The organism is Bartonella sp. AP331QHHD (assembly GCF_042195905.1).
In the GTDB taxonomy this organism is placed as follows: Bacteria; Pseudomonadota; Alphaproteobacteria; order Rhizobiales; family Rhizobiaceae; genus Bartonella.
In genome coordinates this window covers 57,672-115,342 of the sequence record NZ_JBHIPG010000082.1, presented here as the reverse complement: position 1 = coordinate 115,342, position 57,671 = coordinate 57,672, and the positions used below count along the sequence as shown (strand labels likewise).

41 protein-coding genes, 3 tRNA genes and 1 pseudogene are annotated in these 57,671 nt (G+C 37.0%); 21 read left to right on the top strand and 24 right to left on the bottom strand.

The annotated features are described in order from the left end of the window. Positions 1-309: 309 nt before the first annotated feature. On the top strand, positions 310-1,626 hold the full coding sequence (locus ACFIMS_RS09390; RefSeq protein WP_375627802.1) for a homoserine dehydrogenase: 1,317 nt from the start codon (positions 310-312) through the stop codon (positions 1,624-1,626). Between the two features lie 142 nt (positions 1,627-1,768). After that, positions 1,769-2,755 carry a class II fructose-bisphosphatase gene (gene glpX, locus ACFIMS_RS09385; RefSeq protein WP_375696689.1) on the top strand — a complete coding sequence of 329 codons (987 nt, stop codon included), beginning with the start codon at positions 1,769-1,771 and terminating at the stop codon, positions 2,753-2,755. A 105-nt stretch (positions 2,756-2,860) separates the two neighbouring features. Here the strand turns inward: glpX and ACFIMS_RS09380 are convergent, their stop codons facing one another. Then, positions 2,861-3,967, bottom strand: a complete 1,107-nt coding sequence (locus ACFIMS_RS09380; protein ID WP_375613100.1) for a branched-chain amino acid aminotransferase — start codon at positions 3,965-3,967, stop codon at positions 2,861-2,863. 310 nt (positions 3,968-4,277) lie between these two features. Here ACFIMS_RS09380 and ACFIMS_RS09375 point away from each other — a divergent pair, with 310 nt between their 5' ends. Continuing rightward, positions 4,278-4,553: a hypothetical protein gene (locus ACFIMS_RS09375; RefSeq protein WP_375611528.1), complete on the top strand. Its 276-nt coding sequence runs from the start codon at positions 4,278-4,280 to the stop codon at positions 4,551-4,553. Positions 4,554-4,730: 177 nt separating this feature from the next. Here the strand turns inward: ACFIMS_RS09375 and ACFIMS_RS09370 are convergent, their stop codons facing one another. The 3 genes from ACFIMS_RS09370 to ACFIMS_RS09360 all read right to left on the bottom strand — a co-directional run bounded on the left by ACFIMS_RS09370 (position 4,731) and on the right by ACFIMS_RS09360 (position 10,389). Continuing rightward, entirely contained in the window at positions 4,731-7,247 is a 2,517-nt protein-coding gene (locus ACFIMS_RS09370; protein WP_375683061.1) for an SPOR domain-containing protein, read from the bottom strand. 151 nt (positions 7,248-7,398) lie between these two features. Continuing rightward, positions 7,399-9,156: an arginine--tRNA ligase gene (argS, locus tag ACFIMS_RS09365; protein ID WP_375696688.1), complete on the bottom strand. Its 1,758-nt coding sequence runs from the start codon at positions 9,154-9,156 to the stop codon at positions 7,399-7,401. A gap of 30 nt (positions 9,157-9,186) precedes the next feature. Beyond that, the gene (locus ACFIMS_RS09360; protein WP_375627797.1) at positions 9,187-10,389 is read right to left on the bottom strand and encodes a deoxyguanosinetriphosphate triphosphohydrolase; all 1,203 of its coding nucleotides are present in this window, start codon (positions 10,387-10,389) and stop codon (positions 9,187-9,189) included. Positions 10,390-10,497: 108 nt separating this feature from the next. Between ACFIMS_RS09360 and ACFIMS_RS09355 the strand changes: the two genes are divergently transcribed. From ACFIMS_RS09355 to glmS, 5 genes are all read left to right on the top strand, one after another. After that, a complete protein-coding gene (locus ACFIMS_RS09355) occupies positions 10,498-10,821 on the top strand; it encodes a HesB/IscA family protein (protein WP_375671866.1) in 324 nt (107 codons plus the stop codon). Positions 10,822-10,860: 39 nt separating this feature from the next. After that, positions 10,861-11,850 (top strand): carboxypeptidase regulatory-like domain-containing protein, encoded by a 990-nt coding sequence (locus ACFIMS_RS09350; protein ID WP_375638218.1) that lies wholly within the window; start codon positions 10,861-10,863, stop codon positions 11,848-11,850. A 45-nt stretch (positions 11,851-11,895) separates the two neighbouring features. Next, positions 11,896-12,684 carry a cytochrome c biogenesis CcdA family protein gene (locus ACFIMS_RS09345; protein WP_375610470.1) on the top strand — a complete coding sequence of 263 codons (789 nt, stop codon included), beginning with the start codon at positions 11,896-11,898 and terminating at the stop codon, positions 12,682-12,684. A gap of 14 nt (positions 12,685-12,698) precedes the next feature. Continuing rightward, positions 12,699-14,051 carry a bifunctional UDP-N-acetylglucosamine diphosphorylase/glucosamine-1-phosphate N-acetyltransferase GlmU gene (gene glmU, locus ACFIMS_RS09340; RefSeq protein ID WP_375668376.1) on the top strand — a complete coding sequence of 451 codons (1,353 nt, stop codon included), beginning with the start codon at positions 12,699-12,701 and terminating at the stop codon, positions 14,049-14,051. Positions 14,052-14,224: 173 nt separating this feature from the next. After that, the gene (gene glmS / locus ACFIMS_RS09335) at positions 14,225-16,048 is read left to right on the top strand and encodes a glutamine--fructose-6-phosphate transaminase (isomerizing) (protein WP_375696686.1); all 1,824 of its coding nucleotides are present in this window, start codon (positions 14,225-14,227) and stop codon (positions 16,046-16,048) included. Between the two features lie 357 nt (positions 16,049-16,405). On the opposite strand, the gene recG is transcribed toward glmS, so the two are convergent. After that, the gene (gene recG / locus ACFIMS_RS09330) at positions 16,406-18,514 is read right to left on the bottom strand and encodes an ATP-dependent DNA helicase RecG (RefSeq protein WP_375650537.1); all 2,109 of its coding nucleotides are present in this window, start codon (positions 18,512-18,514) and stop codon (positions 16,406-16,408) included. Positions 18,515-18,916: 402 nt separating this feature from the next. Here recG and dnaE point away from each other — a divergent pair, with 402 nt between their 5' ends. After that, positions 18,917-22,384 carry a DNA polymerase III subunit alpha gene (dnaE, locus tag ACFIMS_RS09325; protein WP_375611586.1) on the top strand — a complete coding sequence of 1,156 codons (3,468 nt, stop codon included), beginning with the start codon at positions 18,917-18,919 and terminating at the stop codon, positions 22,382-22,384. A 191-nt stretch (positions 22,385-22,575) separates the two neighbouring features. On the opposite strand, the gene ACFIMS_RS09320 is transcribed toward dnaE, so the two are convergent. Together ACFIMS_RS09320 and ACFIMS_RS09315 are read right to left on the bottom strand one after the other, a co-directional pair. Beyond that, a complete protein-coding gene (locus tag ACFIMS_RS09320; RefSeq protein ID WP_375636833.1) occupies positions 22,576-23,823 on the bottom strand; it encodes an FAD-binding protein in 1,248 nt (415 codons plus the stop codon). A gap of 52 nt (positions 23,824-23,875) precedes the next feature. Further along, complete coding sequence (locus tag ACFIMS_RS09315; protein WP_375611536.1) at positions 23,876-24,124, bottom strand: zinc-finger domain-containing protein; 249 nt, start codon at positions 24,122-24,124, stop codon at positions 23,876-23,878. A gap of 325 nt (positions 24,125-24,449) precedes the next feature. Here ACFIMS_RS09315 and ACFIMS_RS09310 point away from each other — a divergent pair, with 325 nt between their 5' ends. Together ACFIMS_RS09310 and ppx are read left to right on the top strand one after the other, a co-directional pair. After that, positions 24,450-26,630: an RNA degradosome polyphosphate kinase gene (locus tag ACFIMS_RS09310; protein WP_375638214.1), complete on the top strand. Its 2,181-nt coding sequence runs from the start codon at positions 24,450-24,452 to the stop codon at positions 26,628-26,630. 6 nt (positions 26,631-26,636) lie between these two features. Beyond that, complete coding sequence (ppx, locus tag ACFIMS_RS09305; protein WP_375638213.1) at positions 26,637-28,154, top strand: exopolyphosphatase; 1,518 nt, start codon at positions 26,637-26,639, stop codon at positions 28,152-28,154. 273 nt (positions 28,155-28,427) lie between these two features. Here the strand turns inward: ppx and ACFIMS_RS09300 are convergent. Together ACFIMS_RS09300 and rnd are read right to left on the bottom strand one after the other, a co-directional pair. Next, positions 28,428-28,613 (bottom strand): annotated as a pseudogene (locus ACFIMS_RS09300) (helix-turn-helix transcriptional regulator). 643 nt (positions 28,614-29,256) lie between these two features. Further along, positions 29,257-30,411, bottom strand: a complete 1,155-nt coding sequence (gene rnd, locus ACFIMS_RS09295) for a ribonuclease D (protein ID WP_375611539.1) — start codon at positions 30,409-30,411, stop codon at positions 29,257-29,259. A gap of 132 nt (positions 30,412-30,543) precedes the next feature. On the opposite strand from rnd, the gene aspS reads away from it, so the two are divergent. After that, positions 30,544-32,337, top strand: a complete 1,794-nt coding sequence (gene aspS / locus ACFIMS_RS09290; RefSeq protein WP_375613090.1) for an aspartate--tRNA ligase — start codon at positions 30,544-30,546, stop codon at positions 32,335-32,337. Positions 32,338-33,115: 778 nt separating this feature from the next. Next, positions 33,116-35,365, top strand: coding sequence for a DNA topoisomerase IV subunit A (parC, locus tag ACFIMS_RS09285; RefSeq protein WP_375627792.1), 2,250 nt, complete (start codon positions 33,116-33,118; stop codon positions 35,363-35,365). Between the two features lie 466 nt (positions 35,366-35,831). Here the strand turns inward: parC and ACFIMS_RS09280 are convergent, their stop codons facing one another. The 10 genes from ACFIMS_RS09280 to rpe form a co-directional block, all read right to left on the bottom strand. Beyond that, positions 35,832-37,088 carry a multidrug effflux MFS transporter gene (locus ACFIMS_RS09280; protein WP_375611542.1) on the bottom strand — a complete coding sequence of 419 codons (1,257 nt, stop codon included), beginning with the start codon at positions 37,086-37,088 and terminating at the stop codon, positions 35,832-35,834. Between the two features lie 71 nt (positions 37,089-37,159). Next, positions 37,160-37,492, bottom strand: a complete 333-nt coding sequence (gene grxD, locus ACFIMS_RS09275) for a Grx4 family monothiol glutaredoxin (RefSeq protein ID WP_375606638.1) — start codon at positions 37,490-37,492, stop codon at positions 37,160-37,162. 98 nt (positions 37,493-37,590) lie between these two features. Further along, positions 37,591-37,824: a BolA/IbaG family iron-sulfur metabolism protein gene (locus ACFIMS_RS09270; RefSeq protein WP_375611543.1), complete on the bottom strand. Its 234-nt coding sequence runs from the start codon at positions 37,822-37,824 to the stop codon at positions 37,591-37,593. A gap of 58 nt (positions 37,825-37,882) precedes the next feature. Beyond that, complete coding sequence (gene purL / locus ACFIMS_RS09265) at positions 37,883-40,093, bottom strand: phosphoribosylformylglycinamidine synthase subunit PurL (protein ID WP_375696685.1); 2,211 nt, start codon at positions 40,091-40,093, stop codon at positions 37,883-37,885. 293 nt (positions 40,094-40,386) lie between these two features. After that, complete coding sequence (purQ, locus tag ACFIMS_RS09260; RefSeq protein ID WP_375613086.1) at positions 40,387-41,058, bottom strand: phosphoribosylformylglycinamidine synthase subunit PurQ; 672 nt, start codon at positions 41,056-41,058, stop codon at positions 40,387-40,389. A gap of 11 nt (positions 41,059-41,069) precedes the next feature. After that, a complete protein-coding gene (gene purS / locus ACFIMS_RS09255; protein ID WP_375613085.1) occupies positions 41,070-41,309 on the bottom strand; it encodes a phosphoribosylformylglycinamidine synthase subunit PurS in 240 nt (79 codons plus the stop codon). 78 nt (positions 41,310-41,387) lie between these two features. Further along, complete coding sequence (gene purC / locus ACFIMS_RS09250; protein ID WP_375613149.1) at positions 41,388-42,152, bottom strand: phosphoribosylaminoimidazolesuccinocarboxamide synthase; 765 nt, start codon at positions 42,150-42,152, stop codon at positions 41,388-41,390. Positions 42,153-42,325: 173 nt separating this feature from the next. Next, positions 42,326-42,874 (bottom strand): RBBP9/YdeN family alpha/beta hydrolase, encoded by a 549-nt coding sequence (locus ACFIMS_RS09245; protein ID WP_375611547.1) that lies wholly within the window; start codon positions 42,872-42,874, stop codon positions 42,326-42,328. Positions 42,875-42,942: 68 nt separating this feature from the next. Next, complete coding sequence (gene purB / locus ACFIMS_RS09240) at positions 42,943-44,250, bottom strand: adenylosuccinate lyase (protein ID WP_375613148.1); 1,308 nt, start codon at positions 44,248-44,250, stop codon at positions 42,943-42,945. Then, positions 44,250-44,936: a ribulose-phosphate 3-epimerase gene (gene rpe / locus ACFIMS_RS09235; protein WP_375627790.1), complete on the bottom strand. Its 687-nt coding sequence runs from the start codon at positions 44,934-44,936 to the stop codon at positions 44,250-44,252. The genes purB and rpe overlap by 1 nt, the downstream gene beginning before the upstream one ends. Positions 44,937-45,082: 146 nt before the next feature. Between rpe and ACFIMS_RS09230 the strand changes: the two genes are divergently transcribed. Next, positions 45,083-45,622 carry a flavin reductase gene (locus ACFIMS_RS09230; RefSeq protein WP_375611549.1) on the top strand — a complete coding sequence of 180 codons (540 nt, stop codon included), beginning with the start codon at positions 45,083-45,085 and terminating at the stop codon, positions 45,620-45,622. 315 nt (positions 45,623-45,937) lie between these two features. After that, entirely contained in the window at positions 45,938-46,354 is a 417-nt protein-coding gene (gene dksA / locus ACFIMS_RS09225; protein WP_015856486.1) for an RNA polymerase-binding protein DksA, read from the top strand. 52 nt (positions 46,355-46,406) lie between these two features. Here the strand turns inward: dksA and ACFIMS_RS09220 are convergent, their stop codons facing one another. Further along, the gene (locus ACFIMS_RS09220; protein ID WP_375611550.1) at positions 46,407-46,883 is read right to left on the bottom strand and encodes a hypothetical protein; all 477 of its coding nucleotides are present in this window, start codon (positions 46,881-46,883) and stop codon (positions 46,407-46,409) included. 218 nt (positions 46,884-47,101) lie between these two features. Between ACFIMS_RS09220 and ACFIMS_RS09215 the strand changes: the two genes are divergently transcribed. Next, a complete protein-coding gene (locus ACFIMS_RS09215; RefSeq protein WP_375674954.1) occupies positions 47,102-49,636 on the top strand; it encodes a response regulator in 2,535 nt (844 codons plus the stop codon). 281 nt (positions 49,637-49,917) lie between these two features. Here ACFIMS_RS09215 and purN read toward each other — a convergent pair whose 3' ends face one another. Both purN and purM read right to left on the bottom strand, forming a co-directional pair. Then, on the bottom strand, positions 49,918-50,529 hold the full coding sequence (gene purN / locus ACFIMS_RS09210) for a phosphoribosylglycinamide formyltransferase (RefSeq protein WP_375613082.1): 612 nt from the start codon (positions 50,527-50,529) through the stop codon (positions 49,918-49,920). Continuing rightward, a complete protein-coding gene (gene purM / locus ACFIMS_RS09205; protein WP_375613081.1) occupies positions 50,526-51,635 on the bottom strand; it encodes a phosphoribosylformylglycinamidine cyclo-ligase in 1,110 nt (369 codons plus the stop codon). Before purM ends, purN begins: the two co-directional genes overlap by 4 nt. 158 nt (positions 51,636-51,793) lie before the next feature. On the opposite strand from purM, the gene ACFIMS_RS09200 reads away from it, so the two are divergent. The 5 genes from ACFIMS_RS09200 (at position 51,794) to ACFIMS_RS09180 (ending at position 54,989) form a co-directional block, all read left to right on the top strand. Then, a complete protein-coding gene (locus ACFIMS_RS09200; protein WP_375630182.1) occupies positions 51,794-53,005 on the top strand; it encodes an AI-2E family transporter in 1,212 nt (403 codons plus the stop codon). Next, positions 53,002-53,691: a DnaA regulatory inactivator HdaA gene (hdaA, locus tag ACFIMS_RS09195; protein WP_375671874.1), complete on the top strand. Its 690-nt coding sequence runs from the start codon at positions 53,002-53,004 to the stop codon at positions 53,689-53,691. The genes ACFIMS_RS09200 and hdaA overlap by 4 nt, the downstream gene beginning before the upstream one ends. A gap of 710 nt (positions 53,692-54,401) precedes the next feature. Beyond that, positions 54,402-54,478, top strand: a tRNA-Pro gene (locus ACFIMS_RS09190). An 89-nt stretch (positions 54,479-54,567) separates the two neighbouring features. After that, entirely contained in the window at positions 54,568-54,873 is a 306-nt protein-coding gene (locus ACFIMS_RS09185; protein WP_375671875.1) for an ETC complex I subunit, read from the top strand. Between the two features lie 39 nt (positions 54,874-54,912). Then, positions 54,913-54,989, top strand: a tRNA-Arg gene (locus ACFIMS_RS09180). Between the two features lie 1,831 nt (positions 54,990-56,820). On the opposite strand, the gene ACFIMS_RS09175 is transcribed toward ACFIMS_RS09180, so the two are convergent. Both ACFIMS_RS09175 and cpdR read right to left on the bottom strand, forming a co-directional pair. Beyond that, positions 56,821-56,895: transfer RNA gene (locus ACFIMS_RS09175), tRNA-Val, on the bottom strand. 97 nt (positions 56,896-56,992) lie between these two features. Further along, positions 56,993-57,355 (bottom strand): cell cycle two-component system response regulator CpdR, encoded by a 363-nt coding sequence (cpdR, locus tag ACFIMS_RS09170; RefSeq protein ID WP_005773448.1) that lies wholly within the window; start codon positions 57,353-57,355, stop codon positions 56,993-56,995. Between the last annotated feature and the right edge of the window lie 316 nt (positions 57,356-57,671).

Sequence of the window (57,671 nt, the reverse complement as noted above, 5' to 3'; positions counted from 1 at the left end):
CAAGTCTTCAATATTCTTTAACTTGTTATTGATTATTTTTTAGAACTTTTTTTATGGAAACTTGCATTTATCTGTTTTACAGATTTTCATTCTGAATTAGATATTTTATAAAGATTCTGAAATCTTTGAAGACAATAAATATTATATTTTTAGGAATGTTGATTGAACAAGCGGGGATAATTCTATTAGAGAAAATGAAATAAATAGAGCAGGGTATTTCTTTTGTTCTTATGAACATAAGTACTTTTTGTGTTGATTGGCACATCATTTAAACGATTTTTCAATGAAGATAGGGATCAGTGGTTAATAATGGCAGAAGCTTTAAAGGTTGGTGTTGCGGGACTTGGTACAGTTGGTACTTCAGTTGTTCGAACTCTATGTGAAAAAGCCAATAGTTTAGCTTGTCAATGTGGGCGATTCATCAAAGTTGTTGCTGTTAGTGCGCGTGATAAAGGTCGCAATCGTGGAATTGATCTTAGTGGTATAAAATGGTTTGATTCACCTGTGGAGTTGGCTGCTTCTGATGAGATTGATGTTTTTGTAGAGTTAATTGGTGGTGAATTGGATGTGGTGTATACCGCTGTTAAGAGAGCGCTTGAGGCGGGACATCATGTTGTAACAGCCAATAAAGCTCTTCTTGCTCGACATGGAGTAGAGCTGGCTATAATTGCAGAAAAAAAAGGTGTTTTTCTTCATTTTGAAGCAGCTGTTGCAGGGGGGATTCCTGTTATCAAAGCGATGAGAGAATCACTTGTTAGTAATCGCATATCGCGAATTTATGGTATTCTCAATGGAACCTGTAATTATATATTAACACGTATGTTTACGGAAGGTCTTTCATTTAAAGATTGTTTAGCAGATGCACAGAGACTTGGGTATGCTGAAGCAGATCCAAGTTTTGATATTGAGGGAAATGATACTGCTCATAAATTAGCTTTGTTGACAAGCTTGGCATTTGGAACTGCTGTTTCGTTAGATGATGTTTATGTTGAAGGAATTCATAATATTTCGCAAATTGATATTCGAGCAGCTGATGAATTGGGGTATCGGATTAAGCTTTTAGGGGTTGCATTAAAAACGGATTCTGGAATAGAGCAACGCGTTCATCCAACAATGGTACCAACATCCTCAATGATTGCACAGATAAATGGTGTAACCAATGCTCTTTCTATTCAAAGTGATTTATTAGGTGAATTACTGTTTTCTGGTCCTGGCGCCGGAGGAAAGGCAACAGCATCAGCCGTTATTGGTGATTTGGCTGATATAGCAAAAGCACGTTCTGGTTTTCAGTATGCACCTGTTTTAAGACGTCCAGCATTAGAACTTGCTCCTCATAAAAAAGCACGTATTTCGCATCATGCAGGTGGTTATTTTATTCGTTTAAATGTTCATGATCGTACTGGCGTTTTTGCCGAGGTCGCAAGGCATATGGCTGATAATCACATCTCATTGGAGTCGATTGTTCAAAGATCTTTTGTAGAAGATCAAATTGAAAAAACAATTATTTTAATTACGCACGAAACAACAGAGGTGAATGTACGACAGGCACTTGCAGAAATTGAAAAAGATGGACATCTTGTTGCAAAATCTCAATTTATTCGTATTGAACCTATGGCAAAGAATTGATAACTTTCTTGATAATAAAAAAAGCACGCTTGAGTTCTTTTATCTCTTGTGGAAAATTTTCATCTTTGCCAAAAAACTTTATTCTTAGTATTTAATAAGGACTCATATTTTTTCTGGTATTCATTCGGTAGGATTTTTTCATATGCCCACAACTCAGAAGATTTTAAATGGACTTGATCGTATTTTGACGCTTGAATTGGTACGTGTTACTGAACGTGCTGCTGTTGCTGCTGCACGCTGGCGCGGACGTGGCGATGAAAAGGCAGCGGATCAGGCTGCTGTAGATGCAATGCGGCAAGAACTTAATCGATTGCCTATTGATGGTACAGTGGTGATTGGTGAAGGTGAGCGGGATGAAGCGCCTATGCTTTATATTGGAGAAAAAGTAGGTTTTCAAAGTGGATTGGCGATCGATATTGCACTTGATCCACTAGAGGGTACAACACTTTGTGCTAAAAATATTGCCAATTCTTTGGCAGTAGTTGCAATTGCTGAAAAGGGTAATCTCCTTTATGCCCCTGATGTTTATATGAACAAAATTGCTATTGGTCCTAGTTATCCAAAGGGAGTAGTCGATATAGATGCTTGTCCTACCGATAATATACATGCTCTTGCGAAGGCTAAAGGAGTGACTGTTAATCAGATTGTTGTTTGTATTATGGATAGACCTCGTCATGAAAAATTGGTTAATGAAGTACGAGCGACAGGGGCGTCGATTCGCTTGATTGGGGATGGAGATGTGGCTGCTGTTATTGATACAACTGATCCAGAAGAAACAGGTATTGATATCTATATGGGGATTGGTGGAGCACCTGAAGGTGTCTTAGCTTCTGCTGCTTTGCGCTGCATTGGAGGACAGATGCAAGGTCGTTTGCTGCTAGATACAGAAGAGAAAATTGCTCGTGCAGCTAAAATGGGGATTAGTAATCCCAATAAGGTTTATACAATGGAAGAAATGGCAAAGGGTGATGTTTTGTTTTCAGCAACAGGGGTGACAGATGGCAATATGCTTTCTGGTGTTAAATTTACATCTCGTTACATTCAAACGGAAACTCTCGTAATGCGCTCCCATACGGGTACAGTCCGTAATATTAAAGCAAAGCATAGAAATCATTCGAAATTTGATTAATGCTTTCTTTTTTGTCACTAAAAATAGAGGGAGTTTTTCTAGGAAAAACGCTTCCATGAATCTACTTTCATGGAAGCGTTTATAGATATGAGAATACCTTAAATATTATGAGATCTGGACAGAATGTACCCAGCCATTTTTATCTTCTATGTTCCCTTTTTGAATGCCAACCAATTGTGTACGAAGCTGCTTTGTAACTTCTCCAACTGTTTCATTTCCAATAATAAATTCTCCCCCTTTATATCTAAAACGACCAATTGATGTGACAACGGCAGCTGTACCACAAGCAAAGGCTTCTTTAAGGTGTCCACTCTTTGCATCTTCTTGAAGCGCTGTAAAAGAATAAGGACGCTCTTCTATTTTTAATCCCATTTGTTGAGCTAACCTTAAGATTGAATCACGGGTTATCCCTGGAAGGATAGTTCCATTAAGTGGGGGGGTTACAAGTGTATTATTGTCCATAATAAAGCAGACATTCATACCACCAAGTTCTTCAATCCATTTATGTTCAATCATATCAAGGAAGAGTACTTGGCTACAATTATTTTCAGTTGCAGTTTTTTGTGCCAGTAAGCTTGCTGCATAGTTTCCACCACATTTGGCAGCCCCTGTTCCTCTTGGACCGGCACGACTATAATCTGTTTCAATCCAGACGCTGACAGATTTTTCTTCTCCTTTGAAATAGGATTCAACTGGAGAGGCTATGACACAAAAAAGATATTCTTGAGAAGGGCGGACTCCCAAAAAGTTTTCATTGCCAAACATAAATGGACGGATATAGAGGCTAGCGTTGGGCTGATCAGAAACCCATTTTTGATCAATCTTTACTAATTGATGAACGGCATCCAGAAAAATATCTTTTGGCAATTCTGGCATAGCTAAACGTTGTGCTGATTCTATAAAGCGTTGTGCATTGGCATCAGGACGGAAGAGCAAGATGCGTCCATCTTTTGCACGATATGCTTTTAAACCCTCAAAAATTTCCTGTCCGTAATGTAAAACGGTACTTGCAGGGTTAATTTCTAAAGCTTTGTATTGAGAAATGACGGCATTGTGCCAGCCTTTGTCTTCAGTCCATTGAATAGTACACATGTGGTCTGTAAAAAATTGACCAAAACCGGGACTTTTTAAAATTTCTTCATATTTTTCTTCTGACAGAGGAGATGGGTGTTTTTCTATTTTAAAGGGAAGCGATGATATGGGAGATTTCATAAAAAACCTTTTGAGTATGTTTCATTTTTATTAATAAAAATAATGAAATATTTTGATTATAACTCTATTATTAACAAAACCTTTGTGTCAATGTTTTATTATAGAATACAAAGGGGTTTATTATAGAATTCAAAGGCTAGAGTAGGGTAGATATTTTAATTCTATCCTCGCTTCTTTTTCTCAACTTTATGAAGTAAGCTGGAACTTTTGTCTATAATTATCGTTTTCTCACAATAAGTATCTGAATAATTTCATATATGCATATTTTCTAGAAATTTAAAGGTAAGGGAATTGAGAAAAGGAATCCACTATGATTGATAAAAATTATCACACATATGAAGAACGTATGGCCGCAGAAAGAAGAGGTCGTGAACAACCTGTTTCAATCGCTAAGGGTATTTTTGCTATTCTTCTTGCGATGGTTATTATCTGGTTTATTTTTGGTTTTTTAGGATCTTTTTTTGCAAAATCTCCTGAACATAGTTCGCGTTATAATACCCCAGAAACAAGCCAAAGTGTAACAACGCCCAAAAAAGATTTAAATTCACTTCCTCCTGTACCTTATACCTATAAGGGTACGGAGTAATTTTTTCGTAAATATAATCTTTTAGATAGGGCGAAAATCGACGTAGATTAAGGAATAAAGTCAGCACAAAGACATAAAAAAGAGAGGAATGATTTTAATTTCTGAAGTTTTTGATAAGTAATTAAATGGTATGGAAATAAATAATGCAACGGTTGTTAAAACCGTTGCATTATTGGTTTAGCGTGTGATGAAGCAGCTTCCACCAGAACTTTTAATGGATTCACAAAGGATTATGGCTTCATTACGGTCTTGCGCTTGAAGCCGAACACGGTAATAAGTACCTTTTCCTGGTATAAAAGCGGATTGAATATTTAAAGAACGGGCACCGATAAGGAATCCAAATTTAGATTTCATATTTTTTAAAGAATTTCTAGCGAGCTCATACGTTGGTTGAGATGCAAGTTGTACGTAATAACTTTCTGAATTTTGTGCTGCGACTCTGTTTGGTGATATGGGGCGAGACGCGGCTGGTGTTTCAACTTGTGTATTTCTTTCTGCATGAGAAGGGATAGGGATAAATTTTTCTTCAATATTTGAGCTAGAATTATTTTCTGCGATTATTTTATCAATATTATTTTTGAGATCATGATCTCTTTCTTGGTCGTTTATGTCAGAATCATGCGACGAAACAAGGGACGAATCTTGAAGTTCATTAGAAGTTTGATCAATGCTTTCTTCAGATTGAGCAGCAGTTTTGCTGTTTGTTTGATGCGCAGGGGCTAGTGTAACTGTACCATCTTGATTGACAATAACAGTTTGTACTTCTCGCATTGGAATAGTATGATTTATGGCTTCTGTGACTGCATCTTCAACATCAGATTCATTTAAAGACGATGAGGAAACGCTTGAAGATTCTTCAGGGTTTAATTCTTTTAAATTTTCAGGTTGTTCAGAGTTATCAATAAGAAATTGTTGTGTATTTTCTTGTTTCTCATTTTGTTCAGTTGTTTGTTTATAGATATCTAAATTATGTGCAACATCATTTTTCGTTTCAGTTGTTTCTGGTTTGAATTTAAAAGGCGTATTATCAGCGTGGATAATGACCGTTTCTTCATTTTTTTGTGATGGCATAAAAAAATGAGAATAACCAGCAAACCCAAGTCCTATTAAAATAAGTATAAAAAAACCTTTAATGAAAGTTTTACCAAAAATAAAACTTTTTAAGGGAGGAGGAGCTGATGGAGGTGTGGGAACCTCATCTGAGTTTGTGTATGATGAATTCTCGCTAAAAGAGGGAAAATTATATTCCATATTGGCAGAAGAAAAATAGTCGGAATTTTGTTCTTTAGAGTTTATATAAACACCTTCTTTTGAATTTTGCATAGACTGATGAAAAACTTCACTAAAAACCTCGTTTTTCTGTTTTTTTTGAGAAAAATTATCCGTTGGGACATTCCCTACATTGAGTACATCAGCAAATTCTTCTTCTAAACCACCATTAGTTGGCACATCATATTCTGGCGCTTCATACGGGACTTCTGGAACCATAATAGGACCAGTTTTTTCTACGATTTCCTCTGAAAATTTATAAGTATCAACATTGGGAGGGGGAGTATCTCTGTGCGTATAGTTATGGGCAAAAAAGCCATCCGTTTGTTTTGTATTTAAAGAGGGGGATGAGGAAAGAAACTCATCTAAATTATTTTCATTATATGAAATTTCTCTATTTGGGTTAGAGGCACCTTCGGCGTTATTGATGTATTGGGCTCGAGCCTCATCATATATCGGAACTTTTTCGCCATAAGTTTCTTGTTGTGAGGGGGGGTCTGCAAAAAAATGGGGATAATTGGTTGTATGATCTTCTTGTGAAGCTCCCTTTAAATAAGATTGTCTATCAACTGGTGGAGAATCTAAAGGTGAGGAGAAGGTACTTGTTGTTTGATTTCTTGCAGTGTTTTGTCTTTCTGACACAAGATTAGAAGATGAGAAAAACTCATTTTCCTCTGTAGAAGAGGAGACATCAGGATAATCTTTTTTAATCCAATTTTCTTGATCAGCTGAAATTTTATAGGGATGGTTTATAGGAGTGTCATAGAGGTTTTGATTGTCCTCATAAGTTTTTTGTATATTCGTAGTCTCAGGTTGTTGTGAATTTATTTGTGAAAAACGATTGGTTTGTTCAACATCTTCTGGCGTCTCTCTCTTATTTTCGTGCCTTTCAGATTTATCAAAAAAGAAATTTTCTGATTCTGATTGTGACATAAGATTACTTTTTTCAAGAAAAGGATCAGCATTGGTTGCTGTTTTTTTCTGTTGATGTGATTGATTCTTTGGGATTGGTAATGGAGAAAGCTCATCTAAAATTTGTTCTTCATCATGACTGCTAGGTGAAGAATATTTCTCTTCAGATAAATTATTTTGTTTTGAATGGTTGAAAGAAGAAGATTGTGCAATATCTGAGGCTGTTGCGTTGCTGGTTGCATGCAAGTCCCATTGTTTTTTTTGATCATCAAACGGTAAGTCATGTGCTAAATTTTTTTCAAGTTCCTCTTCTAGAAAGGAGAAATCAAAATCATCATCATGGGATGATGTTTCGGGGTGAGATGTTGATCGTTCTGTTTTTAAAGACGATTGCTCATTTTGGTTTCCGCTTTGTTTGTGCGGATTAAAAATGCGCGTAAGCCTTTCTAAAGGATCATGGTGTTCATGATCGTGTTTTGTTTCGTGTAGATTTTTGCGATCGTTATCGCTCATAGCTTTTCTCACATGATGGTTTGCACTTACGTGCAATCAATGGTTGATTTTGATTTGTTATATTAAAATTATAAATTTTCCCCCTCTCATGCAAGGATACATGAAAAAGTTTATCAATAGAGTACCTATTGTATGTATTTATAGAACTTTTTCAACGCATTTCTATGGGTGCTTCGACTCCTATGATGGTAAGCCCTGATGATAAAATATTGATAACAGCTTGTATCAATCCTAATCTTGCAAAGGATAACTCTTTATCATCAGTTTGAATAAAGCGTAAATTGAGATTTTCACTCCCTTTATTCCAATGGGTGTGAAAGCTGGAGGCAAGGTCATAAAGGTAAAACGCTAATCGATGCGGTTCTTTATGAATTACGGCCTGTTCAATGATACGTGGATATTCAGAAAGTTTGCGTATTAACAATATTTCATGGTCATCTGTTAATCGATGAAGATGGGCAATCAATGTATTATTTGAAAAGCTTTTAATATGAAGCGCTTCTTGTGCTTGACGAAAGACTGAGTGACAACGTGCACTTGCATATTGTACGTAAAAGATGGGGTTATCTTTTGATTGTTCTGTTACTTTTGCAAAATCAAAATCAAGAGGTGCTTCACACTTACGGTATAGCATCATAAAACGCACAGGATCACGCCCAACCTCTTCGACAACATCCCGTAGAGTGACAAAAGATCCTGCTCTTTTTGACATGCGTACAGGATGACCGTTGCGAAAAAGTTTTACCAATTGACACAAGAAGACACTTAATTTAGCTTTATCCCCAGAAATTGCTTTTGCCATTGCCTCTAGCCGCTTTACATAGCCCGCATGGTCTGCGCCTAGAATATAAATCATTTCATCAAAATGACGATTAAATTTATCCCGAAAATAAGCAACATCAGCAGCAAAATAAGTGTAAGAACCGTCAGATTTGACTAAAACACGGTCTTGGTCATCACCGACATTTGTTGAACGGAACAAAGTTTGTTCGCTTGGTTCCCAGTCTTCTGTATTTTGTCCTTTGGGAGGGGGGAGTTTTCCTTTGTAGATATAACCATTTAAAGTGAGGTCGTTGATGGTGTTACGAATGGCGCGTGCATTATCTGCATAAAGCATTCGCTCAGAGAAAAAGATATCATGATAAATATTAAGAGCAGCCAAATCTTCGCGAATCATGGACATCATTGCATGAATTGCACGTTCTTTCACAAGAGATAAGGCTTCATCTTTATCCATCGTGAGGAGTTGGTCACCAAACTCTTGAGCAAGCGATTGACCCAATGGTATCAAGTATTCTCCAGGATAGAGTCCTTCTGGAATTTCATTAATTTCTTGCCCAAGAGCTTCACGATAGCGCAATAGTACCGAATGGGCGAGGACTTCGATTTGTTGACCCGCATCATTGATATAATACTCTTTTGTAATGTTATAGCCCGTAAATTGTAGCAAATTGGAGAGAACATCCCCAACAACTGCTCCGCGGCAGTGTCCTACATGCATTGGTCCAGTGGGATTTGCTGAGACATATTCAACATTGACGCATTTTCCTTGTCCCATTGGAATACGACCATAAGAAGTGCCTAATTCAAGCATAGATTTTATAGCATCTTGCCAAAATAATTTTGTAAGCTTTATGTTTATAAAACCAGGACCGGCAACATCTATATTTTCGATAGAGGAATCATTTTTAAGAAGTTCTATGATTTTATCTGCAAGTGCACGTGGATTGATTCCAATAGATTTTGCAAGCACCATAGCAGCATTGGTTGATAAATGACCGTGGGAGGAATCACGCGGAGGATCAACAGTGATTTTTGATAAATCTAGATCTTCTCCATTTTTTCCTTTTATATCAGATAATTCAATTGATCTCTTAATTTTTTTTTCGAAGTTTTTAAAGATATTCATATTTAGCTTCCATGATGATGCCAAAAGCCATTAAACGAAATTATCTGTATGGTCAAATAAACGCTGATATTCACGTAGAGCGTAGTGATCCGTCATGCCTGAAAGAAAGTCAGCAATCAAACGTGCTAACTCTTGATTTTTTAAGTGCACTGTTTTGCTCTGCCAACTTTCAGGCATTGTATTTGGATTTTCATAATAACAATTGAATAATTTTTGTACAATGCATTTTGCTGCATTGCGACGACTAAGAACTTGTTCATGGTAGTAAAGATTTTTAAATAAAAAGTTTTTTAGTTCTTTTTCATAAACGGTCATTGTCGGTGAAAAGGTGACAATGGTTTGTTTTGCTTGGTGAATATCGTTTATGCTTGTTGGTTTGATGCGTGCTAAATTTTCTTGTGATTGTTTGATAACATCTTCAACCATGGTTGTTATTTGTCTTCGTACAAGTGTGTAACCGCGACGCGCTTGGTCGAGGTGGGGATGCTCATCTGTTATATCTTTTAATATTGCTGCTGTTAGTGGAACATGTTCAAATTGATCGAGTGTTAAAAATTGCGAACGTAGACCATCATCAATATCATGCGCATTGTATGCGATATCATCTGCAATAGCAGCACATTGCGCTTCTAGCCCTGCAAAACAATCGAGTGCAAGGTCTTGCTTTGCATTGTATTGTAAAATATCGATAGGAACCTCCTTATTCTTTGCGTGAGGACCTAAAAGGGGACCATTATGCTTTACAAGTCCTTCGAGGGTTTCCCATGTAAGGTTAAGTCCATCAAAATTTGCATAGCGCTGTTCTAGTTTTGTTACAATGCGTAATGCTTGTGCATTATGATCAAAGCCGCCATAATGTACCATGGCTTCATTAAGAGCATCTTCTCCTGCATGGCCAAAGGGTGTGTGTCCAAAGTCGTGAACAAGGGCAATGGCTTCGGCAAGGTCTTCATCAAGACACAGGGCACGGGCTAATGTTCTTGCAATTTGAGAAACCTCTATGGAATGGGTTAGGCGAGTACGGTAATGATCGCTTTCATCAGCAATAAACACTTGCGTTTTATGTTTAAGACGTCGAAATGCATTAGAATGGATAATACGATCTCTATCTCGTTGAAAAGGTGAGCGTGTGGTGCTCATCGTTTCATGGTATAATCGACCACGGCTTGTTTGTGGATGAGCACTGTATACTGCTCGAGATTGGTAATTGAAGTTGATATTGCCTATATCCATTGCAAGCTGTCTATTATCATCTTAAAATTGAGAGTGGTTTATGAGAAATAAACTGCTCTTTGAGTGTAGGATACTCTTTCTTGATGGTTTAATGCAAGGATATATAAAATGAATGTGAAAATTTCAGATATTGCTGCCAAAAAAATTGCACAGATACTTTTGCGTGAACCCGATAAAATAGCATTACGTATTTCTGTTGAAGGTGGTGGGTGTTCTGGTTTTTCTTATAAATATGACTTGGTTTCTGAAATGTGTGAAGATGACCTCGTTCTCAAAAAAGACGGGGCAGTTGTGTTTATTGATTTACTATCACTTCCTTTTATGGAAGGAGCTGAGATTGATTTTGTTGATGATCTTATGGGGCAGTCTTTTCAAATCCACAATCCCAATGCTGTTTCATCATGTGGTTGTGGTGTAAGTTTCTCAATTTAAAATGATGGCTGTGTGATATTGTTTCTTGAAAAAAAGATCATGTTGATCAACAATGCAAAAATGGGTATTCTTATAAAAATAGTGCACCGATGTGTATGGTTGTGCGTGGCGCTTTCTTTATTGACTTGGAGCCACTGTGCTTTTTCTGAAGCAGGAGAAGGGCAAGATCAGCAGCAGAGACAATCAAGGAGTTTTATTGTAAAGACTCAAAAGCAGGAGAACGAAAACTTAGCATCTCAAACACAACTCATTTTGAATGCTCGATTAACAAATAGTCATCCGGATATTGAAAAAGGGCTTGTCTGGCGGGTTTATGCTCCTATTCTAGGGATTGATAATAAGTTACCATTAGTGGCAACCTATAAGGGGGGAAGTGCACGTTTTGATCTCGAACCAGGAAATTATCTTGTTCATGTCTCATTTGGTCATATGAGTGCTGTGCGCCATATTCGTTTAGAAAATGGGCAGAGTCTTGTAAAAAACTTTAATCTTGAGGCTGGTGGTGTCATTTTAAATGCAACACTGCTCAATGGCGTAATGAATGAAAAGGAACTCCGTTTTACCATTTATGAGGATGAAAAAGAAAATGATGATACGGGAGTAATTATATCAAATGTTAAACCCCAATCAGTTGTGCGTTTAAAAGCTGGCCGCTACCATGTTGCTTCCCATTATGGTTCTATTAATGCGACGGCTCGTTCGGATATTCAAGTGGATGCGGGTAAAATAACAGAAGTTACTCTTGAACATCAGGCCGCTCAGATTGTCTTAAAGCTGGTGCGACAAGAAAGAGGAGAAGCGCTTGCAGATACAAGTTGGTCTCTTGCCAATGATTCTGGTGATATCGTTTATGAAACAGTAGGTGCGTATGTTTCACTCGTGTTAGCGGAGGGAGAGTATATTGCAATTGCTAAAAATAAAGATAAAATCTATCAAAAAGTTTTTTCAGTCGTTTCTGGTCATGATGAAGATATAAGTGTGATAGCGAATGAAGAAAATATGCAGCGAGTTGATGAAGATGTGGATTGATTGTTGTTCATGGGGGGGTAAACTACGATGAAAGACGGGGTATGAATTTTGATTGAAATTTCAACAGTTGGTGTGTTTTTTGCTGGGGCACTCTCTTTTTTGTCACCATGCGTTTTGCCGTTAGTTCCTCCTTATTTGTGCTATATGGCAGGGGTTGGTATTGATGATTTTCGTTCAGAAAAGCCTGATGAGAAAGTCTTTATCCGGTGGGCTTTATTATCTTCTGTTATTGCTTTTGTTCTTGGGTTTACGACTGTTTTTGTTGCTTTAGGTGCCAGTGCTAGTACAATTGGGAAATTCATCGGTTATTATCGTGATTGGTTTGCCCTTGCTGCTGGAATTGTCATTATTATTTTTGGTTTAAATTTTTTGGGGATTTTCAAGATCGCTTTTTTATTTCGTGAGGCGCGTTTTCAGACCAAAAAAACACCTGCTGGTCCTTTAGGCGCGTATATTATCGGTTTAGCTTTTGCCTTTGGTTGGACACCGTGTATTGGCCCTATTTTAGGTCCTATTATAACGCTTGCTGGAACAAAAGAAACTGTGGGAGAGGGAGCTGTTCTCTTAGCGGTTTATGCATTAGGTCTTGCTATTCCTTTTATGTTAGCAGCTTTATTTTCGAGCAGTTTTATGCGATTTTTAGGAGCTTTTCGTATTCATTTAGGAAAAGTTGAAAAAATCATTGGTGTTTTTCTTATTCTTACAGGGATTTTGTTTTTAACAGGTTCTATGCAGGATCTTTCATTTTGGCTTTTAGAACATTATCCTTCGTTGAGTTATATTGAAGATATTCGTTGGCACAGTATTATGAATTTTTTTGGATTTTCTCGTTAGTCTTATGTGTTTTTATGGTTAGAAGTTGTCTTTCTATTGTTCTTGCCGCAGGTGAGGGGACGCGCATGAAATCGTCTCTGCCTAAGGTACTTCATAAAATTGCTGGATTGCCTCTTATATGCCATGTTCTAAAACAAATAGAATTGGCAGGCTCTTCACAATTAGCGGTTGTTGTGGGATATGGTGCTAAGGAGGTTATGCACGTTGTTCAGTCATTTGTAAAAGATGTAATGATTTTTGAACAAAAAGAGCGTTTAGGAACTGCCCATGCTGTTTTGTCTGCTCGTTTAGCTTTGCAAAAGGAGGTGGATGATGTGCTCATTGTTTTTGGGGATACTCCTCTTATTCAGCAAGATTCATTGCACCAAATGCGTGCACAGCTTGCTGATGGAGGAGCAGATGTTGTTTTTGCAGGTTTTCATACCAAACATCCAACAGGTTATGGGCGTCTTCTCGAGAAAAATGGTCAATTGATTGCAATTGTAGAAGAAAAAGACGCTAGCGATGAAGAAAAAAAGATTTCTTTTTGTAACGGTGGAATACTCGCTATGCGTGGAAAACATGCACTTTCTCTTTTAGAGAAAGTTGGTAATAATAATGTGAAAAAAGAATATTACTTAACAGATATTGCTTCTCTTGCAACACGCGAAGGATTAGATGTGCGTGTTGTTGAAGTTCCTTTTGAAGATATTGTAGGAATTAACAACGGTCTTGAGCTTTCTGAGGCTGATTCTTTGTGGCAAAAACGTAAAGCGCGCGATTTAATGTTATCGGGTGTTACACTCTTAAAGCCAGAAACACTCTATTTTTCTTATGATACAGAAATTGCACCAGGGGTGGTGATAGAACCAAATGTTTATTTTGGGTTAAACGTAAAAGTACAATCTGGTGCGGTTATTCATGCATTTAGTTATCTCGAAGGTGCTGTGGTTGGTAGAGATGCACAGATTGGTCCCTATGCACGTTTGCGTCCTGGAACAGAGTTGGCTAAGTCCGTAAAGATTGGAAATTTTTGTGAAGTCAAACAAGCTAAGGTAGGAGAATCTTCTAAAATCAATCATTTAAGTTATATTGGTGATGCCGAAATTGGTGCACATACCAATATTGGAGCCGGTACGATTACTTGCAATTATGATGGATTTAACAAATATAAAACCATGATTGGTGATCATGCTTTTGTTGGGTCTAATACGGCACTTGTTTCCCCATTGGTAATAGGGGATGGCTCTTATGTTGCTTCAGGAAGTGTTATTACTGAAAATATTCCTATGAACAGTATGGCTTTTGGGCGTGCACGACAGGTTATAAAAGAGGGCTATGCGACAAAATTTCGAGAGCGTTTGTTAGAAAACAAACAGAAAAAATGATTATTTTCAGCTTATTCTTTTGTTTCGTGTTAATCTAACGATGGATGGAAGATTTATTCTTAAAGATTGTCGTATTCCATGTTTGAATTATTTTTATTATTTATAGTTTTAAATAAAGGCTGTTGGATTGTTTTGTAAAATTTGAATCTTAAGATGTGGGTTGGAGCTTTTTAATGTGTGGAATTATTGGAGTTCTTGGAAAGAGGTGTGTTACGTCCTCTTTGGTTGAGGGGTTAAAACGTCTTGAATATAGAGGGTATGATTCATCTGGGGTGGCAACGGTCCATAATGGGCATCTTTATCGTGTACGTGCTGAGGGGAAGCTTGTTCATTTAGAAGAAAAATTAAAAAAAACACCTCTGGAGGGAAGTTTAGGGATTGGTCATACCCGTTGGGCTACGCATGGAATTGCTGTTGAACGCAATGCGCATCCCCATGTGACTGAAAAGCTTGCGATTGTTCATAATGGTATTATTGAAAATTTTGTAGAACTGCAAAAGGAACTCATAGAGGATGGTTGTATCTTTGAAACAGAGACGGATACGGAAGTTATTGCACATTTAATAACGCGTGCATTAAAAGATGGTCTTTCTCCGCAAGAAGCCATACGTACCAGTTGGAAAAGGCTGCAGGGGGCTTTTGCTATTGCTCTTATTTTCGAAGGTGAAGATAACCTTATGATTGCGGCTTGTTCTGGTCCACCTCTGGCAATTGGTTATGGAAAAGATGAATTTTTTGTGGGGTCAGATGCCATAGCTTTGGCACCATTCGTTGATTATATTAGCTATATGGAAGATGGGGATTGGGCTGTTCTCACACGGGAAGGTGTTACAATTTATGATGCTAATAATCAACCGGTAAAACGTCCTGTGACGACATTACTTGAAGGGGCTTTATTGATTTCTAAGGGTAATCATCGTCATTTTATGCACAAGGAAATGTTTGAACAACCTGAAGTGATTTCTCATAATTTGGCGCATTATCTTGATCTTGGAAATTATGCGGTTCGACCGCTTGAGAATTTGATTGATTGGAAAAATATTCATCGGCTTCTTTTTGCGAGTTGTGGAACGGCATATTATTCAACCTTAGTTGCGCGCTATTGGTTTGAGAAATTTGCCGCTTTAAGTGTTGATAATGATGTTGCTTCCGAGTTTCGTTATCGTGAACCTCCTATAACGTCTGATGTGTTATCGCTGTTTGTTTCTCAATCTGGTGAGACAGCTGATACATTGGCTTCTTTGCGTTATTGTCGTGAGCGGGGTGTAAAAACAGCAACAATTGTGAATGTAGAGCAATCAACAATGGCAAGGGAGGCTGATTTTATTCTCCCAACACTTGCCGGACCGGAAATAGGTGTTGCTTCAACAAAAGCTTTTACCTGTCAATTGGCAACGCTTGCTTCACTCGCTCTTAGTGCGGCTAAACAACGTGGCTATCTTACAGTTCAAATGGAACAGCAATTGGTTCAGCAGTTGGCAGAAGTTCCACGTATTTTAAATGAGGTCTTAAAATTAGAGAGAAAAATTGAATGTATTTGTCGTGATTTGGTGAATGCAAAAAGTGTTCTTTATCTGGGACGTGGAACTTCTTATCCGATTGCTTTGGAGGGAGCTCTTAAACTGAAAGAGCTTTCTTATATTCATGCTGAAGGTTATGCGGCAGGTGAATTAAAGCATGGACCAATTGCTCTGGTGGATGAGACAATACCCGTTATTGTTGTTGCACCTTATGATCGGTGGTTTGAAAAAACTTTTTCTAATATGCAAGAAGTGGTAGCGCGTAATGGTCGTATTATTTTAATAACCGATAAAAAGGGAGCAGAAGTAGCTTGTCTTAAGACTTTATCAACGATCACTTTGCCAGATGTTCCAGAATTTATTTCTCCTATTATTTATGCACTCCCTGTTCAGTTAATCGCTTATCATACGGCTGTTTTATTAGGAACAGATGTTGATCAACCCCGTAATTTAGCAAAATCAGTCACGGTTGAATAAAAGTATATTTCTGAATCTTTTGGAGAATAATCAAGTGTAAGAAATTGATTTATAATGAAACTTATTTTTTCATTTTTCTCTGTTGAACGAGAATACTGAAGAAAGGTTTTTTATTCCTAAATCCTTTACGATAAAACGAAAAATATTTTCTTACCTATCAAAAAATAGATCAGTTATGTGAATATAATGGTAAAAAAAAGACGCAATATTGCTTCTACTGTTTTAATGCAGTTGATTTGTTATTCGTTCATGAAGCATAAAGATGGTAAGAGACTGCGTAGATCATTTATGGGTAATTCTAAGAGAAAATCATATTTGAACAGAGAGGTATTTAAGTTTTTTATTAGAGGGTTTTTGTTATCCTGCTCGTAAGAGGCGTGCAGCATCGTTGTGTCCGAAAAGATAAAGGAGCAACCGTAAAGCTTGTCCTTGCTCAGAAGAAAGATGAGGATCGCGTTGTAAAAATAAACGAGCATCTTTTCTTGCCATTGACAAAAGATCGCTATGAACTGCAAGGTTTGCTATATGAAATTCAGGGACTCCAGATTGTTTTGTACCTAAAAGCTCTCCTTCGCCTCGTAGGCGCCAATCTTCTTCAGCAATTTCAAAACCATCTTCTGTATTGCGGATAATATTAAGGCGTGTTGCTGCTGTTTTAGTCAGTGGATCTTTATAGAGCAAAATGCAGGAAGATTTTTTATCGCCTCGTCCTACACGTCCACGTAATTGGTGCAATTGTGAAAGGCCAAAATGTTCCGCGTGTTCGATGATAATGATCGAAGCATCTGGAATATCTACTCCCACTTCAATGACGGTGGTTGCAACTAAAATACGTGTATTTCCACATTTAAAAGATGCCATAGCGGCTTCTTTTTCTGCTGTAGACATTTTTCCATGGATCATACCAACGTGTGCTCCAAAGCGCTCATGGAGAAATGCAAAGCGGTTTTCAATTGAAGTGAGATCAAGAGCTGTCGATTCCTCTACTAAAGGACAAATCCAATAGAGCTTTTCTCCTTTTTCTAATGCAATTGCGATTCTCGCTATAAGCTCATGAAGACGTTTCAAAGAAAGCGTTGCTGTTGTAATGGGTTGTCGTCCCATTGGTTTTTCGGTAATTTTAGAGACATCCATATCACCAAAAGCTGTTAAGACAAGTGTGCGCGGAATGGGCGTGGCGGTCATAACCAGCATATCAGCTTTATTGCCTTTTTCTGTAAGAGCGATACGTTGATGGACACCAAAACGGTGTTGTTCATCGATAATGGTTAAAGCGAGATTATTATAAGTAACGCTGTTTTGTATGAGAGCATGAGTTCCGATAACAATAGAAACTTGACCTGACAGAATATCATTCACGATATTTGTCCGCAATTTTCCTTTTTCTCGTCCTGTTAAAAGCGTTGTTTGTAATCCGACCTTTTCGGCAAGAGGAGCGATGGTGGCAAAATGTTGCCTAGCAAGCACTTCAGTTGGTGCCATTAAAGCTGATTGTCCTGAATTTTCAGCAATTTGTGCCATTGCCATCAATGCAACAACAGTTTTTCCTGCGCCTACATCACCTTGAAGTAGTCTTAGCATCGGTTCTGGTGAAGCAAGATCATTTGCGATATCTTCTACTGCTTTTTTTTGTCCGGTTGTGAGTTGAAAGGGGAGGATATTGAGTAATTTTTTAGTATAAATTCCTGTTGATGGTCGAGAAGTGCCAACAAGAGATTTAGTTTTCAAACGCACGAGTCCTAGTGCCAATTGACAAGCGAGCAATTCATCATAGGCAAGACGTTTGCGTGCTGTACTTTCTAAGGATAGATCATTGGGGTTAATGGGTGCATGGATACGGCGTAAAGCAACGGAAAAAGAAGGAAAATTTTGCTGCTTTTTTACATTTTCATCTATCCATTCTGGTAGAAGAGGAATAAAATCAAGAGCGTTTTGTATGGCGCGTCTTAGTGTCTTTACAGTTAGTCCGGCAGTAGAGGGATAGACAGGTTCGATCAGAGGTATCTGATTTGATTGTTCGCTTGGGGCAATATAGTCTGGATGCGCCATTGAAAGCTGTCCATTAAACCATTCAACTTTTCCTGATATAATGACTTTTTTTCCTTCGGGGAGTTGTTTTTTTAGCCAAAGAGGTTGAGCATGAAAAAAGACTAAATTTATTTTTCCTGTGTGATCATGGGCAATAACACGATAGGGAATTCGGTTGTGACCACGGGGTGGTGGTTGATGTTGATCGATGATAATTTCGAGCGTAACAGTATCTCCTTCTTTTGCAGAAGCAATGTTGGGACGCATTCTGCGGTCTATAACGGAATGGGGCATTAATTGAAGAAGGTCAATAAGGGTTGCTTCGCGTTGTGTGGGATTAACATCTAAGAGTTTGGTCAATAAACCATAGACTTTAGGTGTAATACCAGAAAGAGTTCGGATAGAATTAAAAAGTGGGGTAAGAAGACTTGGAGGCATGAGCAAATTTAACCTGCCCTTTTTGTTTTTTCTAGACCTTTAGAAGAGCTTTTTGGGGATAAAGTCATAAAGAGGAGGTTGCTTTATTTACACATTGAACTTTAGGAAGAGAAATTAATATTTAAAGAAAAATACAATTAAATGGTCAAAAATTAAAGTACTTAGATGAGGTATATTGTTTTTCTTTTTATTTTAGGTGTTTATTTGCTGTGAATAGAAGCATTTTCTTGATAGAACTCTCTTATAAATATTAATAAAATTGGGATATTGCTCCTATGTAGGATGATGAATTTATAGCTTTAAAGTTTGATGATGAACAGAAGTTTTTTCTTTTATAAGGGGTGCTGTTTAGCATTTATTTTGTAGTGGGAAATTGTGAGAGTGGTAAAAAATAAAATGCAAATGCAAGAGAACAAAAATTCTCTTCCTCGCTTTATTCATTTGAGAGTGCATTCAGCTTATTCCTTGCTCGAAGGGGCTTTAAAAATCCCCCAAATTATTCAACAGACGATTTTAGATCATGCACCAGCGGTTGCTATTACCGATACCAATAATTTATTTGGTGCTTTGGAATTTTCACAGCATTGTCTTTCTCATGGGGTCCAACCTATTATTGGTTGTCAGCTTACTGTTGATTTTTGTGATGAAAATGATCATTCACGTTTGGCTAAATGGCGTAATCCTTCTGATTTTTGCTCTATTGTTCTTTTGGCTGCTAGCGAAACCGGTTATGCTCATTTGGTTCGTCTTGTGAGCCGTGCTTATCTTGATAAGTGTGATACTGATCCTCCTCATATTAAAGCTGATTGGTTGTCAGAACACAGTGAAGGCATAATCGCTTTAACGGGTGGAAAGGGAGGACCTATTAATCTTTCTTTGGCAGAAGAGAAAAAAGAACATGCTGTTGAGCGCTTAATTTATTTGAAAAAATCTTTTGCTGATCGTCTTTATGTGGAGTTACAACGGCATGGCTCTTATGACCGGAGAGTAGAAGCTGATCTTATTGAATTGGCTTATGCGCATGAAATTCCTCTTGTAGCAACGAATGAAGCTTTTTTTCTGCAAAGAGAAGGGTATGAAGCGCATGATGCGCTGATGGCTGTTTCAGAAGGACAAATTGTCTCTAATCCAGATCGCAAACGTGTGACACCAGATCATTATTTGAAGTCACAAGATGAAATGGTTACACTGTTTTCTGATCTTCCAGAAGCTTTGGAAAATAGTGTTGAAATTGCATTGCGTTGTCATATTGCCTCGCCTCTTCGAAAACCGATATTGCCTCGTTTTATAGAACAATCTGTTAATTCAGAAACTACTTTAGAAATAGAAGATAGTGAGTTATTAAATCAGGCTAAAGATGGTTTGAAGATTCGGCTTGAAACAATAGGGTTGGCTGAAGGGTATACGATTGCAGATTATGAACAGCGGCTTGATTATGAAATTTCAGTTATTACGCGTATGCAATTTTCTGGATATTTTCTTATCGTTTCAGATTTCATAAAATGGGCAAAGGTTCATGACATTCCCGTTGGACCAGGCCGGGGTTCTGGTGCTGGTTCACTTGTTGCTTATGCATTGACGATTACTGATGTGGATCCCTTGCGGTTTTCTCTTCTCTTTGAACGTTTTCTGAATCCAGATCGTGTTTCGATGCCAGATTTTGATATCGACTTTTGTCAAGAGCGGCGCGAAGAAGTTATTCAATATGTTCAAAAAAAATATGGACGTGATCAAGTTGCTCAAATTATTACTTTTGGTAAGTTACAGGCACGTGCAGTTTTGCGTGATGTGGGGCGTGTTTTAGAAGTTCCTTATCGTCAGGTGGATTATCTTACAAAATTAATTCCTGCCACCCCAGGAAGTCAGGTAGAATTAGCAGATGCTATTAAGGATGAACCTAAATTTGAAGAAGAAAAGAAAAAAGATCCCGTTGTTGGACGCGCATTAGATATAGCGCTTCAGTTGGAGGGACTTTATCGTCATGCTTCAACTCATGCTGCTGGGATTGTTATCGGAGATCGTCCACTTTGGGAGCTTGTCCCGATGTATCGTGATCCTCGTTCTGATATGCCTGTTACACAATTTAACATGAAATATGTTGAACAAGCGGGGCTGGTAAAATTTGATTTTCTTGGATTAAAAACGCTTACTGTTTTGAAAATGGCAGTCGATTTTGTTGCCAGAAAGGGGATTAAAATAGATTTATCAAATATTCCTCTGAATGATGAAGCAACCTACGCTATGATGGCACGTGGTGAAACGGTTGGCGTGTTTCAGGTGGAAAGTTCTGGTATGCGCAAGGCGTTGATTGGAATGAAGCCAGACCGTATTGAAGATATTATTGCGCTGGTTGCACTTTATCGTCCAGGTCCAATGGAGAATATTCCAACCTATAATGCACGCAAACATGGGGAAGAGGAAATTGCTTCTATTCATCCTAAGATAGATCATCTGATCAAAGAAACACAAGGTGTTATTGTCTATCAAGAACAGGTGATGCAGATTGCTCAGGTTCTTGCTGGCTATTCGCTTGGAGAAGCTGATTTACTACGTCGTGCTATGGGGAAAAAAATTCATGCTGAAATGCAAAAACAGCGTACGCGTTTTGTCAATGGAGCTGTTGCAGGTGGCGTGGATAAAGATCAAGCTGATATTATCTTTGATCTTTTAGCAAAATTTGCCGATTATGGTTTTAATAAATCGCACGCTGCTGCTTATGCAATTGTTTCTTACCAAACGGCTTATATGAAAGCAAACTATCCCGTTGAGTTTTTAGCTGCTTCAATGACATATGATATGACGAATACAGATAAGCTCAATGATTTTCGGCGTGAAGCATTAAGGTTGGGTATTGAAGTTATTGCACCTTCTATACAAACATCTCATCGTGTTTTTGAGGTTGGTGATAATTGTATTTATTATTCTCTTGCTGCCATTAAAGGTGTGGGAGAAACTGTTGTAGATCATATTGTTTCTTGTCGTGGGAGTAAGATTTTTAAGGATTTGGAAGATTTTTGTGCGCGTGTTGATCCTCGTATTGTTAATAAGCGTGCGATGGAAAGTTTAGTTTGTGCTGGTGCTTTTGATTGTTTTAACATTGCACGTGAGGTTTTATTAGCCAATCTTGGAACCCTTCATGCGCGTGCACTTCGTATTCTCGATGACAATTCTAGCGGGCAGGTTGATATATTTGGAATGGCAGGCGGATTAAAAGAACCATTGATTTTATCGCAAACAACCCCTTGGTTGCCGGCTGAGAAACTTTATCGAGAATTTCAAGCTATAGGTTTTTACTTTTCTGCGCATCCTTTGGAGGAGTATCAAGCTATTCTGAACAAAAAACGCATTCAGACTTGGGGTAATTTTGCCAATGCCGTTAAAGGGGGAGCAACGGCTGCACGGCTTGCTGGAACTGTTGTGGCAAAAAACGTGCGCAAAACAAAATCTGGTAAAAAAATGGGAATTATTCATTTTTCTGATACAAGTGGACAATATGAAGCAGTTCTCTTTTCTGAGGCACTCTCGGATTATGAAGAGATGCTAGAACCCGGAAAATCTTTTATTATTACGGTGAGCGCAGAAAATCGTTCTGAAGGAGTTAGTTTGCGAATTGAAACAATTCAGTCTTTGGAAAATGAATCATTACAACAGCATAAAATGATGCGTCTCTTTATAAAAACAGTTGATATGCTTCCACAAATTGAACAAAATTTAAATCTTGGGGGGAATGGAGAGGTTGGGCTTATTTTAATTCAAGAGGATGGATTGCGAGAAGTCGAAATTGCGCTTCCTAAGCGATATAAGGTAAATTCACATGTCGCAAATGCTATGAAATTAATTCAGGGTGTTGTTGATGTAGAATTGAGTTAAAGAAAGATTAAAGATGGGAGCTGATTTTGAGTGGTGTTTTTGCTTTTAGGAGAGCTAAAAATGGAGCTTTTAAAATCGGATTGTAGGTTTCGAAAAATATTGCTTTTATTAGAGTAAATTATGATATTTTTTAGTGTCATAAAATTAAAAAAATCTCGTTCTTTCGTAATATTCAAAGTGCCGGAAGAATTTTATAAGTTTTTATCATTATTTTTTATAGAATTCATCGCATCATACATGTAAAGCCAATTGAGATCTGACATAATGCTCTCTGGTGTACGAATTTTCATCATGAGATTGCGTGCAATTGCTATGGGACCGGTTGCGTGATAGGCTAATCTATTGAAATCTCCGCGTTTTTTTACTGCTGCAATACGCGGGGTGCGTGTTGTTTCGTAAAGCGAAAGTGCTTTCGTTAATGAAAAATCTTTCAATGAAAGTGCTTTTGCTAATGTGGCGGCATCTTCGATTGCCATAGCGGCACCTTGTGCTGCAAAAGGTAAGGCAGCATGTGCGCAATCGCCAACAAATACTTGTCTCTCTAAACCGATAAAACGATTTTGTTTCATTTGAAAAAGTGGCCAATAACTCCATTCATCAATATGATCGAAGATTTGTAAGATTTTTGAATTCCAATCTTTAAAAAGAGATTTGAGTTTTTCTTTATCTCCTTTATGGGCCCATCCTTCTTTTGAACTTTCTCCATGCGTAATGGCGACAAAATTAAAAATTTTTTCTGACGATTGAATGGGGTAGACAACAAGATGATTTTTTGGTCCCATCCAAGCCGTAATTGTCTTCATATTTTGCAATGAAGAACGAAAGTTTTGAGGAAGATTATCAGATGTTGTTGTTGCACGCCAAGCAATAAAGCCACTAAAATTTGCTTTTTCATGAAAAGGAGATTGTTGCCGTAATGTTGACCAAACGCCATCACATCCGATCAAGAGGGGCGTTGAATAAAGCTGTTCTGTTGCCGTATCTGTTTTTATTGTCGTGATTTTAATGTTGGTTGCCGATTGGGTAGAAGATACAATCGTTTCGCCTGCTTTGTATTTGATCAAAGGATTTTCAATCACTGCATTATATAAAATTTTTTGTAAAGCCGCGCGGTGAATCGTCATATAAGGGGCTTTCCAATATTTTTCTGTTAGATTAATAAGATGAGCCCGTAGATGTATTTTTAAAGATAATCCATCTTTTAACTCAAGAAAATATGGGATTGTCGCGACTTCAGTGAGTTTGTTAAGAAGTTTCCAGCGAGCAAGAATAGATGTTGCATTTGGTGTCAGTTGAATACCAGCGCCTATCGTTTCAAGTTGCTTACACTTTTCGATAATGGTGCTTGCAATTCCTTTATGAGCGAGTGCTAAAGCAGTGCTTAAACCAGCAATTCCTCCTCCAACGATGATGGGTGATTGTTCCACAAATGATTTCATATTAAACAAGCAGAATTAAAAGAGGGGTTATTAAGAAAGCCAAAAAACGCAATTATAATAGCTTTTCTGGATGATATAAGCATCCTGTTGGGTTTGTTTGATCGTATGATAGCGAGGGAACATAACGATAAAGGGTTGAGCAGTAAGGGCAAATTTTCTCATCTGCTGCTCCCATATCGATAAAGATATGAGGATGATCGAATGGGTGTGTAGCGCCTACACACATAAATTCTTTCACACCAATTTCGATTGTTTTATATCCAAGGTCATTTTGGAAATGAGGAATATTGTGATCAGCCATGGCATACAAACTCCAGAATAAATTTTCTCATCAGCTATGATTGGGCTCTTCTATTTTATAGGCGTGAGTTTGTAATAAAGCGTATAATAATGCAAGATGCTTTTTAAGACAAATTTCTCTTCTTTTATGCTATATTAGAATAGTTGTCTTACTTTTAGTGCTTTGCGCATAGCAATAATTCCAAGTACTTTTAAATATTAAATGGAAAAATGATGAGGGAAGTTAGGCATTGATATATTATTATGATGATAACATATTATCAAATGTTATGTGAGATATTTCGTCAAGGATTTTAGAAAATATAAAAGAAAATTATTTAGGATATATGGAACAGAGGGTGGTAGATAAAATTTCTATATCGAATATAACAATGAAAAATCCGGTACGATTTATTAATCGAGAGTTTTCATGGCTACAATTTAATAATCGTGTTTTGATGGAAGCGGCTAATTCGAAACATCCTTTATTAGAACGTCTACAATTTCTTTCTATTTCAGCTGCAAATCTTGATGAGTTTTTTATGGTTCGTGTTGCAGGACTAGCAGCTCAAATTCGTGCTCGCGTTACAGCGTGCAGTGCAGATGGGCACACTCCACAGGAACAACTTGATATTGTATTAGCTGAGATTTCAAAGCTGCAGGCTCACCAACTACGAGAATTGAATGTTTTACGTGATGAATTAAAAAAGAATGATATTGAAATTATTTGTTCTGATGATCTTTCAGAAATTGAAAAATCATGGCTTGAAAAATATTTTCTTGAGACAATTTTTCCTGTTTTAAAACCTTTACCTGTTGATTCTACTCATCCTTTTCCATTTATTCCTAATTTAGGGCTTTCTATTGGGCTTCAATTGTCTGGAGAAACTGATCAGAATTCACACACAGTGTTGTTATCTATTTCAATGCTTTTAAGGCGTTTTATTCTTCTTCCTCAAGAAGGCAATCATTTTCGTTTTATTGCATCTGAAGATGTTATTTGCCTTTTTATTAAATATGTATTTCCTAACTATGAGGTTAAAGAAATTGGTATATTTAGAATAATCCGAGATAGTGATATTGAAGTAGAAGAAGAAGCTGAGGATCTTGTTCATTTTTTTGAAACTGCTCTTAAAAGGCGGCGCCGTGGGCAGGTTATTCGAGTTGAGTTTGACGCAAAAATGCCAGAGAGTTTACGCCAATTTATAGCGAATAGTCTCGCTGTTCCTGATAATTGTATTAATGTCCTTGACGGATTTTTAGCGCTTAATACGGTATCAGAAATTGTTTCTATTCCCCGCGATGATCTTAAATTTATTCCTTATATTTCTCGTGTTCCAGAATGTATTCGTAAACATAAAGGGGATTGTTTTGCGGCTATTCGTGAAAATGATATTGTGATTCATCACCCCTATGAGACATTTGATGTTGTTGTCCAATTTTTACGTCAAGCTGCTTGCGATCCTGATGTTGTAGAAATAAAACAAACACTTTATCGTACATCAAATGATAGTCCAATTGTTGGCGCTTTGATTAAAGCAGCTGAACAGGGAAAGTCTGTGACTGCTTTGGTAGAACTTAAAGCACGTTTTGATGAGGAAGCAAATATTCGTTGGGCCAGGGATCTTGAATGTGCTGGGGTTCAAGTTATTTTTGGTTTTATTGCATTAAAAACGCATGCTAAGATGTCATTAGTTGTGAGACGTGAGGGAAAACGTCTTCGCTCTTATGTTCATCTTGGAACAGGAAATTATCATCCCATTAATGCTAAAACTTATACCGATCTTTCTTTTTTTTCCACGGATGATGATATCGCTCATGATGTTGCGTTATTATTCAATTATATTGCGCAATATGAGCGTCCAAATGAAACAATGAAGATTGCTTTTTCACCCTTAACACTGCGTGGTCGTATCTTAGAGCATATTGAGGGAGAAATTGTTCATGCACAACAGGGAAGGTTTGCTGCTATTTGGATGAAAGTTAATGCATTGGTTGATCCTGAAATTATTGATGCTTTATATCGTGCCAGTCAAGCAGGGGTGCAAATTGATTTGGTTGTGCGGGGGATATGTTGTTTACGTCCTGGTATTCTAGGAATTTCGGATAATATTCGTGTAAAATCAATTGTCGGGCGTTTTCTTGAACATAGTCGCATTTTTTGTTTTGGGAATGGTCAAGATTTGCCTAATGAAAATGCACTCGTTTACTTAGGCTCTGCTGATATGATGCCTCGTAATTTGGACTATCGTATTGAAATATTGGTTCCGGTTTTTAATAAAATAGTGCGTCAAAAAATTCTTTTACAGATTATGTTAGCTAATATCATTGATAATCAACAAAGCTTTGATATACTTAAGGATGGAACATCAAAACGTATTACACCGCAGATAGGTGAAAGTCTATTTAATGCGCAGGAGTATTTTATGGCCAATACAAGTTTTGCGGGGGAAAATGAGTCTTTTGAGTCTTCTGTTTCGCGCTTGGTTGCGTTGCATCGGCAACAAGCCGAAATACATAAAGACTAAAATCCAATGACATATAGAGATGCTCAAGGTCGGTTAAAAGGGCGTAAGCCTGTTGCTGTTATTGACATTGGCTCAAATTCTGTTCGGTTGGTTATTTATGAGGGGCTTGTTCGATCACCAACAGTTTTATTTAATGAAAAGATTCTTTGTGGTCTCGGTCATGGTGTGGCGAAAACAGGATTTTTAGAAGAAAAATCGATGAAAATGGCGTTGCAAACACTGAAACGGTTTCGTACGCTTTGTCGACAGATTGGGGCAGATGAGGTCTATACTTTAGCAACAGCAGCAGCACGAGATGCACAGAATGGCGTAGCATTTATTCAGCATGCTGAAGATATTTTGCAAAATAAAATATATCTTCTTTCAGGAAGTGAAGAAGCTATGTATTCAGCATATGGAGTTGTGTCTACTTTTTATCAACCAAAAGGTATTTCTGGGGATCTTGGTGGTGGAAGTCTTGAGCTGATTGATATTGATCATTCTGATGTTGGTGAAGGGATAACGCTCCCATTGGGTGGTTTAAGGCTACAGTATATGTCAAATAATGATAGTGCTGTAGCTACAAAAATTGTACATGAGCAATTTTATAAATCGTCTGTTGTTCGTACTCGTAAAGGTATAGCACGTTATTTTTATGCAGTAGGGGGGACATGGCGTAATTTGGCAAAACTCCATATGGCAATGAAACACTATCGGCTCCCTGTTATGCATGGCTATGAAGTTGATGCCGTTGAAATGGAGAACTTTTTACGTCTTGTAGCACGTGGCAATATTGATAATATGAGAGGGATTGCAGCGGTTTCTCAGAATCGTCGAAAACTTTTATCTTATGGGGCAATAGTTCTTATTGAACTCATTCAGTGTATGGAGTTTGAAAAGATAATCTTTTCTGGTGCTGGCGTTCGTGAAGGTTTTCTTTATTCACGTTTGCCGCAGGCGATTCGGCTTTCAGATCCTCTCATTGCAGCATGCACAGAAATGGCTATTTTACGGGCACGTTCACCAAAACAAGCAGAAGAACTCATTGATTTTACGACGAATGCTTTTGAAGTTTTTGGAATTTCAGAAACCGAAAATGAATGCCGTTATCGTCAAGCCGCTTGTCTTCTTGCGGATATTGGTTGGCGTATACATCCAGATTATCGAGGCAATGAAGCAGCAAATCAAATAGCTTTAGGATCTTATCCAGGAATTTCTCATGAAGGGCGCCTTTATGCGGCACTTGCTGTTTTTTTTCGCAATACGAGTTTATTGGTTGATAAAGAATCTCTTCCCATTTTTCAATTAGCAACTCAAAATATAATTGAAAAAGCACGTATTCTTGGCGAAACTATGCGTATTGCTCATCTTTTTAGTGCTTCTGTTGCAGGAATTTTACCTCATTTATTGTGGCATAAAAAAGCAGATCATATTATCCTGCAGATCCCAAAGAATTACGCTGGGTTATTAGGAGAACGTCCTCTTGGACGATTACAGAAGTTATCAAAAATAATAAAACAACCTCTCGCTTTTGAAATTTTTTGATTTTTTTCCTAATTTATTCGTGTTTTATGTCTTAATAATAGGGCCATTGACGAGGGATAAACTAGGTAGCCTATCATCATGAGCTGGACAATAGGACTTGTTCCATAACGCCCATGCTAGACACCACGCAAAGCATTTGTAATGCCTGAGCATTCATAAAAGAAAACATAATTTTTTATTCTGTTACTTGCATCACAGGATGGATTTTTCACTTCATAAGCTTCATGTGAAAATGAAAAGTTTTGTCCATTTTTACGTGAAAAGGTTTTCTTTTTATGCTGCGTCGTTATAACGTTTCTGTTTAGCTTGCTCGATTATCTTGATAAGATTACGATTGTAACCAACGCGATAAAAAACAAGTTTTAAAGATTTTGGGAGAGATCCATTGGTTACATGACGCTGGAATGTTGAAATACTCATATGAAACAGTTTTGCACTTTCACGGTCTGTCAAAAGAATATCATTTCAGTCATTATAAAATCCTTTCACTATAAAAAATAGAAATAAATCACAACTATTTATTAACCATGATTTTCGAATCCTTTGAAAGGTGTTTAATTTATAAAAAACAGCGCTTTATCATATAATTTCTTATGTGAAACTTTATGAGTCTTATTGAGATGGAATGAGAGAATCTTACGATATTCGGAGGTCTAATTCAATATAAATAACGCTAGATTATCGTTAGAAATCAATATATTGCTTTTGTTAGGTATTTTAGTTGTTATGCTGGCTCGTTTTTGATTGTTAGATTGCAATCTTGGTAGTTTTTAATACGATATGGTGACGTGAGGCATTATATCTTTGTTTGTTCCTATTTCTAGGCTGCTATTTTTGTAATGAATGCGCTTTTATTATCAGAACTTTTTTTTTCAAAACTTTTAAATAAGGAACTGTCTGTTTTTTTAGATTATTTTTAATGGGATTTCTATTTAATTGACCTGATAAAGATTTAGCTATCATTTTAATAAGAGTTTACTATTTAATTTTTTAACTTTGTCAGAAGTAGGCTTTATTTATCCTGTTTGCGTTGGCCTATAGGGCATACCAATTGATGTAGATAATGAGTAGCGTAATGGATTTTTCAAAATGAAAATGTAAATTAAAGCTGTTTTGTGCTTATTTTTCCATCGTTAAAGTAAAACCCTATCTGGCCCTTTAGCAGTTGTTCGGCTTTTTTACCAAATATTTCATAGCGCCAGCCATTCATAGCGGGAATATTTTTCTTTATTCCTCCATTGGCAATTTTTTCTAAATCATTAGATGTTGCAATAATTTTAGGGGCAATGCTGTTTTCATTTGCAACAATTTTTAATAACACTTTGAGCAGATCGATAACAGCGGCTGTCGTATCATTGAGTGGATTATGTTTAGGAATGGGGGGTAAAGTAGAAAGATCCACCTCTAATCCTTCGTGGACAGCTTTGATTAATGATTGAGCAATTGAGAGTTTATCCCAGTTCTTATTAAGACTGCGCAACCGTTTTAATGCAGATTCATCTTTTGGTTGTTGGGTTGCTATTTCTATAAGACATTCATCTTTTATGATATGACGACGTGGCATATTGTATTTTCGTGCTTCACGTTCCCGCCAAGCTGCTATCTTTTGTAATACAGCAAGTTCACGTGGCTTTTTAATTTTTCCTTTCACTTTTTTCCATGCTTCATCTTCTGGCATATCATAGGTTTTAGGATTTAAAAGGATTGTTATTTCATCATCCATCCAGTGAGCTCGTTGATTTTTCTCTAACCTTTTTTTCAATAACAAGTAAACATCTCTTAAGTAAGTTACATCGGAAAGTGCATAGAGCAGTTGTTTTTCAGACAAAGGGCGGTAACTCCAGTCTGTAAAGCGGGAGGATTTATCAAGATGATGCCCTGTACAGCGTTGTACAATTTGATCATAGGAGATAGAATCACCAAATCCACAAATGGATCCTGCTATTTGCGTATCAAAGAGAGGGGAAGGAATAACACCTCCAAGGTGATAAATTGTTTCAATATCTTGGCGCGCAGCATGAAAAACTTTTACAACTTTTTTATCGACCATAAGGTCAAAAAATGGTTGTAAATCAATATCTGGTGCTATGGGATCAATCAAAACTGTAACATCTGGTGAGGCGAGCTGTATTAAACACAGTTGAGGCCAAAAAGTTGTTTCGCGGATAAACTCAGTATCGACTGTTACAAAATCAGAGGTACGTAGAGCGTTAAGTGCAATTTCAAGATCTGTTGTTTGTGTAATAAGATTCATCATTTTATTATAATTCGATAAATTAAATTTGTCCTTTGTTGACTTTATTTTTGAGTTTTTATTCTCATATCTTGACAAATGGTTATTAAAAAGCGTTTGTAGCGCATGTGAATATTATAATCAAAGGCAAAAAACATGCACCGTTATCGCAGTCATCATTGTGCGGCTCTTCGTAGATGTGATGTAGGAACACAAGTTCGTCTTTCGGGGTGGGTTCATCGTGTTCGTGATCATGGAGGGATTCTTTTTGTGGATTTACGTGATCATTTTGGAATCACACAAATTGTTGCTGACCCTGCTTCACCAGCTTTTAAAGTTATTGAAAAAGTGCGTTCTGAATGGGTTATTCGTGTGGATGGGGAGGTATGTGCTCGTTCTGATGAGGTTATTAATGCAACGCTTCCAACAGGTGAGATTGAAATTTTTGCACAAGAGGTAGAAATTCTTTCAAAATCTGATGAGCTTCCTTTACCGGTTTTTGGTGAGCCTGATTATCCAGAAGATATTCGATTAAAATATCGTTTTCTTGATTTGCGTCGGGAGACTATGCACAAAAATATCATGCGTCGGACTGAAATTATTGCGGCTATGAGACGAGCTATGCAAAATAATGGTTTTACGGAATTTACGACGCCACTTTTGACAGCTTCATCGCCGGAAGGCGCACGTGATTTTTTGGTTCCAAGTCGTGTTCATCAGGGAAAATTTTATGCGTTACCGCAAGCGCCACAGCAATATAAACAGTTGTTGATGATGTCAGGTTTTGATCGTTATTTTCAGATTGCTCCATGTTTTAGAGATGAAGATCCAAGGGCCGACCGTCTTCCTGGTGAATTTTATCAATTAGATGTTGAAATGAGTTTTGTTGAGCAAGAAGATGTTTTAGCAACTATGGAACCTATTATGCGTTCTATTTTTGAAGAATTTGCAGATGGAAAGACTGTGACACAAAGCTTTCCTCGCATTTCCTATGATGAAGCAATGCGAAAATATGGTTCTGATAAGCCTGATCTGCGTAATCCGATCATTATGGAAGATGTTTCTCAGCATTTTTATAATTCTGGTTTCAAAGTCTTTGCTCAAATTTTAGCGAATGATGAGAATGCACAAGTGTGGGCTATTCCAGCTAAAACGGGTGGAAGTCGTGCTTTTTGTGATCGTATGAATGTATGGGCACAAGGCGAGGGGCAACCAGGGCTCGGCTATATTTTCTGGCGTGAAGAAGAAGGAAAATTTGAAGGAGCAGGGCCTATCGCCAAAAATATTGGTGAACAGAGGACTGAAGCAATCCGTATACAGCTTGGTCTTGAAAGTGGGGATGCCTGTTTTTTTGTAGCTGGCGATCCAAAAAAGTTTTCATCTTTTGCCGGAGCAGCACGCACAAGGGTAGGGGAAGAATTAGATCTTCTTGATAGAGATAGTTTCTCTTTGGCGTGGATTGTTGATTTTCCATTTTTTGAATGGAATGAAGATGAAAAAAAGATTGATTTTGGACATAATCCTTTTTCCATGCCTCAAGGGGGAGAAAATGCCCTAGCCTGCCAAGATCCTCTTACTATTAAAGCTTTTCAATATGATCTTGTTTGCAATGGTTATGAAATTGCATCAGGTGGAATTCGTAATCACTTACCAGAAATGATGCTTAAAGTTTTTGAACTTGTAGGACTTTCTAAGGAAGTTGTGAAAGATCGTTTCGGTGGTCTTTATCGTGCATTCCATTATGGGGCTCCGCCACATGGTGGCATGGCTGCGGGAATTGACCGCATTATTATGCTGTTACAAGGTGTTAAAAATTTGCGTGAAGTTGCTTTATTCCCTATGAACCAACAGGCGCTTGATCTTTTAATGAGCGCTCCGTCTGATGTTTCTCCTACACAATTACGTGATTTAGGAATCCGCATGGCTCCTACTCACAAAAATAGCTCATAAAGTTGATAATGGATTGTTTTCGTCTTTTTCTACGTAGAGTGAAGTTTTGATGCCTTTCAAGAGTCAACGGTGTGTGCGTGTACTGTTTGTGAAATTTAGATAGGCAAAACGCTATTGTGTTGATTCTTTATGAGGCATTTTTATTCCTTGTTTCTATAGTGGCTTTTCCCCTTGTGATAGGTGAGGAAATAATTATAATTGCTTGATCATGAATAAATTAGAAATAAAAGAATTCTATAATATTCGGGAGCCTCATTTTAGTTGAAAAAAATTAATTATCTTTATATGTCAATATATTATTTATTTTTTATTGAAGTTTTTACAACGTTGTAGCAGAGAATTGTGTCTCTTCGTTTTTATGAGAATAATGTGGTTTTCCATTCTATGGACTTACTCTGAAAAGTTTAAATTTCATAAGCTTTGAACATTTTTTTGGTTTTTCGTAGAAAAACTGAATGGGGTTGTTATACAATTTATCTTTATAATAAAAGATGATGTTTGAAAGGTGCTTTTGTCATTTCAGAAAAGATGAAATAACTCTTTGTGGGCAGTTAAATTATCGTCGAATTTGACAAAGCTTTCAATAAATTACTTAAGACAAGGGGGGAAGGACATGTATAAATTTTTCAAATTGATATAATTTTCTGTTCATGTTCTAATTGCAGCGTTTGTTTTTATGTAATTGACTTTTAATAAAAAAGTCGACTCATAGAAGATTTCATTAAATAAATCCTATAAAATAATTTCTTATTATTGTGGGAATTGTTGTTTTAATACTATGTCTGATAAAATGAATTTACCTTTTGATAAAGAACATATTGAACCAATAGAATTACGTTCTGCTTTACAGGAACGTTATTTGGCTTATGCACTTTCTACGATTACACACCGTGCATTGCCTGATGTACGTGATGGATTGAAGCCGGTCCACCGGCGGATTGTTCATGCGATGCGTCTTCTCAAACTAAATCCTGGACAGTCTTATGCGAAATGTGCGCGGATTGTTGGTGATGTCATGGGAAAATTTCATCCTCATGGGGATGCGTCTATTTATGATGCCTTGGTGCGCTTGGCTCAAAGTTTTGCTGTTCGTTATCCGTTGGTTGATGGGCAAGGCAATTTTGGTAATATTGATGGTGATAATGCTGCTGCCATGCGTTATACGGAAGCACGTATGACTGAAGTGGCTGCATTGTTACTTGAAGGAATTAATGAGAATGCTATTGATTTTCGTTTAACCTATAATGAGGAAGATGAAGAGCCTGTTGTTTTACCAGGAGCTTTCCCTAATCTTTTAGCAAATGGTTCTTCTGGTATTGCTGTTGGTATGGCAACATCTATTCCCCCCCATAATGTTGCTGAGCTTTGTGATGCAGCACTCCATTTGATTGCGCATCCCGATGTAAATGATGAGGAATTAAATCAATTTGTTCTTGGTCCTGATTTTCCGACGGGGGGAATTTTAGTTGAACCTAAAAAAAGTATTGAGGAATCCTATCGTGTTGGGCGTGGATTCTTTCGCTTGCGTTCACGTTGGCATCAGGAATCTGGTAGCCGTGGTTCTTATGTGATTGTTGTAACTGAAATTCCCTATCAGATTCAAAAGTCACGTCTTATTGAAAAAACAGCAGAGTTATTGCTTGCACGCCGATTGCCAATGCTTGAGGATATCCAAGATGAATCAGCAGAAGATATCAGAATCGTGCTGGTTCCTAAAAATCGGTCGGTTGATCCGGAGCTCCTTATGGAGTCTCTTTTTAAATTGACTGACTTTGAAGTAAGATTTCCCCTTAATCTGAATGTTTTGTCTTTGGGAAAAATACCCAATGTCCTTTCTTTGCGAGAAAGTTTGCAGCAATGGCTTGAACATCGTCAAGAAGTGCTTATTCGTCGCTCTCATTATCGGCTTGATCAAATTGATAGCCGATTGGAAATTCTTCATGGATATCTTATTGCCTATTTAAATCTCGATGAGGTCATTCAGATTATTCGTGAAGAGGATGAACCGAAAAAGAAGCTGATTAATCGGTTTGAATTAACAGAAAATCAAGCTGAAGCTATTCTTAATATGCGCTTGCGTTCTTTGCGTAAGCTTGAGGAATTTGAAATTCGTAAAGAATTTGAAAGTTTGAAAGCTGAAAAAGAAAAGCTACAGAATTTGTTAGCTTCTCCTATAAAACAGTGGAAAATAATTTCAGAAGAAATCAAAAAAGTTCGAAACACTTTTGGGCCTGAAACACTCTTGGGGAAAAGACGTACTACGTTTGAAGAGGCACCAAGACATGATCTTGATGATATTCAACAAGCAATGATCGAAAAAGAACCGATTACTATTGTTATTTCTGAAAAGGGGTGGATGCGTGCTTTGAAGGGACACTTGAACGATTATAAAGCACTTTCTTTTAAAGAAGGAGACAGTTTAAAGTTAGCCTTTCCAGCATTTACGACCGACAAGATTGTGCTGATCAGTACGGGGGGGAAGTTTTTTGCTATTGGTGCAAATAATTTACCTGGAGGGCGGGGACATGGTGAACCTATTCGTCTCTTAGTTGATATGGATGATGAGCACGATGTTCTCACAGCTTTTGTGCATCACGCCGAGGAAAAATTTCTCTTGGTTTCATCTCACGGTAATGGTTTTATTGTTTCTTCTGCAGAAGTGATCGCCAATACACGAAAAGGAAAGCAAGTGATGAATGTGAAAGCTCCTGATAAGGTAAAGCTTTGTGTTCCGGTAAATGGTGATCATGTTGCTGTAGTCGGTGAAAACCGTAAAATGCTTATTTTTTCTATTGAACAAATACCAGAAATGAATCGCGGTAAAGGTGTTCGTTTACAGCGTTATAAAGAAGGTGGTGTTGTTGATGCCAAGACTTTTAATTTATCAGAAGGCTTAAGTTGGCAAGATACAGCTGAACGAATCTTTAACCGTCAAGCTGATGATCTCATTGAATGGATGGGAATGCGTGCGGGCGTCGGGCGTTTGGTTCCAAGAGGATTTCCAAAATCAGGAAAATTTATCAATTAAATGTATTTTATAAATGGGAAAATTCCCTATGGTTTTATGATTATGTAAGATATTAATTTATAAAGATAATTTATTATTTTTTATATTGAACGAAAGACCTAAAGCGTAAGTTTTTCTCTTATTTCGATCTTGTTCAGGTTAAATCAATCAAAACTGTTTGTTTGCCTATCATGAGATGAGAGACCAGCCCGTCTTCATAAAAACTATTGAAGAAAAGAATAAAAATATTTTTTAATAAACCGTTTCACAGACAAGAGTTGTTGCAACAATAGTATGTTTGTTTTTTTACATTATACCATTTATGGGTGCTGTCGTGAAATGATTTGATATTTCGAGAGCTGTACCTTTAAACAAACAATGTGAATGTTTAACACAAGAATGTTCTATTTGGAGATGTTTTATTTTGTCTGATAGGTTTATTTTCTTATTGTTCAAGAGAGATGTTATTAATCTTTCGTAGTAATATTTATTCGTTAGGATTACTATGATATTGTCTAAAAAGATGACCACGTTCAGCCCATAAGACGAGAAGTATGGCAGTGAGACTCAGAAAGAAAAATCCTGCTGAGTTTGGGATGGTTGTTTCATCAAATTGTTGGGCAATAAAAAAGCTAAGTCCTGCACCGATAGATGTTTGAAGAAAGCCGGATACAGAAGAAGCTGTTCCAGCTATTTCTCCTACAGGTTCAAGAGCGAGTGTATTGAAATTGGCCATAATACCACCGCAGGTAAACATTAATATACAATATAACGTCATATAAAAAGGAAAAGGGATAACACCACCTGCTAAGATGGACCCAATAAACCAAATGCATGAAGTGGCACAAAAGAGCAAAAGCATAGTATGAGCAATACGCCGCATTCCAAGGCGTCCAACGAGTTGAGAGTTAAAGAATGATGATAGAGCTTGAAATGCAGCACCAACTGCAAAAGCAATAGGGAACCAAAGTCCTAGATTATAGATCCCTTCATATGTTTGTTGTGATGTATTAACGGCGGTAAAGATACAGCCTAAAATAATGGAAGTTGCAAGTGTATAGCAAAGTGTTGTACGATTGGTTATTACAATCCATAAGTTGTGTTTAACTGAAGAAAAGGAAAGAGAGCGTTGCGCATAAAGAGTTTCAGGCAAGCGCAGTTGAATCCAAATCATCAGTCCTAAACCAATCATTGCCATGAAAATAAAAATATATTGCCAATGTCCAAGCAGTAAAATGATCTGTCCTGTTGCGGGACCAACCATTGGTGCAACAAGAAAAACCATCATAACAATAGACATAACTTCTGCCATTTTTCGACCACTGTAAAGATCACGTACGACGGAAACTGTAAGAACTCGCATAGCAGCCCCTCCAATTCCTTGCAAGATACGTAAAATAAGTAAGAGAGAAAAATCAGTTACAAAGGCACAGCCAATCGCCGTAAATGAATAAAAAGCAAGCCCGAGAAGAATAAGTTTACGTCGTCCATACCTATCGCTTATTGGACCGAAAAATATTTGAGCAATACCATAGCTAATAAGATAACTCGAAATGATATAATGTTGATCATTTTCATTGAGAACATTTAAGCCGTCTAAAATATCGGGCATAGCTGGCAGCATAATATCAACAGCTATAGCGTTAATAGCCATGAGCGAAGCAATAAGAATAACAAATTCTTTATAGCCAATTTTGTTTCTAATCGCATCTCTATGCGTTTGTTCATCGACTGAATATGACATATGGCATCCTTGAAATAAAAATTTCGTCTGAAAACAGCTCTTTTTAAGAGTCTGAATAAAATGAAAGATACCTATGATTGATTACATGGAATATTTTTTTCTTTCAAAAGTTCCTGTAACTCATTGTTTTGAAACATCTCTTTAACAATATCACAGCCTCCGATAAATTCACCTTTGATATAAAGCTGTGGAATTGTTGGCCAATTTGAGTAATCTTTAATCCCTTGACGCAATTCGTTAGAAGTTAAGATATTAATCCCTTTATAATTCAATCCTAAATAATCAAGAATTTGAACAACTTGTCCTGAAAACCCGCATTGCGGAGCGTCAGGTGTTCCTTTCATGAATAAAATGACGTCGTTTGTTTTAATTTCGTTGTCAATAAAATCATGAACAGTGGTCATTTTTATCCCTCGATATTTCAGATTTTTATCAGTGTGTAATTTATATTCATACTGCTTTTAATCGTATTAAATGTGTGAATGCAAGAAGAAATTTTAGATTATTTTGGGACATTTGTTTGCAACATTAAGGCGTGAAGGTCATTTCCCATATTGCCTTTAAGGGCATCATAGACCATTTTATGTTGTTGAACACGGGTTTTACCACGAAAACTTTCAGAAATAACTTCTGCAGCATAATGTTCCCCATCTCCAGCAAGATCACGAATTCTTACAGTAGCATCAGGAATGCCTTCACGAATAAGCGTTTCAATTGCATGGGCACTCATTGCCATCATTATTCTCCTATGTTGTTCATTTTTTATAAAGGCTGTTTAAGAGAAAAAACAATTTTTATTCTTCACCCATAAATTGTGGAAACCAGTTTTCATAGGCTTTTGTGAGTTTGTCTACTGAAAGTGTTAATATCCCATCTATATTAAGAGAAGTACCCTCGACTTGACCTAGCTCTGTTAAAGAAACTGTATTGATTTGTGCACGCTCTTTAAGACTATTAAGAGAGTGAGGTTTGACGGCTAAAAGATAACGTCCTTGGTCTTCTCCAAAAAGTTCTGCATGATGGGGTGATTTATTGCTTAATTTTACTTTGATTCCTTTACCTGCTTTAATGACCATTTCAGCAAGTGCTATCGCTAATCCTCCGTCAGAAAGGTCATGGGCGGCGTGAATAAAACCACGATGTATGACATCTCGAACAAATTGACCATGCTTTTTTTCAAGTTGTAAATCTATAGGGGGGGGGGGGCCTGCATCAATATTTAAAATGTTACGTGCATAGATTGATTGTCCTAAATGGGAGCCGCAATTTCCTACTAAAACAAGAATATCTCCATTTTGCATACCACTTATTGTTACCATTTTAGACCAATCATTAAGAAGGCCTACCCCAGCAATTGTGGGGGTTGGAAGAATGGCTTCTCCATTTGTTTCGTTGTAAAGAGAAACATTGCCTGAAACGATAGGAAAATCAAGGATTCTACAAGCTTCTCCTATACCTTTAATAGCAAAAACCAGCTGTCCCATAATTTCAGGTTTTTCAGGGTTACCAAAATTGAGATTATCTGTAGCAGCCAGTGGTGTTGCACCTGTCGTACTAATGTTTCGCCAGCATTCTGCGACAGCTTGTTTCCCCCCTTCATAAGGGTCTGCTTCACAATAGCGAGGTGTTACATCAGAAGAAAAAGCAAGAGCACGTTTGCTGTTGTTTCCTACACGGATAACGCCTGCATCACCTCCTGGACAAACAAGGCTATTTCCTTGGATAAGGGTATCATATTGTTCATAAACCCATCGCCGAGAACTTTGATCAGCAGAATTCAATAAGCTCAGAAGCGCATCACCAAGATTTTCAACTTTTTTGACGTCTTCTGCTTTCAAGGGTGTTTTTTTTGCCGGCTCACTCCAAGGACGATCATAAACAGGCGCTTCATCACCAAGCTCTTTGATGGGAAGATTGACAACTTCTTCCCCTTGATGAAATACACGAAAACGTAAATCATCGGTTGTTTTTCCAATGATAGAAAAATGTAGTCCCCACTTATGAAAAATTGCTTCTGCTTGCTTTTCTAGTTCTGGTTTAAGGACCATGAGCATACGCTCTTGACTTTCAGAAAGCATCATTTCATAGGCTGTCATGTTTTCTTCTCGAACAGGAACTGTATCAAGATTAAGCTGTATCCCCAGATTTCCTTTTGCTCCCATTTCAACGGCAGAAGAGGTGAGTCCTGCTGCCCCCATATCTTGAATAGCAACCACGGCTCCAAGTTTCATGAGCTCTAAACATGCTTCAAGGAGACATTTTTCTGTAAAAGGATCACCGACTTGAACAGTTGGGCGTTTTTCACTGATTGAAGAATCAAATTCAGCAGAAGCCATTGTTGCTCCACCGACACCATCACGTCCTGTTTTTGCACCCAGATAAACAACAGGGAGTCCAATACCTTGTGCTTTAGAATAAAAAAGGGCGTCTGTCTTTGCAATACCGGCGACAAAAGCGTTAACAAGGATATTGCCATTATAACGCTCATCAAAATTTACTTCTCCACCAACCGTTGGAACACCAAAAGAATTGCTGTAACCACCTATTCCAGAAACAACACCAGAAACAAGATGGCGTGTTCGTGGGTGATCAGGAGCACCAAATCGCAATGCATTCATAGCAGCAACAGGACGGGCTCCCATTGTAAAGACATCACGTAAAATACCACCAACACCTGTCGCTGCACCTTGATAAGGTTCAATATAAGAAGGGTGGTTATGGCTTTCCATTTTGAAAACAACACATTGTCCTTCGCCAATATCGACAACACCAGCATTTTCACCAGGTCCTTGGATGACACATTTTCCTTCTGTCGGAAGAGTTTTTAGCCATTTTTTAGATGATTTATAGGAACAATGTTCGTTCCACATTGCAGAAAAAATTCCTAGTTCAGTAAATGTTGGTTCTCTACCAATTAACGTTAGGATACGTTGATATTCATCTTCTTTTAGCCCGTGTTGTGCAATGAGTTCTGATGTAATAGTGATGTTATTGCAAGGCTTCATGAGTATTTATCCGTCAAATTAATCGAAATTTAGTATTTTTATTTTTTTAACCTAGCAGCTTATATTATAAACAATAATGTTGTTTAATAATAAAAATATTTATAGACAGTAAGCTGAAGATTTTGTCCGTTTGTTTGGTGGGATTTAAGACTAAAAATGGTCTTAAATAATTATGTGTTTAGAAAATAATATCCATTGTTGTTTGTGAAGAGCTTTGTTGATAGATTTACGATGCGAGAAATGGTATAAATCCTTGTTTTTTTAAATTATGGAGCGCGAGTATTTTTGCAGCATTATCCATTTACTAACTCTAAAGCACTTTGAAAAAGTAAACGACCGTCAGTACCTCCGTGGGCGGGTTCAATAAAGTTTTCAGGATGGGGCATCATACCAAGAATATTACCAGCTTTATTAACAATACCAGCAATATCTTTCATTGAGCCGTTCGGGTTTGTATTTTCTGCATAGCGAAAAACAATTTGTTCATTGTCTTCCATTTGTTTCAATGTTTCACTATCAACAAAATAATTTCCGTCATGATGGGCAACAGGACAACGAATAATTTGTCCTTTAGAATAATATCGAGAAAATTTTGTCTTGGCGTTGACGACTTCAAGCTTGATTTCACGACAAACAAATTTTAAAGAAGCGTTACGCATTAAAGTACCGGGTAATAATCCTGCTTCCAACAAAATTTGAAATCCATTACAGATACCTATAATTGTCGTACCTTCTTGTGCTTTTTCACGAATGGCTTTTAAGACGGGAGTTCGCGCTCCAATCGCACCACATCTTAAGTAGTCGCCATAGGAAAAACCACCAGGAATAATAATAACATCTACATCTGGAATTGTTGTTTCTGTTTGCCAAATTTTTAGTGGCTCAACTCCCGTTATATGATGTAATGCTGCAACCATATCTCGATCACGATTTAATCCAGGAAGTTGAATGATGGCAGTTTTCATGAGCATTTCACTTACAGAAGTTCGATTGTATAATTTTCAATGACAGTATTTGCGAGTAACTCTTCACACATTTGTTCAAGTTTTTTCTTTGCAGTTTCAGAAGGTAGTTCATCAAGAACAATATCAAAAACCTTTCCTTGACGAATAGATTGAATGCCTTCGAAAGCCAAACTTTTTAAAGCACCGACAATTGCTTCTCCTTGTGGATCAAGAACGCTTTCTCTTAAAGTAACCGTAATGCGTGCTTTCATTTTTTGCTTCCTGCTTGTTAAAAGAACCTCTCCTTTGAAGAGGGGTGTTTGTATAAGGTGATGTTTTTTACCTTGTTTTTACTTTACGAGAACGGGACCACTTGGTCGTGTTGGTTCGTTTTCATTCATAATACCAAGACGTTTGGCAACTTCTTGATAGGCATTAATAAGCCCTCCCATATCACGACGAAAACGGTCTTTATCCATTTTTTCTTGTGTGTGCATATCCCATAGTCGTGCAGAATCAGGAGAGATTTCATCAGCAAGAACAATGCGCATTGTTTCATCTTCCCACAGGCGACCAAATTCCATTTTAAAATCAATTAATTGGATGTTAACACCGGCAAAAAGCCCAGAAAGAAAATCATTAATACGAATTGAAAGTTGCATCATATCTTCTATCTCTTGTGGGACAGCCCACCCAAAAGCTGTGATATGTTCTTCCGTTACCATAGGATCATCGAGAGAATCATTTTTATAGTAGAATTCAATGATGGATTGCGGAAGCGGGGTTCCTTCTTCCAGTCCTAAACGTTTAGCAAGAGAGCCGGCAGCAACATTGCGAACAACAACTTCCAACGGAATGATTTCCACCGCTTTAATAAGCTGTTCGCGCATGTTTATACGTTTGATAAAATGTGTTGGGATGCCCAAACGTCCAAGATGGCTAAAAATATGTTCCGAAATTCGGTTGTTTAAAACCCCCTTTCCGTCGATAATTTCATGTTTTTTTGCATTAAAGGCAGTTGCATCATCTTTAAAAAATTGAATGTAAGTCCCTGGTTCAGGTCCTTCATATAAAATTTTAGCCTTGCCTTCATAAATACGGTGGCGACGATTCATCATGATTCTCTATTTATCTTGAGAGGTTTTTAATAACATTGATAAATGATACTATCCTAATTGATAGAATTTCTCAATGATATTGCTATGATACTTTTATAATTTTTATCATTACACGTTTACCCAAAGGTGAAGATACATAAGCGATGAGAAAGAAGATCACCTCTTTTGGATCAAATTTTTGCAAGAAAGTGAGAGAGGACCATAAGCCCTTCAGGCCAAGGTCCGTGTCCGGATTCTGCGTTAATATGGCCAGAATACCCAGCATCAACAAAGAGTGATCCCCAATCATTGGCAATTTTTTCTGCTACTGAAAATTGACAAAACTCATCGTTGCGACTGGCTATGACAATAGAAGGAAAAGGAAGCTTTTGGCGATGATAGGGGCCAAATGTCATTAAATGTTTGGGACGTATTTTTTCATTGGCGACATCTGGAGGTGCAACAAAGAAAGCGCCACAAATTTTTTCTGTATTTTGTACAGTTGCATGAATAACACTGGGAACTCCTAATGAATGAGCAATAAGCATAACAGGCCTTTGAGCTTTTGCGATGGCGGTTTTAACTTTGTTAACCCACTCTTCACAAACAGGCTTTGACCAATGGAGTTGTTCAATGCGGCTGGCTGTCGACAATTTTTTTTCCCAGCGTGTTTGCCAATGATCTGGACCAGATCCTTTGTAGCCAGGAACAATAAGAATATCGAGTTGATTTGCTTTCATGAATTGTTTTCTTTGTTACAACAGATTTTTGATCATAGGTTGAATGGATTTTGGTTTTCTATGTCGCTTTATTGTTCTTCAAAAACACGTTTAAAAATCGTATTGATATGTTTGGTGTGGTAAGAAAGATCAAATTTTTCGCGAAGTTCTTCTTCACTTAAAGCTTTGGTAACATCTTTGTCGTTGAGGAGTTCTTCTAAAAAATCTTTTCCTTGTTCCCAAACTTTCATCGCATTTCGTTGTACAATCCGATAAGAATCTTCACGACTAATCCCTGCTTGTGTGAGTGCTAAAAGAACCCGTTGTGAGTGAACAAGACCGCGGAATTTATTGAGATTTTTTTGCATATTTTCTGGATAGACAATGAGATTTTCAATGACAGATGTGAGGCGAGAAAGAGCAAAATCAAGTGTAATCGTCGCATCTGGAGCAATATAACGCTCAACAGATGAATGGGAAATATCACGTTCATGCCAAAGAGCTACATTTTCCATGGCTGGGAGTGCAAATGCACGTACCATACGGGCTAATCCAGTTAAATTTTCTGTTAAAACTGGATTACGTTTATGAGGCATTGCCGATGAACCTTTTTGCCCAGGTGAGAAATGTTCCTCTGCTTCAAGAACTTCTGTTCGTTGTAAGTGGCGTATTTCTATTGCTAGCCTTTCAATAGAGGAAGCAATAACACCAAGTGTTGCAAAAAACATAGCATGACGATCTCTTGGTATTACTTGGGTGGAAACCGGTTCAGTACGCATCTTCAAGGCTTTTGCTACATGTTCTTCAACGCGTGGATCGATATTAGCAAAAGTTCCTACAGCTCCTGAAATCGCGCAAGTAGAAATTTCTTCTCGTGCAGCAAGAAGACGTTTGCGACAACGGGAAAATTCAGCGTATGCAAGAGCAAACTTGATTCCAAATGTTGTCGGTTCAGCATGAATGCCATGACTCCGCCCAATGGTGATTGTCTCTTTATGCTCAAAAGCACGTCTTTTTAATGCTTCAAGAAGTTGATCTATATCCTCTAGCAAAATATCACTCGCACGCATCAATTGAATGTTCAGCGTTGTATCGAGAACATCAGATGATGTCATGCCTTGGTGGATAAAACGTGCCTCTGGTCCAATGAATTCAGCTAGGTGGGTTAGAAATGCGATAACATCATGTTTGGTAATTGCTTCAATTTCATCAATGCGATTGACATCAAATTTAGCTGCTGCCCCTTTTTCCCAAATGACTTTGGCGGCTTCTTTCGGAATAATCCCTAAGTGAGCAAGGGCATCACAGGCATGGGCTTCAATTTCAAACCAAATACGATATTTTGTTTCGGGAGACCAAATTGTTACCATTGCAGGGCGGGAATAACGTGCGATCATCATTTTTTTCCTTGTTGTGAGAGGATTGCGGCTTGGCGCAATGCACTAATACGTGTTTTGTAAAGCTCTTTATTTCCATCTTTATAAATTGCAGAGCCTGCGACAAATACATTTGCACCAGCTTTTGCAGCTATCCCAATTGTATCAACGGTGATACCACCATCAACTTCAAGATCAATAGGGCGGTTTGCAATCATGCTTTTAACGCGCTTAATTTTATTTTTTATTTCTGGAATAAAACTTTGTCCACCAAAACCGGGATTGACCGTCATGATGAGAATGAGATCTAATTGATCAAGCAAATATTCAAGTACATGTTCAGGGGTGCTTGGATTGAGTGCGATTCCTGCTTTTTTCCCCATTTTTTTGATTGTTTGTAATGAACGATGAAGATGTGGACCTGCTTCAGCATGAATAGTTATAATATCTGAACCTGCTTTTGCAAAAGCTTCTAAATAAGGGTCTACTGGTGCGATCATCAGGTGGACATCAAATATTGCTTTTGTTAATGGGCGCAGAGCTTTGACGATTTCAGGACCAAAGGTGATGTTAGGAACAAAGTGCCCATCCATAATATCAAGATGAAGCCAATCTGCACCAGCATCAACAACATCTAACATTTCTTGTCCAAGTTTAGAAAAATCAGAAGCCAAGAGAGAAGGCGAAATGAGATGAAAATGAGGCATTAAAATCTCCTTAGATTGGCAGTTTTTATCATATCGCTGTGTATACACAAATATTTTTTGTGTTATGACGGAAAAGAAAAAATATGTATTATAGGTCTTTTTATGGAAAGATTGCTTGAAATTTTAAAGCTTTATAAGTGAAAGATATGTCGAATCATAAAACATATTTGATGCCTGAACTTCAACATAAACATACTATTGCGGTTTCTTCTCAAGAATATCGAGATGCCATGAGTCTTTTTGCAGGAGCTGTGCATATTGTGACAACAAATGGTATTAAGGGAAGACGTGGGGTGACTGTTTCGGCGTGTTGTTCTTTATCTGATGATCCTCCAACCCTTCTTGTTTGTCTCATGCGCCATAATTTAAAGAATCAGGTGTTTATGGAGAATGGAAATTTTTGTGTTAATAGCTTGGCAGGAAAACATCGCTCATTAGCGGATGTTTTTTCGAGGCGTTGCAATTCTACACAAAATGAGCGTTTTGATGTTGCTCAATGGGGAGCTTTGCAAACGGGGGCGCCTAGTCTTTCAGACGCTCTAGCGTCGTTTGATTGTCGTTTGATTTGTTGGCACGAACACGCAACCCATTGTGTTTTGATTGGTGAGGTTGTTGCAATCAACTGTAATAAAGAAAAAGATGCTTTGATGTATTTGAAACGTGAATATCACACTTTGCCTTTATAAAGATTTTATTTTTTTGCATTGATGAAATGATTTATTGTTGCTTCATTTAGATTTTAAACAATGTAGAGAGTAGGGGAGGGATGGCTCTGATATCTGATATTAGATTTCCTTCTTTTTAAAGTTTTTCAATAAGCGAAAAAAATGATTCTGGATGAGATTTGATCAAGAATTCAATCTACATAAAAAAGCGATCAAACCTAAACAGTGCATTTAGATATATTCGTCGATTGTTATGAAAAAACATTTTACTCTTGTGTTGATGGGTATTGCACAATATATAGACCGCACATAGCATATGTGGAGGTTTTTTATTGCATGAGCGAAGAGATTGATGGTCAATATCGCCCTAGTGAAGATGAGCCTTTTATGAATGAGCGGCAAAAGGCGTATTTTCGTGCTAAATTGGTTTCTTGGAAGAATGATATATTAAAAGAAGCTCGTGAGACTTTGGAAAATTTGCAGGAAGAGAATGTTGGTCAGCCCGATTTGACTGATCGGGCTTCTTGTGAAACTGATCGTACAATCGAATTACGTGCTCGTGATCGTCAGAGGAAACTTATTTCAAAAATAGATGCTGCTTTAGAGCGCATTGATAATGGGACATACGGTTTTTGTGAAGAAACCGGCGAACCCATTAGTATCAAGCGTCTTGAGGCTCGGCCGATAGCCGTTTTGTCATTGGAAGCGCAAGAACGTCACGAACGACGTGAAAGAGTTTATCGCGATGATTAAGGTTATTGAGATGATAAACAAACGAAATTCGTGGTGATGAAATTGTATATTTTTATTTTTGAGGGGTAGGAATGAATAAAGATGGTTCTTGCCGCCCCTCAATTTCGGCGGTGATGGCTGAATCTTTTACCGCTTGATTCGTAAAAGGAGAGGGACTTTTATCCGATACATCGTTTCTTTCTGGAGGGGCGGAATTTAGATGTGTGTGTGTTTCTCTTTTTTGTATTTTTGATGTACCAGTAATATCGGATTCTACAACCACATCTGTTAATCCGCCAATAAGGAGCAAATGTTCTTTATTATCGCAACGGACTAAAACAAGGCGGCGTGCTCGATCTATAGAAATTACTTCACATAATGCTAATCGTGATAGACTTTTTTTTCTATTAATGCTGTATCTTCCTGTACTTAAGCGACGTAAAAACACGATAATTACGGTAATAGCTGCGATTGTTATTATAAAAAGCAAAAAGCTTATCGTTATGTTTGCAGCAGATACACCTATCTGCTCTGATAACCAGATATACATAGATTTTCTCCCATTTTGGATGGAAATATTATTTTTTATTGAGATAAATTTATAAACATACCCTCAAAAGGTTCACTTATAATGTAAGAAATAAACTTTTGAATATTAAGCGAGCTTATCTTAGATAATATCATAGTATATACTTTATAACAACATAACAACGAATATAAAGGAAGTTTTGTGACATAAGAAATAGCTATAAGCTAAGGCAAAGAGAGATGGATAAAGATTTTGAGAATAATGAAAGATCAGCGTCTTCGTTTCATCGGAGAGTTGTGATTTTTGGTGTTGTTTTTGTATTAGGTTTTCTTTTCATTGTGGGTATTTTAGGTTTTTTTTATCCACAAAACTATTTGCAACAGGCGATATCAATATCTTTTTTGATTCTAGCAATGATCGGTGTTGCAACACTCGTTTTGTGTGGAATGGGAATTTTAAGATATCATGTGTGGTCGCATGAAGATTTTGATTTTAGCATCTTTAATAGGAGCGATGATGCAATTGTAATCTCTGATCTTTCTGGTTTTGTTTATTATTCTAATCAAAACTATCGAAAAATTCTGACCTATAAGCCTGAAGTGTCTTGTTATAGGGTTATTGCGGATCTTCCAGGAGCTGGTGCACTCTCGTACCGCTTAAAGGTTGCAGCCTGTAATAATCTTGCAGCGCAAGAGGAATTGAGAGTAGAACAACCAATTTTTACCGATTCTACACCAAAAAAATCTGTTTGGTATAATATTTCCGTTCAACCTATCACAAAACAGAAAAAAAAGCTTTTATTTTGGCGTATTACTGATATTTCGCACTTACAACAAACGCGAGAAGTTTTTTTCTCGAACCTTCAAGAGGCTATCAATCACTTGGATCAAGCTTCTATTGGTTTTGTATCCGTTAATAGACAAGGAACTATTCTTTATGCCAATGCGACTTTTGCCGAATGGTTTTCAATTGATTTAGCGAATTTCTCAATTGGTCAATATAATTTTGATTCGTTATTTGATAGCGTTGGCGCTAAGAGCTCATGGAGTGATATCTGTTTACAAACCAACAGATATCAAAGTTCAGGTTACTCTTTACCTTATAGGTTTTCGTTATGTTTAAATTCACACACGACTTGTGAGAAAATATTCCATTGTCTTATATCTGTTTCTTCTCTCTTAGAAGAGGAAGCCATTTATCGTGTTGTGATCATTCCACAACAAATACAAAAAGAAGAAGATGATCAATTAAAATTACCCAGTATACTAGGAGAATATTTTGATGCGAGTCCTTTTGCAATAGCCGTGGTGGATCATGCAGGGCAATTGGTTCATATGAATAAAGCTTTTTCATCACTCACGGGATGTATGGACAAAGCTGTCAATTTTTATGATGTTATTTCTCGTCGTGATTGTGTGCAGTTAGAGCGTTCTTTTCAGAGAATTGCGACAAATAAAAATTATTTTGTTTCTCTAGAAACTGTTTTAGAAAAAAATGAAGAATGCCATTTACGGCTCCATATTATGTCTGTACCGCCCTATCACGGTGATGCATTGCAAGATTTGCTTATTATCTCTGTGATTGAAACAACCGAACAAAAAACTCTTGAAGATAAAATGATGCAAAGTCAGAAGATGCAAGCTGTAGGACAATTGGCTGGCGGCATTGCTCATGATTTTAATAATGTTTTAACAGCAATTTTAATGTCGTGTGATCTTCTTTTAAATACGCATCGTAGTTCTGATCCTGCTCATGCTGATCTGATCAATATTAAAAATAATGCTAATCGTGCAGCTGCTCTTGTCCAGCAATTATTAGCTTTTTCTAGAAAGCAAACACTTCGACCTGAAGAAGTCGATTTTACTGAATTTTTATCAGATATCCGCAATCTTATTTTACCACTTTTGGGGAATAATATTCAGTTAAAAATTATCCATGGAAGAGATTTGTGGAGCGTTGAAGTTGATCAAGCATCTTTTCAGCGTGTTATTATGAATTTGGTTATTAATGCGCGTGATGCCATGTTAGATGGAGGTATTGTTACGATTGCGACAAATAATATTACAAAGCAACAAAGTGCTGAATTTAATCATCTTGGATTAGCAATTGGCGAGTATGTGCAATTGACTATTTCAGATACAGGGGCTGGTATATCTGCTGCTATACAAGAAAAAATGTTTGAGCCATTTTTTACAACAAAAGAAGTTGGAAAAGGAACAGGACTTGGTTTATCAATGGTTTATGGAATTATCAAGCAGAGCGGTGGGTACATTTATTGTGAAAGTAAAGAAGGTGAAGGAGCAACATTTCATATTTTTCTTCCCCGTTATATCCCCAATATAAAAGGAGAAATTTCTCAAAAGATTGAAAAAGATGAAGAGAAAGATAAAAATATAGACTTAACAGGATCTGCGACTGTTTTATTGGTTGAAGATGAAGATGCGGTCAGAATGGGGGGGGTAAGAGCTCTTCAAATGAGAGGATATACGGTTTTAGAGGCAGCAAGTGGGGTGGAAGCACTCTCTATTCTTGAGGAACAAAAAGGAGAAGTTGATATTATTGTTTCCGATGTGGTGATGCCAGAAATGGATGGGCCCACTTTATTGAAGGAAGTCCGTAAAAACTATCCTGATATCAAATTTCTTTTCGTTTCTGGATATGCAAAAGATGCCTTTGCTAAAAATCTTCCACAAGATGCTGTTTTTGGTTTTTTATCTAAGCCTTTTACACTCAAACAGTTAGCTGTAACAGTTAAAGAAACACTTTCGTCATAAACAAAAATTTATGCAATAGAAAATTGCGTATTTTAAGATTTTTTAGGCGAAATACGAGAGTATTTTGATAAATAGAGTTTATGATAATGTCATAGAATTGAATAAAGAAGAAAAATTTTAAAAATGAACTAAAATTCAAAAAATTACATATTTTGTGCAAAAATTTATGAAGAGATGGACTCTATTATGTCAATATTTCATAGAGATTTTCAATTGTAGATACTGAGCAAAAACTATGTGTAAAGCATTGAAATATGCTGATTAATAGATTGTTGATACACTCAAAAAGATAAAAGCTGTTGTTGCGTATCGACCATTTTGCTCTTCCCTTCAATAAATGCTTTTAAGGCTTCGGGATAGAGTTTATGCTCTGCTTTAAGAACTCTTTGTGCTAAGCACTCAGCAGTATCATGGGGATAGACTGGAACGGCTGCTTGGGCAAGGATTTTTCCTGCATCCATGTCTTCTGTAACAAGGTGAACAGTGCAACCCGTGATTTTTACACCTGCTTGTAAAGCTTTTTCATGTGTGTTTAAGCCTTTAAATGAAGGCAAAAGAGAAGGATGAATATTTAGAATTCGTCCTTCATAAAGTTTTACAAAACGTGGTGAGATAAGGCGCATATACCCTGCAAAGCAGAGAAAATCCGGTTTATATTGATTTAAAATTGTAAAAATATTTTCTTCATGCTCTTCTTTTGTTTTGTAAATTTTACGATCAACAATATGAATAGGTAAGTTATGGTTTTGCGCTTTTTCAATACCGTTGGCACGCGGATTATCGCAAATAACCGCGACGATTTCAGCAGGATATGCCGTTTGTTGGCTAGCTTGAGCAAGGGCGACCATATTGGATCCATTACCAGAAATGAAAACGACGATTTGTTTTTTCATAAATGCAGTACCCCTTTATAAAGTATTCCTTTATTTTGATCTTGGCATTTTGTTAAAATGCCAAGGGGAGTTACAGTCTCTCCTTTTCTTTCAAGAGCTTGTGTAATTGTTTCAGCTGCATGCTGTGCTACGATAATGATCATGCCAATACCACAATTAAATGTTCTTAACATTTCTGTTTCTTCTATTTTACCTTGTTTGGCAATCCATGAAAATACTGCTGGAACATTGATGCTAGAAAGATTAATTTCAGCGCAGAGAGAGGATGGAAGGACACGTGGAATATTTTCAGGAAAACCTCCACCCGTAATATGAGCAAGAGCTTTAATCCCTTCATATTTTCGCATGATGGGAAGAAGCGATTTTACATAAATGCGTGTTGGTGTAAGAAGTGCTATACCAAGGCTGCTTTCGGGGGAAAAAGGGGCAGGGTCATTCCATTTGAGATAATTTTGCTGGATGATTCGTCGAACAAGCGAAAAGCCATTGGAATGAATTCCAGAGGCGCTTAGACCTAATATAATATCACCTTCTGTCAAATCTTTTGAAGGGAGTAGCTTGCTACGTTCGCATGCTCCAACAGCAAAACCAGCTAGATCATAATCTCCCTCTGCATACATTCCTGGCATTTCTGCAGTTTCTCCTCCAATAAGGGCAGCACCGGCTTGTTTACATCCTTCTGCAATACCGGAAACAATCGCAGCTCCTTGTTCAGGGTCAAGCTTTCCAGTTGCAAAATAATCCAGAAAAAAGAGAGGTTCAGCCCCTTGTACGAGTAAATCATTGACACACATAGCTACAAGATCAATACCTACAGTGTTATGGTGACCTACTTCAATGGCAATTTTTAATTTTGTTCCCACACCATCATTGGCTGCTACTAGGATAGGATCCGTAAAGCCTGCTGCTTTTAAATCAAAAAGTCCACCAAAACCGCCAATTTCTGCATCTGTTCCGGCTCGTTTTGTTGCGCGTATAAAGGGTTTAATTTTTTCTACCATGGCATTACCCATATCGATGTTTACACCGGCTTTTGCGTAGGTAAGACCAGCTTTGGATTTATCCCCAGCCTTGGATTTATTATTTGTAAGATCTTGATTGCTCATTGGAGCCTTCCTTTAATGGAAAATCAGGTTTTGATATTATGCAATGCCATGATAGAGTTCTCTCTGCAAGAGATATTGATAAGAAAATAAGCAACTTTTCTTGTACCTTATTTTGAAGTTGTTTATAATTTTTTGTGAAGAATTTTTTAGGATATTTTATGAGCAAGATATCAGATAATCACGGACAGTCCTCTTGGCAGCTTATGAGAAAGAAAGTGAGTGAGAATACATCTCGTGATCGTTATAAGACTTATGTGCCAGCGTATACTCAATTACCTTTGCCGAATAATATGAAAAGACAAATCTTTTTTTGGCTTGGTACGCTGATTTTTTTCATTCTTTTTATGTTTGTTTTTGGATCAATTTTGCTTCCTTTTGTGGCAGGGATTGTGTTGGCTTATTTTCTCAATCCCATTGTTCAATTACTTGAAAAATTTGGTATTCGTCGTGTGTTTGGGACTGTCCTTATCACCCTATTTATTGTTATTACCTTTGTTGCTGCTTTAATTATTTTGATTCCTGTTATTAGTTGGCAAATACAGCAATTTATGAGTGATGGTTTACCTGTTTACATTAATCGTATTCAAACCTTTTTTGTTGAGCATGATTTTGATTGGTTAAGGCGCTATTTTGGAAGTGATCCAAATGAATTACGGAATAATATTAAAGGATTTTTGGGAGAAGGTTCGGATTTTATTACGTCTCTTTTGAATTCACTTTTAAAGTCAGGAAAATCAATCGTTAATATCGTTAGCCTATTTGTTGTGGCACCTGTGGTGGCATTTTATATGTTATTAGATTGGCCACGTATGGTAACAGCAATCGATTCGTTAATACCGCGGGATCATCTGGAAACCGTTCGTAGTATTTTTCATGAAATGGATAGAGCTATTGCAGGCTTTGTTCGTGGACAAGGAACAGTTTGTCTCATATTGGGAGGCTATTATGCTATTGGTTTAACGATTGCAGGACTCAATTTTAGTCTTTTGATTGGTATGTTTATTGGTCTTATTAGCTTTGTTCCTTATATCGGCACAATGAGTGGTTTGGTCCTTTCTGTTGGTATTGCATGGGTCCAGTTTTATCCCAATAATTGGGGGGGAATCATTGTTGTGATGGCACTTTTTTTAATTGGTCAATTTATTGAAGGTTATATTCTTCAACCCAAGCTTGTAGGTTCATCAGTGGGATTACATCCCGTATGGTTGATGTTTTCACTTTTTGCTTTTTCTTCACTCTTTGGTTTTACTGGTATGCTTGTTGCTGTTCCTGCGGCAGCGGCTGTTGGCGTTTTAGTTCGTTTTGCTCTTCATACTTATCTGAGTTCTCAGATGTATTCGCGAAGCGGAAATTCGGAGCCGCTAAAATGAATGGGCGTGAAACGCAATTATCTTTAAATTTTCCTTATGATCCGATTTTTCAATTTGAGGATTTAGTGGTAACGGAAAGCAATCGTATGGCTTTTCAGCTTATTGATCACTGGCCCAATTGGAGCTTACCTATTGCAGTTTTGGTTGGTAAAGAAGGATCTGGAAAAACGCATTTTTCTAATATATGGCTCCAAAAAGCAGATGCTTTCAGGATTCAGCACAATGAACTTGATCAGGCTGTTACTATGGCTTCTTTAGGCAGATCATTTTTAATAGAGGATATTGATACAGGTGAAATCAATGAGACAGAACTTTTTCATTTAATTAACAGTATTAAGCAAGCAAATCTTGATGCACGACAGGCTACTTTATTGATGACGGCACAAACACTTCCTTCCGCTTGGAATTTAATGTTAAATGATCTAAAAAGTCGTCTTAATTCGGTGATGTTCGTTGAAATTAATCAGCCTGATGATGCATTGTTAACAGCTGTTGCATTTAAGCTTTTTTCAGATAGGCAACTTATTGTACATCCAGATACGGTTTATTATCTTGTAAGCCGTTGTGAACGTTCTTTATTTTCATTGAAGCGTGTTGTTGATTCTGTTGATCAGTTGGCATTACAAAGAAAAAGAAAAATAACACGTGCTGTTATTGCTGAAGTTTTAAATAGAAGAAATCCGTAAATACTCCTTATCATGGCTTAATTATTCTGTCCTTCTATTATCGTTTCAATATGTGGAAGACAAGTCATTTAAATTTTCTTCTTTTTGGATATCTATATAAGAGTAAAAAATAATATTTTTTACTCTTATCGTGTTTTTATTTTAAATAGCTTTGAGATTTTATTGTATGATGTTGAATTCTTACCATCTTCGCATTTGAAAATTTTTCTAAAAAGAGCGCTTTATTTTATTTATAATAAAACCTTTGTGCTTTGAAAAAATGTTTGTTGTTTATGGGTTTGGATTGTAGAAGATTCTAGAATTTTTAATAAAAGAGTCTTTGGGAAGATAGAAAAAGAGGGGAAAAAAGCTTAATACAGCTGAATTTTTTGGCTTATGTTCTCTTTGGGAAAGTTTTTCTATGATATTTAAGTCATTTTTTCTAAAATTGTATCTGTGGAATGTGTTTTGATACAATGAGAGCTTGCTTAAAACAGGATAAAAATTATGAAGTCCTTATAGAGAAATTCGTTATTTTTTAATATAGATTGGATTTTCTTACGGAAGTTATTTTCTACTATTTGTCAATAAATTTGTTATTGAGTAGGGGGAAAAATTAAAAAATGTGCTTTTTTGTAAAGAAATGCAACAAAATTAAAAAAAAGTGTGTTTTTCTCTTGCACTTCTGTTGTGAAAATTTTAGGAAATGTGCATCAAGTAAATGTAAATGGCGGAGCGTAGCGCAGCCTGGTAGCGCACCTGATTTGGGATCAGGGGGTCGTAGGTTCGAATCCTATCGCTCCGACCATATTTGATTGAGTGTGTGAGAATGACCCAATTGGGTACGTGTGGTGAGAAACTATCATCCAAGCGTTGTGTAATCTGAAGGAAAAAGGCATGATCGCACGTATTTATAGTCCTGCTAAGACAGCTATGCAGTCAGGTAAGGGGAATACAGTTTTTTGGATTCTAGAGTATGAGCCAATGAAAGCAAAAATGCTTGAACCTCTTATGGGCTACACGGCAACGTCTGATATGAATAATCAGGTAAAGATTCGATTTAATAGGAAGGAAGAAGCGATTGCTTTTGCACGTAAGAATGCTATCTCTTACCGTGTAGAAAAGAAACATACATCGATTCGACGTGCTATTTCTTATTCTGATAATTTTCGCAGTGATCGGCAGCATTCTTGGACACATTGAATTGAAGATGCTATTTTGAATTGAGAAAATAATCAGTTGGGTCCCGTAGCTCAGCTGGATAGAGCAACGGCCTTCTAAGCCGTGGGTCACAGGTTCGAATCCTGTCGGGATCACCATGTTTAAATGATATTTATAGGCTATAAAAAGTTAGAGAGTTTTCCTTTTATTCTATTAGCTTATTTTTCTGTATAATCCCGAACCTTTTTGATGTTTTTTGGTTTATTTTGCTGCTACACGTTTTCTGTTGACTGTTTTAGTATAAAATGATGCTGTTTTCTCTTTTTTCAGTAAAAATTGCTTTTGATTGCTGAAACTTTAGCATTGCATATTCTTGCCGCGTGTTGCTACTATATCACATGCTTTAGGAAACAGATTACAAAAACTCTTTTTTATGAGCTTCTTTTCATCTTTCTGAAAATGAATATTTTATTTCTTAGATTAGATTTAAGCATTGCTGCTAGTGCTGGTGAAATTGCCAAAAAACATCTATTGTGATTTTTTTATTTTTTATGAATAATATTATTACGTTTTTTAGCATGATCTTTGGTAAGATCGATTTTGATTAGATACAAGGCATGATGGATTCGATTTAGAACTGTTTATGATGAGAATTTACAGATGGCACAAGAGGTGGAAAATATCTTCTTGTCTTGGAAGCTGTGATTCATAACGAATTACTTCTTTATAGTTTTTTCGTATAAAAAGATGTTATATGTGCCGTCCAGATAAGATATTGTTTTTTTCAATGAGAGACACTTGCGGACAATTTGATTTAACATGATTGTCACTGTTTCTCAGGTAGGGTTATAGGTTTCATCAATGTTTAGGTTTTCTTAGTCTTATAGGTTTAAGAATGTATACTGTGTATTTATATGAATGAAGATAGATTGTATCTTAGAGTTAAATTTTTAGATTTCATATTTACATTTTCAAATGTTTTTTCTTATTTCTTTATAGTTTGTACATCATGTTAGAAGTATTTTAATATTGGATAACAATCACATTAAAATGTTATGCAGATGAGCTTTGAAGATCTAAACTCACACGGTTCAAGGTGATCATTATTTCAATAGGAATACAGTGTGAGGAGAATGCCATTTTACAGGCTTTGTTTTAAGAGATATCTCTTAGAGCTCACTTCACGCTGGCGCTCGTGAATGGTACAATGATAAATCCATTGAGCTCCATCATCTTTACACTTATGAAGAAATAAGCTGACATTATCATACACTTTGCCTATTTGTCAGCCTCCGATGTTGCAATAGATCTCAGCACTTGAGGCATTTATCGGCATTTTTGTGCTTTTTTATACAATTTTTACTTAATATTAATTCCTCTTATGACGTGTAAGAGAGACGGTTTTGTTTAATTCAATATAAATAGGTTTGAAATGAGAAAACATTACGATATTCGGATTTCTCATTCAACATGGCAAACAATAAAACATGATTATAAATCAAATGTATTTTTAGAATGAAAAAAATTGCTTTTATCGTGTTTTTTACTCTTTTTAATATTTTATTATAATCTGTAATTGGTAAACTCAAAATACAGCTCTAAGGTTAAGTGTTTTATATCTATCGAAGTGACTGTGGTTATATCTAACTGTTTGGACAACAAGTTGTATACCAATAGACATGAAAGAATTAAGAAAAACAGGGGATAGATCAGGAAACAAACAATATTTTTTAGAACGGAAGCCTATGCTTGTGGAAAGAATTTTAAAATCAAACTTCTAATCTGTTGCAAAATGAGGCTGTTATTACGTTTGTGATACTTTTAGATGGCTTCCCCTAAGAGGCGCTATCAGAACGTAAAAAATATTAGAAACACTCCGTAAAGTATGCCCTTTGTAGAGGCATATTGCAAAATCTTATTTCCGAATCTTTATTTACGCATCCCGTACCTTGGAAGAATTCAATAATTTATTTATACTATAAAGTTGAATGGTGGGCGTGACAGGGATTGAACCTGTGACCCCTACGATGTCAACGTAGTGCTCTCCCGCTGAGCTACACGCCCATTCATTGATGTTGCATACACCATATAGAATGCCAAACGTCAATGCCTAATTTTATTTTCTCTTTCAACAGATGCAAATAACTTTAAAAAATACTTTTTAAGCAGCGATAAGGATCTTTTCAACCTCATTGACGAGTTCACGTAAGTGAAATGGCTTAGAGAGAACCTTTGCATCAGGAGGGGCATCACTATTTGAATTGAGTGCTACCGCTGCAAAACCCGTAATGAACATTACTCGTAAATCAGGGTCAATCTCAGTAGCACGTCGTGCGAGTTCGATTCCATCCATCTCTGGCATCACAATATCAGTCAGGAGAAGGGAAAATGGCTCTTCTTGTAAACGTTCATATGCGCTAATACCATTATCGAAATCGGCGACTTCGTAGCCTGCACGTTCTAGGGCTTTTACGAGAAAGCGACGCATATCGTTATCATCTTCTGCGAGCAGGATTCGTTTCATGATTATATTCCAATGGCTCCATTTGTCAGAGTTTTGCCGCATCAATTATACAATATAGAGTATTTATAAAAAAGATGGTAAAATGCTCATAATTGAAATGAATGGCAAAATGGTTAATTCTTACATTCTGATTCAAAATACAGCATATTCGTTGTGAGTTGGTTAAATTCGAAATATATGTGATTTTGAAAAAAGAAGGGGTTCTCTAAAACTACTAAGATGATTCATTACTATCTTTTCTTTTAAAGTTACTGATTATTATCAGAATTCCATTAAAAAACTTATGAAAACCGTTATTGTAGGGACTTCCTATATC

Excerpts from the sequence above, each read along its gene's own strand:
- ACFIMS_RS09390 (WP_375627802.1), top strand. The coding sequence starts at position 310 with ATGGCAGAAGCTTTAAAGGTTGGTGTTGCGGGACTTGGTACAGTTGGT.
- glpX (WP_375696689.1), top strand. The coding sequence starts at position 1,769 with ATGCCCACAACTCAGAAGATTTTAAATGGACTTGATCGTATTTTGACG.
- ACFIMS_RS09380 (WP_375613100.1), bottom strand. The coding sequence starts at position 3,967 with ATGAAATCTCCCATATCATCGCTTCCCTTTAAAATAGAAAAACACCCA.
- ACFIMS_RS09375 (WP_375611528.1), top strand. The coding sequence starts at position 4,278 with ATGATTGATAAAAATTATCACACATATGAAGAACGTATGGCCGCAGAA.
- ACFIMS_RS09370 (WP_375683061.1), bottom strand. The coding sequence starts at position 7,247 with ATGAGCGATAACGATCGCAAAAATCTACACGAAACAAAACACGATCAT.
- argS (WP_375696688.1), bottom strand. The coding sequence starts at position 9,156 with ATGAATATCTTTAAAAACTTCGAAAAAAAAATTAAGAGATCAATTGAA.
- ACFIMS_RS09360 (WP_375627797.1), bottom strand. The coding sequence starts at position 10,389 with ATGGATATAGGCAATATCAACTTCAATTACCAATCTCGAGCAGTATAC.
- ACFIMS_RS09355 (WP_375671866.1), top strand. The coding sequence starts at position 10,498 with ATGAATGTGAAAATTTCAGATATTGCTGCCAAAAAAATTGCACAGATA.
- ACFIMS_RS09350 (WP_375638218.1), top strand. The coding sequence starts at position 10,861 with ATGTTGATCAACAATGCAAAAATGGGTATTCTTATAAAAATAGTGCAC.
- glmU (WP_375668376.1), top strand. The coding sequence starts at position 12,699 with ATGGTTAGAAGTTGTCTTTCTATTGTTCTTGCCGCAGGTGAGGGGACG.
- glmS (WP_375696686.1), top strand. The coding sequence starts at position 14,225 with ATGTGTGGAATTATTGGAGTTCTTGGAAAGAGGTGTGTTACGTCCTCT.
- recG (WP_375650537.1), bottom strand. The coding sequence starts at position 18,514 with ATGCCTCCAAGTCTTCTTACCCCACTTTTTAATTCTATCCGAACTCTT.
- dnaE (WP_375611586.1), top strand. The coding sequence starts at position 18,917 with ATGCAAGAGAACAAAAATTCTCTTCCTCGCTTTATTCATTTGAGAGTG.
- ACFIMS_RS09320 (WP_375636833.1), bottom strand. The coding sequence starts at position 23,823 with ATGAAATCATTTGTGGAACAATCACCCATCATCGTTGGAGGAGGAATT.
- ACFIMS_RS09315 (WP_375611536.1), bottom strand. The coding sequence starts at position 24,124 with ATGGCTGATCACAATATTCCTCATTTCCAAAATGACCTTGGATATAAA.
- ACFIMS_RS09310 (WP_375638214.1), top strand. The coding sequence starts at position 24,450 with ATGGAACAGAGGGTGGTAGATAAAATTTCTATATCGAATATAACAATG.
- ppx (WP_375638213.1), top strand. The coding sequence starts at position 26,637 with ATGACATATAGAGATGCTCAAGGTCGGTTAAAAGGGCGTAAGCCTGTT.
- rnd (WP_375611539.1), bottom strand. The coding sequence starts at position 30,411 with ATGATGAATCTTATTACACAAACAACAGATCTTGAAATTGCACTTAAC.
- aspS (WP_375613090.1), top strand. The coding sequence starts at position 30,544 with ATGCACCGTTATCGCAGTCATCATTGTGCGGCTCTTCGTAGATGTGAT.
- parC (WP_375627792.1), top strand. The coding sequence starts at position 33,116 with ATGTCTGATAAAATGAATTTACCTTTTGATAAAGAACATATTGAACCA.
- ACFIMS_RS09280 (WP_375611542.1), bottom strand. The coding sequence starts at position 37,088 with ATGTCATATTCAGTCGATGAACAAACGCATAGAGATGCGATTAGAAAC.
- grxD (WP_375606638.1), bottom strand. The coding sequence starts at position 37,492 with ATGACCACTGTTCATGATTTTATTGACAACGAAATTAAAACAAACGAC.
- ACFIMS_RS09270 (WP_375611543.1), bottom strand. The coding sequence starts at position 37,824 with ATGGCAATGAGTGCCCATGCAATTGAAACGCTTATTCGTGAAGGCATT.
- purL (WP_375696685.1), bottom strand. The coding sequence starts at position 40,093 with ATGAAGCCTTGCAATAACATCACTATTACATCAGAACTCATTGCACAA.
- purQ (WP_375613086.1), bottom strand. The coding sequence starts at position 41,058 with ATGAAAACTGCCATCATTCAACTTCCTGGATTAAATCGTGATCGAGAT.
- purS (WP_375613085.1), bottom strand. The coding sequence starts at position 41,309 with ATGAAAGCACGCATTACGGTTACTTTAAGAGAAAGCGTTCTTGATCCA.
- purC (WP_375613149.1), bottom strand. The coding sequence starts at position 42,152 with ATGAATCGTCGCCACCGTATTTATGAAGGCAAGGCTAAAATTTTATAT.
- ACFIMS_RS09245 (WP_375611547.1), bottom strand. The coding sequence starts at position 42,874 with ATGAAAGCAAATCAACTCGATATTCTTATTGTTCCTGGCTACAAAGGA.
- purB (WP_375613148.1), bottom strand. The coding sequence starts at position 44,250 with ATGATCGCACGTTATTCCCGCCCTGCAATGGTAACAATTTGGTCTCCC.
- rpe (WP_375627790.1), bottom strand. The coding sequence starts at position 44,936 with ATGCCTCATTTTCATCTCATTTCGCCTTCTCTCTTGGCTTCTGATTTT.
- ACFIMS_RS09230 (WP_375611549.1), top strand. The coding sequence starts at position 45,083 with ATGTCGAATCATAAAACATATTTGATGCCTGAACTTCAACATAAACAT.
- dksA (WP_015856486.1), top strand. The coding sequence starts at position 45,938 with ATGAGCGAAGAGATTGATGGTCAATATCGCCCTAGTGAAGATGAGCCT.
- ACFIMS_RS09220 (WP_375611550.1), bottom strand. The coding sequence starts at position 46,883 with ATGTATATCTGGTTATCAGAGCAGATAGGTGTATCTGCTGCAAACATA.
- ACFIMS_RS09215 (WP_375674954.1), top strand. The coding sequence starts at position 47,102 with ATGGATAAAGATTTTGAGAATAATGAAAGATCAGCGTCTTCGTTTCAT.
- purN (WP_375613082.1), bottom strand. The coding sequence starts at position 50,529 with ATGAAAAAACAAATCGTCGTTTTCATTTCTGGTAATGGATCCAATATG.
- purM (WP_375613081.1), bottom strand. The coding sequence starts at position 51,635 with ATGAGCAATCAAGATCTTACAAATAATAAATCCAAGGCTGGGGATAAA.
- ACFIMS_RS09200 (WP_375630182.1), top strand. The coding sequence starts at position 51,794 with ATGAGCAAGATATCAGATAATCACGGACAGTCCTCTTGGCAGCTTATG.
- hdaA (WP_375671874.1), top strand. The coding sequence starts at position 53,002 with ATGAATGGGCGTGAAACGCAATTATCTTTAAATTTTCCTTATGATCCG.
- ACFIMS_RS09185 (WP_375671875.1), top strand. The coding sequence starts at position 54,568 with ATGATCGCACGTATTTATAGTCCTGCTAAGACAGCTATGCAGTCAGGT.
- cpdR (WP_005773448.1), bottom strand. The coding sequence starts at position 57,355 with ATGAAACGAATCCTGCTCGCAGAAGATGATAACGATATGCGTCGCTTT.